Genomic DNA, 57,671 nt, shown 5'->3' with positions numbered 1-57,671 from the left:
TCAAATCGAAAACGAATTGCTCGTTGTAAAAGAAGTCTTTACAACGAATCAAGAACTTATAGATGTACTAAACCATCCAAAAGTTACAAATGAAGCGAAAAAATCAATCGTAAAAGAAGCATTTTCAAGCCTTTCACAACAGGTTGTTAACACGCTTTACCTTTTAGTTGATCGTCATCGTGTAGATGTTGTAACAGAAATTGTTAACCACTTCGTACAAAGTGCAAATGAAGAGCGCGGTACAGAGGATGCAATCGTATACTCTGTTCGTCCATTATCAGATACTGAACTGTCTGCTATTTCAACTTCATTTGCGAAAAAGATTGGTAAGTCTTCACTTCGTTTACAGAACGTTGTGGATGCTAAACTAATTGGTGGCGTTAAGCTACGAATTGGCAATCGTATTTATGATGGAAGTGTTAGCGGTAAGCTTGAACGTATAGAGCGACAATTGGTCGCAAACAGATTGTAGATAGGGGTGAAACTCATGAGCATCAAAGCTGAAGAAATTAGTGCGCTTATAAAAAAGCAAATCGAAAACTATCAGTCTGAAATCAAAGTAAGCGATGTTGGTACTGTAATCCAAGTTGGGGACGGTATCGCTCGTGCTCATGGCCTCGACAATGTCATGGCTGGAGAGCTTGTAGAATTCGCAAACGGCGTTATGGGTATGGCTCAGAACCTTGAGGAAAATAACGTTGGTATTATCATTTTAGGACCTTACACAGATATCCGTGAAGGTGACGAAGTTCGTCGTACAGGACGCATCATGGAGGTTCCTGTAGGTGAAGCATTAATCGGTCGTGTTGTTAACTCATTAGGACAGCCTGTAGATGGTCTAGGTCCAATTGAAACAACAAAAACAAGACCAATCGAAAGTCCAGCACCTGGTGTTATGGACCGTAAATCAGTTCATGAGCCACTTCAAACTGGTATCAAAGCGATTGACGCTCTTGTACCAATCGGTCGTGGTCAACGTGAGTTAATTATCGGTGACCGTCAAACAGGTAAAACGGCTGTAGCAATCGATACAATCTTGAACCAAAAAGATCAAGATATGGTATGTATCTACGTTGCAATTGGTCAAAAAGAATCAACTGTTCGTGGAGTTGTTGAAACTTTACGTAAACACGGTGCATTAGATTACACAATCGTTGTAACAGCTTCTGCATCACAACCAGCTCCAATGTTATTCTTAGCACCTTATGCTGGGGTAACAATGGGTGAGGAATTCATGTACAATGGCAAGCACGTTCTTGTAGTATATGATGACCTTACAAAACAAGCTTCGGCATACCGTGAGCTTTCATTATTACTACGTCGTCCTCCAGGCCGTGAAGCATATCCTGGTGACGTTTTCTACCTACATTCACGTTTGTTAGAGCGTGCAGCAAAATTAAGTGATGCAAAAGGCGCAGGTTCTTTAACTGCATTACCATTCATCGAGACACAAGCTGGTGACGTTTCTGCTTATATCCCAACAAACGTTATCTCAATCACTGATGGACAAATCTTCCTTCAGTCTGACCTGTTCTTCTCTGGTGTACGTCCAGCGATTAACGCAGGTTTATCTGTATCTCGTGTAGGTGGTTCAGCACAAATTAAAGCAATGAAGAAGGTTGCTGGTACATTACGTCTAGACCTTGCTTCATACCGTGAGCTTGAAGCATTCGCTCAATTCGGTTCTGACCTTGATAAAGCAACACAAGCAAAATTAAACCGTGGTGCGCGTACTGTTGAAGTATTAAAACAAGGTTTAAACAAACCATTAAAAGTTGAAAAACAAGTTATGATTCTTTATGCATTAACTCGTGGATTCCTTGATGATATCCCAGTAGTAGATATCACTCGTTTTGAAGATGAGTTCCATGCATACACAGAACAAAATCATAAAGATCTTCTTGAAGAAATCCGTACAACTGGCGGACTTCCAAAAGATGACGCTCTAAAGACTGCGATCGAAGGATTCAAAAAGACTTTTGCTCCTTCTGAACAATAATAATTCGTGAGTGAAGGCTCTTGCAGGGCTTTCACTCAGACTGTTAATAGATGATTTTTTAAATAAAGGTGGTGAGAACCTTTGGCATCATTACGCGATATAAAATCAAGAATTACGTCTACTAAAAAGACGAGTCAGATTACAAAAGCGATGGAGATGGTTTCAGCTGCAAAGCTTAACCGTGCAGAAAACAATGCAAAAGCATTCGGACCTTATATGGAGAAAATCCAGGAGGTTGTTGCAAGCATCGCAAACGGTAGCACAGACGTAAGTCATCCAATGTTAGAAAGCAGACCAGTTAAGAAAACAGGTTATCTGGTAATTACATCAGACCGTGGATTAGCAGGTGCTTTTAACAGTAGTGTTTTACGTGCAGTTTACCAATCTATTCAAAAACGTCACAAGTCAAATGATGAATTCGTCATTATTGCAATCGGTAAAATGGGCCGTGATTTCTTTAAAAAGCGTGGTATGAACGTAATTTCTGAAATTACTGGTATCGGTGATGAAACTTCTTTTGCTAGCATTAAGGACATTGCAAGTGGTGCTGTTAGCATGTTCGCAGACGGTTCATATGACGAACTATACATGTATTACAACCACTTTGTTAGTGCCATTCAACAAGATGTTACGGAAAAGAAGCTTCTTCCACTATCCGATATTTCTTCAAGCAAAGGTTTAACTTCTTATGAATTTGAACCAAATCAAGAAGAAATTCTTGAAGTGCTGTTACCTCAATATGCTGAAAGTCTCATCTACGGAGCACTACTTGATAGTAAGGCTTCTGAGCACGCAGCTCGTATGACAGCAATGAAGAATGCGACTGATAATGCAAAAGAACTTATCAATGGACTTACTTTAACATACAACCGTGCACGTCAAGCTGCGATCACACAAGAAATTACCGAGATCGTTGGTGGAGCGGCGGCTTTAGAATAGTAAATTCTATTTAAAAATAGTGACATCTTACTTAGTTTCGGTGTCTAGCTCAGCGCCTAGTCCCTCGAGCCATAAGCCAATCATGAATTGAAGGCAAAGAAAAGAACGCCTTCATTTCATGATCGTCTTATGCTTGTCGGGCCTGAACGAGGCGCTTACGCATTTCATAGTTAGGAGGGAAAACGATGAATAAAGGACGCATTACTCAAATTTTGGGTCCGGTTGTTGACGTAAAGTTCGAGAGCGGTCAACTACCAGACATTTATAATGCCCTTACAATTAAAACAGAAGCGAATGATAACGAAGTCGCTATCGACCTTACATTAGAAGTTGCCCTACATTTAGGTGACGATACAGTTCGTACTGTTGCAATGTCTACAACTGATGGTCTTGTACGTGGAGTAGAGGTAACAGACACAGGTGCACCAATCTCAGTTCCTGTTGGTGATGTAACACTTGGTCGTGTTTTCAACGTTTTAGGTGACAACATTGACTTAGATGAGCCAATTGCTGCAGATGCACGTCGTGATCCTATTCACAGAGCAGCTCCTAAGTTTGATCAACTTTCAACTGAGGTTGAAATTCTTGAAACTGGAATTAAAGTAGTAGACTTATTAGCACCTTACATTAAGGGTGGTAAAATCGGTCTATTCGGTGGTGCCGGTGTAGGTAAAACTGTATTAATTCAGGAGTTAATCAACAACATCGCTCAAGAGCACGGCGGTATCTCTGTATTCGCTGGTGTAGGTGAGCGTACTCGTGAAGGAAATGACCTTTACCACGAGATGACTGACTCAGGCGTTATCAAGAAAACAGCAATGGTATTCGGACAAATGAATGAGCCACCTGGTGCACGTATGCGTGTTGCCCTAACTGGTCTTACAATGGCTGAATTCTTCCGTGATGATCAAGGACAAGACGTTCTATTCTTCATGGATAACATCTTCCGTTTCACTCAAGCAGGTTCAGAGGTTTCTGCCCTACTTGGTCGTATGCCATCTGCCGTTGGTTACCAACCAACATTGGCTACAGAAATGGGTCAATTACAAGAGCGTATCACATCTACTAACGTAGGTTCTGTTACATCAATCCAAGCGATTTACGTTCCAGCCGATGACTACACGGATCCGGCTCCGGCAACAACTTTCGCTCACTTAGATGCAACAACGAACTTAGAGCGTAAATTATCTGAGATGGGTATCTATCCAGCGGTGGATCCTCTTGCTTCAACTTCACGTGCATTATCACCTGAAATCGTTGGAGAAGAGCATTACGCTGTAGCTCGTCAAGTACAACAAACATTACAACGTTACAAAGAGCTTCAAGATATCATTGCAATCCTAGGTATGGATGAGCTTTCTGAAGAAGATAAATTAACAGTTGCACGTGCTCGTCGTGTTCAATTCTTCTTATCTCAAAACTTCCACGTTGCCGAGCAGTTCACTGGCCAACCTGGTTCATATGTTCCTGTTAAAGAAACAGTTCACGGGTTCAAAGAGATTCTAGAAGGTAAATACGATCACCTTCCTGAGGATGCGTTCCGTCTAGTTGGACGTATTGAGGAAGTTATTGAAAATGCTAAACAAATGGGTGTAGAAGCCTAATTTTGGGACCTAGGAGGGTATGAGTATGAAGACAGTATTAGTCAATGTCGTTACTCCCGATGGCCCAGTTTACGATGCAGACGTAGAGATGGTGAGTGTAAAAGCTCAAAGCGGTGAACTTGGTATTTTACCAGGACATATTCCTATGGTTGCTCCATTACAAATTGGAGCAGTTCGCCTAAAGAAAGGGAGCGGCACTGAATTTGTTGCTGTGACTGGCGGCTTTATCGAAGTACGACCTGATAAGGTAACAATTTTAGCTCAAGCAGCTGAAACGGCAGAATCTATTGATGTAGCTCGTGCAGAAGCAGCTAAAAAACGTGCTGAAGAACGTCTAAATCAAAAAACAGACAATATCGATTTTAAACGCGCTGAACTAGCACTACAACGTGCAATCAACCGTTTAAACGTAACGAAATAATAAAAAAGGATGGTGCTTCGGGGCACCATCCTTTTTTGCTTGTATGGGGTATATAGGTAACCTAATTTTGTATTTAAGAGGAACTATCCCCATCACTTACTTTTCATACTCATTCGCATATATCGCTTAAACAGCACTTGCTGACTTTCATCTTTATGCGAAAGATAGAATTGTGGAAACAGATTTTCAAAGTATTGATGAAAACGGCCATAGCGTATGCCCATTACATATTTTTGATCTGCATAAGGATATTCTTCGACAATCCATTCAGCAGTTCCGTCATGATGTGTGACCAATACCTCACATAAATATAGACTCATACATGTTTCAAACTCTTCAATGGTCATTTGTATGTCAAAAAAATAGTTATTTCGGAATAACTGAAAATAAAATTCCTCTAAGGAAATAAGACTTTTAGGTGAAAAATCAAGAAGGACATCGTACTCTTTTGTGATTTCTTCTAAGAGCTTAAGATGTTCCTGGCGATGTTCGTAATAAAAAGCCTTCGCGGCGTAAATATTATCAAAGAAAGGTAATGTTGAAGCATACTCTTGGATTGAATCGTGGTTGTTTTCGAAATGTAATTGCATGTTCTTCCCCCTTCGCCCTGTCAAGTCTATATATTGTCATTCTAAATGATGATATTTAGCAGCACCTGCTGCTTCTGAAGTATAACACATAAAATGGCTTGGAAAATCTGTAACAATTTTTTCATAAATGAGGAAGTAAGTGGATGGTGAAAGATAGTAAAATAGAAAGGTGAGCCTTTTTTGGCCTACAGTTTCTTACGTGACCTTAGCAAGCCTTTTGTAAAAGTAAAGACATTATACGTTAAATTTTTATTAAAAGAAAAAATCAATCATGTTACATGGAAAGGTCAATATACTATTCAAGGGTATATATCACATCAAGAAAAAAAGATTGATTTTTTAGCTAATATAGGTCATTTTGAGGTTGTATTTAGCAGAAAAAAAGGTATGATTTATATTGCTCTGTGTTTTTTGCAAAATAAAAAATAATCCTTGGAAATGGATTATTGGAGGGGTGAAGCATGCCCGACTATGGACAACTGGCCTTAATAAGTATGGTTGTACACCTAGCTTTCATCGTAGTAACTTGGTGGGCCTTACAAGCATTAAACATTGAAAAATGGATAAAAGCGGGCAAAGTCATTCAAGCGAAGGTACTTCTTATATTATTAACCATTGCCATTGGATCATTAGTAAGTAATTTTTTCCTTGATTATTTATTATGGTCTCAGCAACTTCCATCACTTTTTTAAAGAAAACGTTGGTTTATAGCTGGTTTTAAACGGGAAATAGGTACATATTGATCGTTTGACAGAATTGTCTATTATTGACGACTTTTTCCACGTATGGACACTTTTTATCCGGTAACAATGTTACTAAGGAGAGGAAGTGGCCGTGTATGAGATATAAAGGGATAGGAATTATGGTATTAACGTTGTCAATACTTTTTAGTTTCGTGGCAAATCACATTGGAGCAACTGAACGTCAATCGAAATTACTTCAAATTGCTAAAGGTATGGAACATCAAGATATTGACATCAAAGAATGGTCTTTATATGCAAAACAGGTTGTCAGCAATAAATCAATCGATGAAGTGAAACAAATGACAGACCAATACCGTCAATTTAATTGGACGTTTTCAGAGGACGATAACGTTTATAAAGCGATTGGTGTTTATAACAATAGAGAGAAAAATGTGACAGAAAAGCTTCAAATTTTAAACACCCTCACAAACAATCAATCACAATCGTATATCCTTTATGAGGTTAAGGGTGTAAACTCACAAAAAAATTGGAACAACATCAACGAATACTTCCAAACAAATGCATTCGACATCTTTCATGAAAAACCTACAACTTTTGCTTGTATGGCTGGAATCATTAATGATAATATGGAAGGTGTTTTGAATCAAAAATCAAAAAACTTGTTAAAAGAATTTGAGGCGAAACCGGTAGAACAACTGCAGGAACCAGATTTTCTTTCGGTATCGGCTAAAACCCCTATTTGGGAAGACACTATTCCAACAGATGAAAACAACATGAACATACAAATTGCATTAAGAACTGACGGATTGGGCGGTAAAACTACGGTCGTTATAGGAACACCAATCATTACGTCTGAATATTAATATAGAGAAATTGGGACGCGGAGGGGAATACTTTGGAAAAAATCATCGTCCGCGGCGGTCGTAGGTTAAACGGTACTGTGCAAGTTGAAGGAGCAAAAAATGCCGTTCTACCAGTTATCGCTGCATCATTATTAGCAAGTGAAGATAAAAGTATCATAAGTAATGTGCCTACGCTCTCCGATGTGTATACAATTAATGAAGTTCTTCGCCACTTAGGCGCAGATGTCCATTTTGAAAATAATCAAGTGATTGTAGATGCATCAAAAGAGCTATCAACGGAAGCACCATTTGAATATGTAAGAAAAATGCGTGCCTCTGTACTTGTCATGGGAGCACTTCTAGCTCGTAATGGTCATGCGCGTGTTGCATTACCAGGCGGCTGTGCAATTGGCTCACGTCCAATTGATCAGCATTTAAAAGGCTTTGAAGCAATGGGAGCTTCGATTAAGGTTGGTAACGGCTTTATTGAAGCAGAAGTAAATGGAAGACTAAAAGGTGCTAAAGTTTACCTTGATTTCCCAAGTGTTGGTGCAACAGAAAACATCATTATGGCAGCTGCTTTAGCAGAAGGAACAACGGTACTAGAAAACGTAGCTAAAGAACCTGAAATCGTTGACTTAGCAAACTATATCAATGCCATGGGTGGTAAAATCCGCGGTGCCGGTACAGGAACAATTCGTATTGAAGGTGTGGAAACACTAAAAGGTATTAACCACACAATCATCCCTGACCGTATTGAAGCAGGTACGTTCATGGTAGCTGCAGCAATCACAGGCGGAGACGTTCTTGTAAAAGGAGCAATTCCAGAGCATTTAACATCTCTTGTTGCAAAAATGGAAGAGATGGGCGTTAAAATTGTTGAAGAACAAGAAGGGTTACGTGTCATCGGACCTGAGAAATTAAAATCTGTAGACTTAAAAACAATGCCACACCCAGGTTTCCCAACAGATATGCAATCGCAAATGATGGCATTGCTACTATGTGCTAACGGAACTAGCATGATCACAGAAACAGTATTCGAAAACCGTTTCATGCACGTGGAAGAATTCCGTCGTATGAATGGAGATATCAAAATTGAGGGACGTTCTGTTATCATCAATGGACCTGTAAAGCTACAAGGTGCAGAAGTAGCAGCAACTGACCTACGTGCTGGTGCCGCACTAATCCTAGCTGGATTATGTGCAGAAGGCCATACACGTGTCACTGAACTAAAACACCTAGATCGTGGCTATGTAAACTTCCACGAAAAACTTGCAGCAATCGGCGCTGATATCGAACGTGTAAAAGAAGAAATCACAACAAAATCTGATCAGCAAGCAGCTGTATCATCAGATTAATATGCCTTCATAAAAGGAGCAGGAGTCAGCAATTGCGCCCTGCTCCTTTTATTTTTATAAGTACGCATAACATTCACAAATATGTAAAGAAATTAATTCTTTTTACGACTTTACTAGAATACCTTTATTTGTTGGAGATTATACGTGGAATTTTATAAAACTTGGTGAAAAGTAAGTGAAAGGGGATTAACGGTGGTTTTTGAAAGAAAAAATTGGGGGCAGCGGGGGAGGAGTGTTGTTCATAATGGTGATGAACGACAAAGCGGAGGTCGGTTGAGAGTGGAGTGTCGTACATAATGGTGATGAACGACAAAATGGAGGTCAGTTGAAAGCGGAGTGTCGTACATAGGGGTGATGAACGACAAAACGGAGGTCGGTTGAAAGGGAAATGTCGTACATAAGGGTGAAGCAGATCTTACTCCGGTTCCTGCCGAGATAATTGGAAGAAGAATTGATGTATGAGGCAACCGATACTGTAAGAATCGGGACAAAAACCAGCATAGAGAGAAGGATGTGTCCCGATACCCTGAGAATCGGGATAGAAACCGTTAAAGAGAGGAAGGAAGTATCCCGATACCGCGAGAATCGGGACAGAAACCGGTACAGAAAGAAAGGATGTGTCCCGATACCCTAAGAATCGGGACAAAAACCTGTAAAGAGAGGAAGGATGTGTCCCGATACCCTGAGAATCGGGACAAAAACCGGTACAGAAAGAAAGGATGTGTCCCGATACCCTGAGAATCGGGACAAATACCGGAAAAGAGAGGAAGGATGTGTCCCGATACTGCAAGAATCGGGACAGAAACCGGTACAGAAAGAAAGGATGTGTCCCGATACCCTGAGAATCGGGACAAAAACCGGAAAAGAGAGAAAGGATGTGTCCCGATACCCTAAGAATCGGGACAAAAACCTGTAAAGAGAGGAAGGGTGTGTCCCGATACCCTAAGAATCGGGACAAAAACCAGCATAGAAAGAAAGGATGTGTCCCGATACCGCGAGAATCGGGACAAAAACCGGTAAAGAGAGAAAGGATGTGTCCCGATACCGCGAGAATCGGGACAGAAACCGGTAAAGAAAGGAAGGATGTGTCCCGATACCGCGAGAATCGGGACAAAAGCCAGCATTGAAGAAAAGATTCTGTCCCAATACCCCGAGAATCGAGACAAAAACCAGCATTGAAAGAAAACTCCGCCCTCCTAATACTAATACCCCAACCACCGCCACACACCAATCTGCAAACACATCTAACTAACCACCCAAAACTCGAATCCCCTGCACGCCTTGTCCACCCCTACAAAATATTAAGTTGTCCTCACTTTTTCCAGTCATAATTGCTTGTCCACGACCATAAGATGAACTATAGACATTCTACTCAACCTAATCATTGGAGGTAAACATGAAACCAGTTAAACCAGTTCTCTTTGCACTTGGAGGGTTATTTTTTATTATTCTTCTGATTCCAACTCTTCTCGTTACACCGTTTATGGAGCAGTCAAAAGGCAAGTTAGGTGAGGAAATAACGGTCGGCAAAAGTGAAGTTCCCGTTTTAGGTGAATCACCGTTGGATGTGCCTGTTTATAGAAGTCAAGCGAAGGTCGTGGAAAACATTCCGTTAGAGGAGTATGTGATAGGTGTTGTGGCTTCTGAGATGCCAGCAGAATTTGAAACAGAGGCATTAAAGGCACAAGCACTTGCCGCAAGAACATATATTACAAAGCAATTGATGAGTGGCAAAAAATTAGGTGTTCCAGAAGGGAATGCTGTTGTAACAGATACGATCATGCACCAGGTATATAAGACTCCTGAAGAGCTAAAAGCGGCTTGGGGAGATGATTACACACGAAAAATGAAAAAAATAACAGAGGCTGTAGCAGCAACTCAAGGCCAAATTCTTACATATGATAATCAGCCGATTGATGCAAGCTTTTTCTCTACTAGTAATGGATACACGGAAAACTCTGAAGCGGTATGGCAGGAGCCGATTCCTTATTTAAAAAGTGTTGAAAGCACATGGGATGAAAAATCACCGAAGTTTTATGAGAAAAAAATCATTGCGATATCGCAATTTGAAAAATTATTAGGGGTAAATCTTGATACATCAAGCGGAACAATTGGGAAAGTAACCGAGCTAACACCTGGAAAACGTGTAGCTAAAGTTGAAATAGATGGGAAAGAGTTTACAGGTACAGATGTGAGAGATAAGCTAGAATTAAAATCAGCAGACTTTACATGGGAAATTAAAGGTGACTCCGTTGTAATCGAAACGAAAGGCTATGGTCATGGTGTTGGCATGAGTCAATACGGGGCAAACTTCATGGCAGAATCAGGTAAAACATATCAAGATATTGTTGCTTATTATTATAATGGAACAAAGGTATCGGAAGCCGAGCCTTTCTTAAATAAATATACAGCAAAACAGTAAAGGAGCAGATTCTGCTCCTTTTTACTTTTTAAAAAACTTTTTCTTCGCAATATAATAGGAAACTAGCACTCCAATTGTATCCTTCACAAAATCAATCACCGTAGCTGACCTCGCTGGAACAAACGACTGATGAATCTCATCTGTTAGCCCATATAAAATAGCGATAGCGGCTGCAATCAAGCTCGTACGCTCTGTCCAGCGGCCATGAGCCATGAATGCAAAGGCAATTAACCAATAGAGAATGGCAAATTCAATAAGATGCAACGATTCTTTTAAAAGGGTATCAAACGAAAACGGTGTGTTCACAATGGCGTCCGCTGGGAAGCTGGACAGTGTCCAGATCAGTGCCATATATAGTAGAGGCAACAGGGTGAAGATGGCTTTCTTCATATACATAAACTCCTTTAGTTTAAAAACTTTCAAATTCCATACATATAATTATAAACAAGACACATACTAAAGTTTAAAAAAATTTTTTTGAAGATGTGTATATAATTCAGATAATCTGTTCAAACTGATTTCTGAGGTGATGATAGAATGAGAGAGGAAGAAAAGAAACGTACTTCTCAAAACAAAGTTCAACAATTTTTCAGAAAACGTTGGGTATTTCCGGCAATTTACCTAATGAGTGCAGCAGTTATCCTTACGGCAGTATTATGGTATCAAAGCATCAGCAATGATGTAGCAGAAGATTTAAATGGAAACAATACAGAAGACCTTGCATTAACAGACAATCAGCCTGAGGCAGTTGAAGTTAACGCAACGAAAGAAAACTTTGCAATGCCAGCAATTGATCCAGATGCTGTAACAGTTGTGAAAAAGTTTTATGATGAAAATGCTTCAACAGAAGATCAAGAAGCAGCACTTGTATTCTATAACAATACGTATAGAATGAACAAAGGAATTGACCTAGCAAGAGAAGATCAAAAGCAATTTGATGTTGTTGCATCACTAAGTGGTACAGTAACAAAAGCTGAAAAAGATCCAATTCTAGGTTATGTAGTAGAAATTGAGCATGAAAACGATGTGGTAACAGTTTATCAATCATTAGCAGAAGTAAGTGTTCAAGCTGGTGATAAAGTTGAGCAAAACGAACTACTTGGTAAGTCTGGTACAAATCTTTACAATGAAGAAGATGGCAACCACGTACACTTCGAGGTTCGTAAAGCTGGAAAAGCTGTTAACCCTCTAACTTATATGGACAAGCCGGTAACGTCTGTAGAAGCTGTTGAAGAAGAAACAACTGAAGAACCTGCAAAAGAAGAAGAAGTGAGTGAAGAAGCTCCAGCAACTGAAGAAGAAGTAAGCGAGGAAGCTCCAGCAGGTGAAGGTGAAGAAGCACCAGCAAAAGACGATGAAAAGTCTGCAGAAGAAAAAGCTCCAGAATCAGATAAAAAAGACGCTGAAAAAGGAGAAACTGAAGGTAGCGAGGAATCAACTCAACCTGAAGCTTCAAATAGCACACTAAATTCATAAGGATAGCCGTTTATACGGGGTTGAACTCAAATTAATTAGAGATCAACCTCGATTTTTTTATGACTATATATCCTAAAAAACCAATACCTCCACCTGCAACATTTAAAATCAGATCATCCACATCAAACGCTCCAACCCGAAAGAGGAACTGAGCAACCTCCACAGACAAGGAAAGTAAGAAAGAATACCCCAATACTCTTGTAAAAGTCGTGACGAAAATGATTGGCAACAAAAAGCCAAACGGAGCAAAAGCTAGCATGTTTCCTATAAACTGATCTGTCAAAGCTAGTCCGTCAAAAGAATAAAAATACTGCCCAATTGTTTGAAAAGGAATGAAGTTATAAGATACGACCCCTTCAACAGATTTTCGATAAGCGGAAAAAAACAGAAGATAAAACAGAATTCCTATATATACGGCAAAACAAATAGTAATCAAGATTTTTTTCATATTTTAAAGGTAACAAATTTTATAGGGAATTTGAAACCATTATTTCACGGCGTCAATTTAAAAATTCTAAAAATTACGAAAAATGTCGAGAGAAAGATATCTCAAATTCCTTATTTTGTATTGACCGGTTAGTATGAAAACATTCATAATAATAACTGTTGAATGATAACGCTTACAAATAAAGGAGGGTTGCTTATAGTGTTCACTTTATTATTTATTCTCGCTTTAACAGGATTCAGCTTGGTCTTATGTTTACGTAAACGAAAACCTCAGTTTCTACTCATCCCGGTCTTAACACTACTACTCTACTTCATTGTTCAAATTGCATTGGTACCTGCACCGTTTTTAGACACAATTAAATTTATTTTTAGCTTATCTTAATGGAGGTGGCTGCATGAAAAAGATTGATAAAAAAGTAGCTGATGCTTATTTCAAGGAGCGCACAAGAAATATTTTGATTTATTTACTCATCGGGGCACTTTCATCGTTTGGTGTTGTGTTATTTGCTGAGTTCTTTAGCGGGTTTACCATTAACGGCTTCCCGTTTCACTATTTTATGGGTGCTCAAGGGGCAGTTGTCGTCTTTATTCTTTTATTGTTTATTAACGCAAAAGTTAGTGACTCAATCGATCGGAAATATGGAATCGATGAAAGTAAAAATGAACAGCTTAGTGCTGGTAAAACGTTAGATCATTAAACACAAACATTTATTAAAGGGGATCATATAAATTATGCACTGGGAAATGAGCAGCAAGGGGAATGCTCATTCGCAAAGGGGGAAATAGGTTGGACGCTCAATTTTTAGTATCTCTCACAATCATTCTATTAACATTTGCTTTATATATCGGAATTGCTGTTTACAACACAGCCAAGGAAACATCTGATTTCTATGTAGCGGGCCGCGGAGTCCCACCGATTTTTAACGGAATGGCCATCGGTGCCGACTGGATGAGTGCTGCATCCTTTATCGGGCTAGCCGGTACAATTATGTTACTTGGTTATGACGGATTGGCATATATTATGGGGTGGACAGGAGGATATTTACTTCTAACATTCTTACTAGCACCACAGCTAAGAAAATACGGTCGATACACGGTACCAGAGTTCATTGGTGACCGATACAATTCCCACACCGCACGTGTTATTGCGGCCATTTGTACGATCATCATCAGCTTCACGTACTCAATCGGTCAGCTTTCCGGTTCAGGGGTCGTGATCGGGCGACTTTTTGAAATCGATGCAAAAATAGGAACGATGATTGGAGTTGTTCTTATTGCTTTTTATGCTGCCTTTGGGGGGATGAAAGGAATCACTTGGACTCAGGTTGCGCAATATATTATCTTAATTATTGCTTACTTGATCCCGGTTATTTTCATGTCTTTACAAATCACAGGCAACCCAGCACCATGGTTATCCTACGGGAAAATTGTAGAGGAAATGGGTGAGCTGGATCGTCAGCTAGGAATCTCAGAATATTTTGCTCCATTTACAAACGGGACGAAGTGGCAGTTCTTAGCCCTTATGTTCACCTTAATGGCAGGAACAGCTGGTCTTCCACACGTTATTGTTCGTTTCTATACCGTTTCAACAATGAAAGCGGCAAGATGGTCAGGAGCATGGGCAATATTGTTTATCGGACTTTTATATTTATCTGCTCCGGCATATGCAGCATTTTCTCGCTTTATTTTAATGACACAAGTTGCAGGACAAAAGCTATCTGAATTACCGGCATGGACAACATCATGGGTCAACACAGGAAAGCTCCAGCTTGCAGATGGCAATGGAGATGGCGTTCTTCAATGGAACGAACTGATCATTTCCAATGATATCGTCGTTATGGCAACACCTGAAATTGCCAACCTAGGTATGTTCGTTATCGGCTTAGTTGCAGCCGGTGCCATGGCAGCTGCCCTTTCAACAGCTGGTGGACTAATGATTGCGATCTCATCTTCATTTGCACACGACATTTACTATCGAGTTATGAAACCAAACGCATCAGAAAAGAATCGTCTAGCAGTAGCACGTTGGTCCATTGTTATTGCAACATTATTCGCTGGTCTTATTGCGCTAAACCCACCGGGAGCAATCACACAAATCGTTGCTTGGGCCTTCGCTCTCGCATCAGGAACCTTCTTCCCAGCTCTCTTAATTGGAGTATGGTGGAAACGCTCTAACACACCAGGTGTCATCTCTGGAATGGTCGTCGGTCTTGCCGTCACACTCATCTACATCTTTGCCAGCAAATACGGCGGCTTCACCATCGCAGGCATCATCGACACCGGTGCAGGAATCTTCGGCGCCACAGCAGCCATCTTAACAAACATAATCGTCTCACTCTCAACAAAAGCACCATCCATCAAAACACAAGAAGAAGTACTCAACCTGCGCTACCCTGAACAGATGACGTATAAAGATGGGGAGGTCTGGATGGACTAGGTTTTAGGTGCCTGTCACTTCCCGAGTTTTCTTGTTTCACATTTTGTTTCACACGCCCGAATCAGGAGTTGGTTCGGGTTTTTTTGGTGCCTGTCACTCCCCGAAATTTCTTGTTTCACACTGTGTGTGTTCCACAGGTAGGTGAAGGACTCCCTAGCTGGCAATTGCTCTGCTAAGCACCACAAGAGCTGTAGAGCGGTTGTACATTAAAATAAGATATATAGTATATTCACAAAGAGAAAGGGTACCAGCACCTCTAGAAGATTTCAAAATCACACCGCACCTCACTACCAATCTAACAATCATAAATCAAAAAAATCTCCCATATATAGAAATAATCTCCCGACTTCCCTAATACATTATTAGAGTGTGTTTTCTTAAACCTCACTAGTACTCTCAAACATCGACAAATTTCTCGGGAAATAATCCACCCAGCTACTATTTCCTTTCGCCCCGGAAAAAAAATCAGCACAAAAAAACAATCCCCAAACCCTCAGATTTCCTGTCCTAAACGGGTGTTTTTGAAAAAAATTCAAAGAATCCCTTGTCCCACTTGAGTTTTCTTGCATATATCTTAATCCAAGCTAATAAAATGTTTACAAACCTATTCAAAGAGAGTGTTTGAGGTGAGGGATCGTGAGTGTAATTTATAATCGCTGTAATAGAGGCATCATACGATCATCTAAGAAGAAATTCAGCCAAAGTGACTTTTGTATGCGAGTCTCATTTCACACTTCTCACATCCATATTAGGGAGGTAGAGTGGTGTGCACGATTACATCAAAGAACGCACAATCAAGATTGGGAAGTATATCGTGGAGACAAAGAAAACAGTTCGCGTCATCGCGAAGGAGTTTGGAGTTTCCAAAAGTACCGTCCATAAGGATTTAACGGAAAGGTTACCTGAAATTAATCCTGATCTTGCGAATGAGGTAAAGGAGATACTTGATTACCATAAATCAATTAGACATTTGCGTGGTGGAGAAGCAACAAAGCTTAAGTACAAGAAGGACGAGATTTTAGAAGAAGAACCAGTGAAATAAGCACATTCTATCTACATCTTTCAAAATCGACATATTCCTACATAAATACTTGAAATTATTTTACAAAATCATACTATTTTTGCGATTTTATGATACAATATTTAATTAGGTTAAACTAATTACGGGAATGAGATTTGCAAGGAGGATATAGATAGAATGTTCGCGAGGGATATTGGTATAGATCTTGGTACGGCAAATGTACTGATTCATGTTAAGGGTAAAGGAATTGTTCTGAATGAACCTTCCGTTGTTGCGTTAGACAAGAATTCCGGAAAGGTTCTTGCCGTTGGTGAAGAAGCAAGACGTATGGTAGGACGTACTCCTGGGAATATTGTTGCCATTCGCCCATTAAAAGATGGCGTCATCGCAGATTTTGAAGTAACAGAAGCAATGTTAAAGCATTTTATTAATAAGTTAAATGTAAAAGGATTATTTTCAAAACCACGCATGTTAATTTGCTGCCCAACGAATATAACATCTGTTGAGCAGAAAGCCATTAAAGAAGCTGCTGAAAAAAGCGGTGGAAAAAATGTATTCCTAGAGGAAGAACCAAAAGTAGCGGCAATTGGCGCCGGTATGGACATCTTCCAACCTTATGGAAACATGGTTGTAGATATTGGCGGTGGTACTACTGATGTCGCTGTGTTATCAATGGGCGATATTGTCACCGCCTCTTCTATTAAAATGGCAGGGGACAAGTTTGATAATGAAATCCTGCAATATATTAAAAGAGAGTACAAGCTTCTAATCGGTGAACGTACAGCTGAAGAAATTAAAATCAATGTTGCAACGGTATTCCCAGGCGCACGTTATGAAGAAATTAACATTCGTGGACGTGATATGGTGACAGGTTTACCTCGCACAATTACAGTAAATTCAACCGAAGTAGAATCAGCACTTCGTGAACCAGTTGCTGCGATTGTACAAGCTGCTAAGAGTGTCTTAGAACGCACTCCTCCAGAACTATCAGCCGACATTATCGACCGCGGCGTGATCTTAACAGGTGGCGGAGCCCTTCTAAACGGCCTTGATCAGCTACTAGCAGAAGAATTAAAAGTCCCAGTATTAGTAGCAGAATCACCAATGGATTGTGTTGCAATCGGAACAGGAATTATGCTTGACAACATGGACAAACTTCCACGCAAAAAATTTGGATAAGTAAACTTTTGAGCCTGTGTGTACAGGCTCTTTTTTTGTCTTGTTTATATTGTTAGTTCTATGAGACTTTTTTGCTGGGGTAGGTTAGGTGGAAATATTTATATTGGGATGAACGACAAAACAGGAGCGGTGGAAGATGGTAGTGTCGTTCATCGTGGGTATGAACGACAAAACAGGAGCGGTGGAAGAGAGTAGTGTCGTTCATCGGGGTTATGAACGACAAAACAGGAGCGGTGGAGAGAGTAGTGTCGTTCATTGGGGTTATGAACGACAAAACAGGAGCGGTGGAAGATGGTAGTGTCGTTCATCGTGGGTATGAACGACAAAACAGGAGCGGTGGAAGAGAGTAGTGTCGTTCATTGGGGTGATGAACGACAAAACAGGAGCGGTGGAAGAGAGTAGTGTCGTTCATCGGGGTTATGAACGACAAAACAGGAGCGGTGGAAGAGAGTAGTGTCGTTCATTAAGGTATGAGGACCAATCCAAGAGCGAAAGAAGAGAAAGATGGTCATCATCCGGTAATGAAGACCATCCCAAGAGTAAAAGAAGAGGAAGATGGTTATCATCCCGGCAATGAAGACCATCCCAAGAGCAAAAGAAGAGAAAGATGGTGATCATGCAGAAATGAAGACCATCCCAAGAGCAAAAGAAGAGGAAGATGGTGATCATGCAGAAATGAAGACCATCCCAAGACCAAAACAAGAGGAAAATAGTCATCATGTAGCTAATGAAGACAATCCCAAGAGCAAAAGAAGAGAAAGATGGTTATCATCCCGTTAATGAAGACCAATCCAAGAGTAAAAGAAGAGGAAGATGTTCTTCATCCTGATAATGAAGACCACCCCAGAGTAAAACAAGAGAAGAAATGGTCTTCATTCACGCCATGAAGACCCACTCACAGATCCAAATTAAGCAAACTGGTCTTCATCGCCACATGATTCCTACACCCCCATCCCATAAAACCCCACAAAAAAAGCATGAACCCACCTAAGTGAATCCACGCCCAAATCCCAATCCCTACTCCAACTCCATCCAACTACCAACATGATGCACAGCAAACCCACCAAAACTTGAATAATCCTGATATTGATCTAAAACAAGTCCTAGCTGATTATTCATTTCGGCCTGACCTTCTTCAAAAAACGTTAAAAATCCGTCACTGCTACCAAGATTCATCGTTTCAACTGCGATCGTTACATCTTTATTAAGCAACACAGCCAGATCCATCTCATATTTCACTAATTCAATAATGCCATTCGGACCAACGGCTTTGTCGCGGTAGGCCATAATGGTCACTTCATCTGTATTTTTCAACGCCCATTCGGCTAGGTTTCCTTTTCCGTGCTTGTTACGGAAGTTCATTTCATCAAACCAAAACGGAATGTCAACAGCGAGGCTGATATCTAATGTTGATGCGGTATTAGCTGCAGCTAAAATGGCTCCTTGGTATTTCAGAACAGCAGCACTATAGTTTGTTGTCCATTGCTCTGTTAAGTATGGCTCAATATCAAGGTGAATTCCGGCGAACTTCTCACCAGCAGCTGCCCCGTTCTGGTAATTACCAACCCAATTTAAAAAGTTCAAAAAGGCTTTATTGTTAGCACCCCAATTTGGTGCTCCATCTAACGCGTAAACATCCATACCTAGCTTTGCAGCTTCACTAATAAAAGTGTGATAGTAGGCAACATCAATACTACGGTCAATCTGCAAAAACACATGTGATACTTGCTTTGCTTCTAAAAACTGCAATGTAGCTTCACGGTCATACACAATTTTACTCGTATCCCAGAGCCATGTTGAATAATCTGGAGCACCCTCAGCTTGTGCTTTATGATTCAAAGCTAGACCTCCTAGTTGAGATCCTAATAAAAATAGTAATGTCAGAAGTACAACCTTCATTTTCATCATTTGCCTCTCCTTTTCATAAGCCCCATGGCCCAAAAAAGGAGCCTGGCAGCTTGGCAGCCGTGCAATGTTATACATTGGGTAGGCCCATAGCTTTGCGTCCTTGCTTTTCAACAAGTTTGCCTTTTTCAGATTTTTCTTCAGTATAAGGGCTTGTCCGGTAAAAAGATATAGGAGTGGTTTCCTATCATTATTATTTCCCTAAAATATAACAGGTAATTTCTGAAAAAATGTAATGAGAAAACAGCCAATGTCCTTTATAATAAATGATAGGGAATTCTGTCGAAAAGAATTCATTTGTACGGTAACAACTATGTGACTAAGGTGGGTGTACAGATGTTAAGAGGTTTATATACAGCAACAGCAGGAATGCTTGCACAGCAAAGACGTACTGAAATGCTTTCAAATAATATGGCTAATGCCAATACAGCGGGTTATAAAGCGGATCAAGCAAGTGTCCGCGCATTTCCCGAAATGCTTTTAAATAGATTGGAAAATAAATCAGTACCAACAACAAATGGTTCAAGATTTGGTCAAGTCACACCAATTGGTTCGATTAACACAGGTGCTTATGTCCAAGAACTACAAAGTACTTTTTCACAAGGTGGTCTTAAAGAGACTGGCTTGTACTCGGATGTAGCTCTTTTAGAAGAGATTATTCCCTTAAATGCAGAAACAAATGTAAAAGGTGCTTTGTTTTTTGCGGTTCAAAATCAAGCAGGAGAAGAGCGCTATACTCGTAATGGACATTTCACACGGGATAATAACGGGATCCTTCTTTCTGGTGGGAATCCGGTTTTATCTACAACTGGGCAGCCAATCTCCATTCAGTCTAGTGAATTCCAGGTAACGCCTGATGGAGAAGTGATTGCGGATGGAGAGTTCGTAGCGCAAATTGATGTTCGTTTTGAAGCGGATGTTCGTAACCTTGTAAAAGAAGGTAATGGTTTATATCGCACATTTAATAATGAAGAACTGCCAACAGCCGTAAACAACGAAAACATTCAATATAATCTAAGACAAAATTACTTAGAAACTTCAACAGTAGATGTTGGACGTACGTACACAGATATGATGACAGCTTACCGTTCGTTTGAAGCGAATCAAAAGGTATTGCAAGCTTATGATAAGAGTATGGACAAGGCCGCGAACGAAATCGGCCGCATATAATAGGGGGTACTAGTAAATGCTACGCTCAATGATAACAGCGACGAATACGATGAGTCAGCTTCAAAAGCAGCTTGATCAAATCGGCCACAATATGGCGAATATTGATACACAAAGCTATAAAAGAACAGAAACTTCTTTCTCTGAGCTTGTACGTCAACAATTTAATAACCAGCCAAACGGAGCGGAGGAAATTGCAGAGCAACGTTTCGGCAGGGAATTAGGAATCAGACAGGGAACGGGAGCTATGCTTAACAGCAGCCTTGTTTTTACACAAGGAAACATGAAGCAAACAAGCAGAGAGCTTGATATTGCCTTTACTCTTCCTAATCAATTTTTACAAATTGACGTTAACGGGGAGATTAATTATACAAGAGATGGTGCATTATACTTATCACCAACAAATGATGGAACAAATCAATTATTGCTAACAACTTCTGATGGGAGTCCGGTTCTTGATGAAAATCAAAATCCAATTCGTTTTAATGATGATTTTCAAAAAATCGTTATTTCTAATGATGGAACGATTTCTACCGTTCAAAATGACCAAACAGAAGCACCACAAGAATTTCAACTCGGTGTTGTCCAAGTGGATCGCCCGCAAATGTTAATCCAAAACGGAAACAATCGTTATGGATTAAAAGATTTAGGCGGCATTCCGTTAAATGAAGTGTTAACGTTTCTAGAAGGTGAGCTGCGCGGCGATGTAGCGATGGAGCAAGGGGCACTTGAAATGTCCAATGTTGACTTATCCAAGGAAATGACCGATTTATTAATCTCACAGCGTTCTTATCAGATGAATGCAAAATCGGTTACACTTGGTGACCAAATGCTGGGATTAATAAACGGCGTAAGATAGGAGTTTAGTCTATTGGTAGCTAAAGAAACGACGAAACCGATCAGTCGAGAAGAAGTGAAAAAGGCCAAAAAGTCTAAAAAAGAACAAGAGAATCATGAGGAAAGCCGCCAAAAGGTGAGTGTTCGAGTGCGTTTGCTCCCTATTTGGGCAAGGGTCCTGCTTGTTTTAATTCTTATGGTTGTAAGCACAATCGCTGGACTTATCGTCGGCTACGGAGTCATTGGTAGTGGCGAGCCAAAGGATGCCCTCGAAAAATCGACTTGGCAGCACATCATTGACTTGGTTGAAAAAGAATAAAGGTCGGGATATACTGGTTAAAAGGAAGGTGAAAGCCTTCCTTTTGTCGTACATATACATAGTGACGATTTTCATAAAAAGGAGCTTATACATATGCTAGATAGTAATGAAATCAAGAATATCATTCCACACCGTTACCCATTTTTACTTGTGGACCGCGTGCTCGAGGTTGAAGAAGGAACACGTGCAGTAGGAATCAAAAACGTATCAGCGAACGAAGAGTTTTTTAACGGCCATTTCCCAGATTACCCAGTCATGCCCGGCGTATTAATCGTAGAAGCACTTGCACAAGTTGGCGCTGTAGCTATCTTAAAAAAGGAAGAAAACCGCGGTAGACTAGCCTTTTTTGCTGGGATTGATAATTGCCGTTTTAAAAAGCAAGTTGTACCAGGTGATCAGCTCAGGCTAGAAGTGGAGATTACACGTTTACGTGGTTCACTTGGAAAAGGCAAGGCAATCGCAACAGTTGATGGCGAAGTAGCATGTGAGACAGAAATCATGTTTGCTTTAGGTGAGAAAAAATCAGAAGAGTAAGAAGTCTAAGAGTCAAATGACCAGATAGGTCGTTTGGCTCTTTTTGCATGAGAAAGGTTTTATTCGCAACAAACTTGTCTATATAAAGCATATCGGCCGATCAATTTTTATGAAAAGTCAGAATGAAAATAAACGAGATGGGAAACATAATCAAAGACCGGATTCAAAAGCTAAAAGGTCAAAATAGAAAGGAGCAATCATGATGAGAAAAAAATGGCTACTAACTTTATCAGGTTCATTATTAGCAGCAATGATCGTAACAGGTTGTACTGCAGATGACGAAGATCCAGCACCACCAGAAAATAATCCAACAGAAGAAAACGGTGAAATGGATACAGAACAACCACTTGAAGATGCAGGTGAAAACGTAGAAGAAGGCCTTGATGAGGGCGGCGACATGATGGAAGAAGGCGCTAACGAAGGCGAAAACATGTTAGAAGAAGGTACTGACGAAGCTAACGATATGATGGACGAAGGCAACAACGAAGGTACTCAAGAAGGTAACAACAAGGAAGACGAGAATAAATAAGATGTAAAAGGCTAACACAAGATGTTGGCCTTTTTTATGTTTTAAATTAGAAATATTAATCATATTTAGTATCTTCCTCCGAATAGGATGAAATGAACAGAGTTTCTTAGATTAATATGGAATGATGGTTCCATAGGAAAAAAGAGGTGTGTTAGAGATGAAAGACATGAATGCTCCATACCAACAGCATCTAACGTATATGAAAACCTATCATCCGTTCCATAGTCGATTTGATCCTTGTCGTCCGATTGGTGTGAAATATTATTCAACACCACCGCATTTATATATGGGTTTTCAACCACCAACCCTACAACAGTTTCCACCTAGAGTTGCACTGAAAAAGGGAACACTTTGGCCTGCATTATATGATGATTACGTAAATCCATATGAGGCAAAAGGAGGTCCTAAGCCATGAGTCACAAGCAATTACCAGATGAATATTACAAGCTCCTAGAAGAGCTTCAAGCTGTAGACTTTGTACTTGTTGAGCTAACACTATACTTAGATACACATCCAAATGACATGCAAGCCCTCCAACAATTTAACCAATACGCTGCCTTTTCCAAGCAATTAAGACAGACGTTTGAAGCCAAATTCGGCATGCTCACACAATACGGTGGCAGCTTTGCTGATGCAAATTGGAGTTGGGGAACTGCTCCATGGCCTTGGCAGGTGTAGTGGGGAAGGTCCTCGCTAGTTTTTTGGGAGAGTGGATTAACTGACCGGGATTTATCTAAATATAGAGGTGGCTCAACTGTAATTTAGCAGAGTTGCAGTAAATTAGGGGATATATCGGAGAGATAGCGGGTATTTGCTGTTAATTAGGGGATATATCGGAGAGATAGCGGGTATTTGCTGTTAAATTTGTGGATATATCAGCAAGATAGTAGGGATTTGCTATTAAATTGGGGGATTATCGGTAAAATAGCGGGTATTTGCTATTAAATTAGGGGTTATATCGGCAAGATAGCAGGTATTTGCTATTAAATTAGAGGATAAATCAACAATTTCGCAGCATTTTCAATTATATAAAGAGGTTTATCTTCGATTATCGGCAGTTTATCTTCGATTTTTAGAGATTTATCTACGATTACTAGCATTTTATCTTCGATTCTGAAGATTTATCTACGATTAGACAAAAATCGACATAAACAGGAGAGGAGAATCACAACATGTGGGTTTATGAAAAAAAACTTCAATACCCTGTAAAAGTAAGTACATGTAACCCGACACTTGCGAAATATCTGATTGAACAATACGGCGGGGCCGATGGGGAACTCGCGGCTGCACTTCGCTACTTAAATCAACGGTACACGATTCCTGACAAAGTTGTGGGCTTATTAAACGATATCGGCACAGAGGAATTTGCCCACCTTGAAATGATCGCAACAATGATTTACAAGCTTACAAAAGATGCCACACCTGAGCAGCTAAAAGCAGCGGGCCTTGCTCCACACTATGTGAACCATGACTCAGCGCTTTTCTATCACAATGCTGCAGGCAACCCATTCACAACTGAATACATCCAAGCAAAAGGCGATCCAATTGCTGACCTTTACGAAGACATCGCCGCAGAAGAAAAAGCACGTGCTACATATCAGTGGATCATTAATATGTCCGATGACCCTGATTTAAATGACAGTTTAGCCTTCCTACGTGAACGCGAAATTGTCCACTCGCAACGTTTTAGAGAAGCGGTTGAAATTTTAAAAGAAGAAAGAGACCGGAAGAAGATATTTTAAGAAAATTGAGCCCAGAACCAGGTGCGGTTCTGGGCTTTTTGCGATGAAGAAAGATATCATTATTTGCTGTAAAATACACTTTCAAAAAACACAAAAAGCCGCACAACCATGTGCAGCCATTCGACAAACTTCGGGAAGTGACAGGCACCATGCAACCCCGCAGGCACCAAGCACCTCGCTCCGGACCCCACCCCGACTGCCATCTCGCCCTAAACCGACCTCGCCAGCAACCGTCCATCCAACAAAACAGAAATAGATTCATCCAATTCTGTGATGTTCTTTACACTGGCAGATATTTGCGCAGGTGTATTGGTTGTTTTGGAGATTGTAACAAGCACCTTCAGTTGTGTATCTGGTTGCTCCATGTGCTCATTAAAAAGAGGTAACCATTCTTTTGAAATTAAAGCTTCAATTAACCACGAGTTTTCGCCATCTTCTTTGTTAATTACAAGACCATCTTTCAAAGGAATTACGCCGTTTTCAGTTACTGCTGTATCCTCAATCTGTAGACCGACAAGCTTGAACGTTTTCATGATATCATCCTCGCTAGCTCGTTTTCTTTTAGTATACCATAGAGATCACAAACAACAGAATGAGCCGATGGACGGTCTATTTCGATACATTTGAAACTCGTTCAATGATGGTCATAATGATGGCTTCAATTTCTTTTCGATCTTTCGTTTTCACTAATAAAAGTTCTTGCAGGCTTTGCGTGAATTTAGGATTTTTTATTAAATAATCAATCAACTGAGAAACGGAGCCTTCAGCTTGATATTTTCCATACATTTCATAAAGGTATTCATTTGTCTGCTCATCGCGTCCAAGCAGATGATCAATGCTCACTTGAAAAGCATTGCTAAGCGATATTAAATAAGATAGATCAGGGGCTTGCTCACCTGTTTCAAGGCGGGTAATAACTGGTCGGGATACGCTGATTTTTTCGGCTAATTGCTCCTGTGACCAACCATTTTGTTCACGATAAAATCTTAGATTCATTTGGAATTTCTCTAATTCTCTCATGTAACCAACATTTCCCTTCTCCAAGTTTACTGTTATCGTAAAGGAGAATAGGGACAAGATATGTTCTAATACAGAACAAATTGAGTGATGTTCTAATACTGTACAAAAATAGATAATTCGACCTAATTTAAGAGAATACGTAAAATACAACGAAAGAAAGAGAAGAATCTATCTTTTTCCCGATATTTCGTCAAATTTAGCGAAAAATGAAAAATAGTTAAATTTTGAAATGAGATAAATTGGAATATACTTACAGTGATAATAATTGAAGAGAGGTCATGAAATGGTCGAATTTAGGCTGAAATCAATTTATTTAGAAAAAGATTCACAAAGGGTTGGAGAAAGTACCGATGGAAATTTAGTTATTCTTAGAGTAGGAGATCAAGAAGTAGGTACAACGAATTATCATCATTTTCGAGTGCCTGTTCACGCTACAGTTGATATTCGTTATTTAGAGCAGAATCTGAATAGCATTCTACGCATCATTTTTCAATTAGAAAAGAGTAACTTATCCATTCAGTATTTTATCTGGAATGAGGATGAAAAACACTATATTGACGCACCTCTTCACGAAGAAATTATTCAATCTCAATCCTTTCAACACATTCTTCAAAGTGTAAGCTTCACTGGCGAAAATCATTTTTCATATGTAACGAATTCCCTACAACGATTAACAGACCAACTTTATTAAAAAAACTAGAAAATTGTTGAATTTTGTTGTATTAGGAAAAAACCTATTTAAAAAAGGTATTTCCTTATTAGAAAAAATCAGTTTCATAGCACAATACCATTTCAAAAAAACAAATTTACTCATTTTTCCAATCCTGAACAATCGAATACAATAAGCTTGTACAAAAGAGGAAAGGAGGAATGAAGTGATCAATCAAATCATTTTGGTTGGAAGATTAACAAAAGATCCCGAAATTCGGTACACAGCAGATGGAGCACCAGTTGCAAACATTACACTTGCGGTTAGCCGAAGTTTCCGAAATGCAGCTGGAGAAATTGAAACAGATTTTGTAAATTGTACGGTATGGAGACGAACTGCTGAGAATACGGCTAACTACTGCCGCAAAGGTTCAATCGTAGGAGTCACAGGTCGCCTCCAAACACGCAGCTATGAAAATGCTGAAAAAACCCGTGTGTATGTTACAGAAGTTGTTGCTGACTCTGTTCGCTTTATGAGTAGCAAGCCACGTGAACTAGTTGAGCAAGAATCTTAAATTTCCCTCGTTCTCTTCATGAGAAAGAATCAATGGTATCCCCTTAATTCCACATTTTGAAGGCTGATTGCTGTGAGGTGATCAGCCGATTTTTTACATATCGAGCTGTGAAATTTCTAGGAGTTTCTACCTTTATAGAAAACTAGTTATATTGTAGCGTGAATTCCTTTTTTATATCGAGTATCATTACACTTGATTTGGAATTTCTGGTAAAATATGAAACTTACTGGAAACTCACACGTATTACATACAAAAGGGAAGAAGGAGTGTGCCAATTGAAAAAAACGTTATCAGTACTGTTTTCAGCCATGCTAGTGTTTATACTTGCAGCATGTAATCAGACTGCTACAACAGTAAATGAAAGTTCAAAGACAGAAGAAGAAAATAAAAAAGAAAATATATCAGAGCTAACCCTCGAACAGGTTATGACAAATTCAATGGAAGCTTCGGAAGAAATGAAGAGCTTTGCTGTTCAAATGGATATGAAGCAAGAAATGACTGTCCCAGGACAAACAGAAGCCATTAATATGGAGTCGGCAATTGATATGAAGGTCGTGACAGAGCCAATGACTTTATATCAAAAGATGGATATGAAAATGAATGATGTTGGAGCAGACAATGCATTATCGACTGAAACATATTTTTCTGCCGATGGAATTTATATATTAGATCCAGCTGCAAACCAGTGGATGAAATTCCCGAAGGAAATGTCTGATCAGCTTATGCAGTTATCGAATCAACAAACAAACCCAGCAGAAGAAATCAAAAAACTTCAGCAATTTGTTGATGATTTCTCTTTTGAACAAGATGAACAAAATTATATTCTCAAATTAAATGCTTCTGGTGATAAATTTACAGAATTCATAAAAGAAACAGTTAAAGAAACATTTCCAGAAGAATTATCTGCAGGTGAAGACATGTTTAATAACATGAAAATCAATAAAGTAACGTATGAAATACTTATTGATAAAGAAACATACTACCCAACTAGCTTAAATACAATAATGGATATGGAAATTACCGCTGAAGGCGAGACACTTAAAATGAAGCAAAACATGAAAGGGAAATACAGCGATTTTAATACAATTGAAGAAGTGAAAGTACCTCAAGAGGTTATTGATAACGCGGTTGAAATGGATATGTAAAATAAAGGCTGGTTGCTCAGCAATCAGCCTTTATAAATTAGATGATATAATAAATAAGAGGAGGTGAAAATGATGGAAGAGCTATTAAGATCGTTTATGAATCATATTGATAAGAAGTTTGAAGAGATAAATCAAAGATTCGAACAAATTGATAAAAGATTTAATGAGGTTGACGGAAAGTTAAACAACCTGACAAATGAAATGAAAGATGTGAAAACTGGTTTAGTTCGATTAGAACGCAGGCAATCGGCATTAGAAGAGAACCTTAATAACCTTGCAACAGAATCAAGAAGTCACTTCGAAAAAGTCGAAGAGGAATTAGAACAGCATCGAGATGCATTTAAAATACACTCCTCAGACCTGAACCGTGTAAAAACGGACGTTGACTACTTAAGTTCAAAAACAGGCATCCACGACACAAAGCTAAACTACATTGAAAAGCAGCTCGAACTATAAAAACAAAAAAAACGACAGCTAAAAAACTGTCGCTCTACTTCGAAACCTTCTTTTCAATTAATGTTACAAGCTTTTGCCACTGTGGGGCCTTTTTTTCTTCATTTTTCTTCTTGCTTTTTTGCTTTGTCGCCATCAGAAAAACCCCTTCCTAGCTCATCGATAACGTAAAGAGCTCCTCAAGTTCATCAGAAGAAAGCTCCGTAATCCAATTTTCACTCTGAATAATTTCATCATTTAAAGATTGCTTTTTCTCTAGCATCTCATCAATTTTTTCTTCGATCGTTCCGGTCGTAATGAGTTTATGAACATGAACAAAGCGGTCCTGACCAATTCGGTAGGCGCGGTCTGTTGCCTGATTTTCAACGGCAGGATTCCACCAGCGATCATAGTGGATCACATGGTTGGCTGCAGTTAAATTCAGTCCCGTTCCACCGGCCTTCAATGAAAGAATTAAAATCGGAAATTCCTTGTTTTGGAACGATTCAACCATTCGGTCACGCTCTGATTTCATCACACTTCCGTTCAAAAACAACACCTTTTCACCAAATTCCTTTTCCAGCAGCTTTTTCATCATGTCACCCATGCCGATATATTGCGTGAAAATCAAACAGCTTTCCTGCTGCTCACGAATCAGGGTGGTCAGCTCTAAAAGCTTTTCAATCTTATGTGAACGAGAAACTAACTGCTTTGGCTGTTGTTCCTTCAAATACAGGGCAGGGTGATTACAGATTTGTTTCAATTTCCCTAGCATTTTTAAAATTAATGCCTTACGCTGCATACCAGCCAAGGAATTCACCTGCTCAAACGTATCCTTCACAAGCTGCTCATACAACGAGGCCTGCTCAATAGAAAGCGGAATATATTCCTTCTGCTCCTGCTTCTCAGGTAGATTCAAGGCAACCTGTTCATCTCGTTTTGTACGTCTTAATAAAAATGGCTTAATATAGCGTTGCAGCTGTTCAATTTGTTCCACATCACGATCTTTTTCAATCGGCAGAACATAGCGTTTATGAAAGCTATGCAAGCTACCTAAGTAGCCGTGATTTAAGAAATCATAAATCGACCAAAGCTCTGTTAAGCGGTTTTCCATCGGTGTTCCTGTTAAGGCAATATGATGCTGCCCGCGCAGCTTACGGATTGCCCGCGATTGCTTTGTATGGGCATTTTTAATATTTTGCGCCTCATCTAAGCAAATCGTACTCCATTTAACAGCTGAAACTTCCTCATAATCTGCATGAGAAAGTCCGTATGAAGTAATAATCACATCATAATTCTCTAGAGAAGGAGCAAACTGCTCTTCCTTAGGACGGTTCGGGCCGTAATGAAGCTTCACATTCAAATGTGGAGCAAACTTTTCAAATTCCTTCTGCCAGTTACCAAGCACTGAGGTTGGCGCAATGATGAGCGCAGGATGCTCAGGCTTTTCCGTGGCTTTTACATAAGAAAAATAAGCAATCATCTGAATCGTTTTTCCAAGACCCATATCATCTGCAAGACAAGCACCAAAGCCAACACTACGTAAAAATAACAGCCAATCCACACCATTTTGCTGATAAGGACGAAGTGTTCCTTGAAACTCCTCAGGTATCGCATGTGACGGCAGCTCCTCCGTATCAGTTAGCTTCCGAAGCAAGCCTCTCATCTGCTGATTCAATTCAATTTGAATATTAGCAAACGCACGCGCATCAACGACATCATCATGATCTTCATCAAGATCTTTTGCGTTCAGCTCCTGATGAAGAATATCAGACAAATGCAAGCCATCTCGATCGGCTTTTTTCAATATTGCCTGAACTTGTTTAATGAAGGCAGGATCAAGCTTAATCCACTGTCCTCTAAAGTTCACAAGACGGCGTTGCTGTGAAACGAGCTGCAGAAATTCCTCTTCACTCATCTCCACGCCATTCGTAGAAAAGCGCCAGTTAAAATCAATCAGTGAGTTCATGCCAACAAACGACTGCCCACGAGGTGATGATGACACCTTCGCCTTGAGCATAAGCTGTGAATCCTTCACAACCTGCCACCATGATGGAAGTAAAATCTCCACGCCCATGTTGATCAGCGTCTCACTCGCATCGGTTAAAAATAACCATGCTTCATCTTCGGTCACATAGGTTGTTCCAGTTTGAAAGCTCAACCATGGAACAACCTCTGAAAAGCGCTCCTGCTCTCGTTCTATTTTGCTTAAGTAAGGCTTCCATTTTCTCGGCAATTCGCCTTGATAATGAACCAAGTCGTTTTCATCCGTTTTACTCCGCAAAAGAATCTCAAGCTGCCAATCATCAGTATCTGTTTCTGGTTCATTCAGGCGAAGACCAACTGAAAACGGGGTATCATCGTGATGCCACCCGATTTTTTCAAGAAAATCTGTTTCATCAATAAAATGTCCTTGAAACGTTGTTAAAACCGGATAGGTGTTCACAATATCTGCCCATGCATCCTGAAGAATCAGGTCATTTTCGATCAAATCAGTTATGGCTGCAGAAAACCAATCTAATGCAAAGCCTTCAAGTTCATTTCCAGCATCCTTGAAGCGTGTCACACCTTGCTTCCAGCCTTCAAAATCAGGCACGTACTCACCATTTGCAATCTTGTCATAAATCGTATGGGCCACATGGACAAGGCGCTCTGCATCTTCTGACAAGGAAATCGTCGCGAGTGAGTTGTACGTTTCTTTCCCGAGTAACTCAACCATCATCCACGCTGAGAGCTGAACAGCGGGCAAGCCGATATAGCTAATGTCCTCTAATTTTGTTCCAAAAAAAGAAGACTCATGCCAGGTGAAAAGATAGCGGGAAAACTCTTCAACTGTAAGCGGACGCGCGTCTATCGCAGACGTACAGTAAACATAAAAAGAATTGTTTTCGATTTGCTCTGCATGCAAGACAATATTGACAGTATTAATCATGGATCAGCTTCCCTTTCTTCAATTCTTCCTGAAATGCACGTAGTCGTTTATGTTCATCTGATAGCTGCAGAATATAATTTTCCCATACTTCCTCGCGCTTCAGCTTTTTGTACTGAGCTTTCATTCTCTTTAAATAGCGCACAGCCATTTTATAATTTTCACGGGTCTTCATACTGATTTCATGCTTAACCGTTTTAACATAAAGAGGCAAAAGGACACCCGGCTCACTTTTTTCAATATCTTTTAACACATAAGTATCCATTTCTTCTATTGAAAAGCCTAACAACGTCTGCAGTTCAATCCACGTGCGATACTGCTCTTTATCTAAAAGAAAATCATGATATTCCGCATAGCTCAACGGAAGCATGTTACGACATGCACGTTCAAACAGCTTTTCATCATTCGTAGCTTTTGAGTATTGCTTAATAAGCTGCATCATATAGCGGACAACTTGTCGTTTTTCTTCAAAAGGAAGATCACTGTTTATGTATTCGGTTGAATTGTCCATCATATAAGACATCCAGGCAGACATGCGCTTCCAGTTTTTCTTTTTCATGATGTCCTCAACCCAATGAAAGGTAAACGGCAGTGCAGCTGGTGTGAGCTTTTTCATCGTTTCAAAAATGTGTTCATCACGTGATTGAAGAAAATCCATATGCATGAGTGCTGTTTCCATTTCCACCGCATACGAAGGCTCTTTATTCTTTTCATCTTCAAGATGCTCCTCAAGCCATTCTCGCTCAATATTTATAAACTTATCGCGACGCAATAGCTCAATCCATAGCAGCTGATACAAATTCGAACGTTCATATTGATAGTGCTTGCTCGTGAACAATAGCTCACGGAAGCGCTCAACACTGTCCACTAATAGCGGATCAAGGGCAAACGGCAAGGCATAGCGCTTCATCTCAGAAATTGCGATTGCCACATTATCGGAAAGCTGATCAATATAAGGATAAATAATATGTTGTAACATATAGTCCGTTGGCTTCGTCTCATTAATAAGCTGCAAGATTTTTATAAAAACCGTCACAGATGCCTGAACGATAAAAAACTGTTTCATCTCAGGAGACTTAGGCGCCTTCTTTTTCAGGGCCGAATAATAATGATGAAAAAGACTTTGGAAAAGCTGATTAGGAGAAGAAACCTGTTCATACCAGCTCTCAAACTCACGATCAAAAAACGCAATCCAGCTTGCAAGGGAGGAATCTTCATACTCCTTTTCAGGCTTTAAAAGTGAGCTTGCTTTTTGTACATGCTTTAACACGTCATCGATCGGTTTTTCTTCTTTCCAAAGATCAACGAATGTACCGACTCGGTCAACACTTGCATATACATATAGAAAGGCTGCTATACGGTGCCGACAAATTGAAGGAGCCGGACACGTACACGTGCTCATCACAAAATCATCCAAATCAAGCTCAACCTGAACACTCGTGACATCCTGGACTTTTGCAGAAACAGTGTGACTTGTTGTGCTCACATTATAAATACTACCTTGACGATATAAAATGAGTCCTTTTTTCACGACATTACGATCATGCTCATCCTGAGGAGAAAGCAACTGTTTAATCTGTTCACCGGCACCAAGTACAAATTCTTTACTAAGTTCCCGACCAAGCATAGAGAGGACTCCTTTCATTTAAAGCAGAACTGCGCCCAAGCACAGCTGCACTACATTAAACAGATAAATGATTGAAATAAACCTAATTCTTCTATTATAACGCATATTGAATCGATCAAAAAGGTTTAGTACAAGAAAGAAGCGGGGACATAAAAGATAAGCAGCTTTCGAAATTTTTATTTGTTCCGGGCAAACCAAAAAAATTACATCTTGTCAGCACCACAGAATCAAAGTATAATGACTTGGTATTGTCTGAATTTGTAAAAAAAGAAAGGAAACTTATACAAAATGAAGGATAATCAGCTGAAACAAGAAGAGCTGTTACAAATTCTATTAAGCGCCTACGACAAAGGCGAAGCAAAAGTAGATATTACAACTAATGAAATGATAGAAGACTTAATTTCTCAAATAAGAAAAGTATATGCATCATAAAAAGAACGAGCACCTTTGGGGGTGCTCGTTTTTGTATTTGGAAGTGGTGCCTGTCACTTCTTGGATTTTGTTGAAATTTGTCTAATCGCAGATAAATCCCGATAATCGTGGATAAAACTAGAATAATCGCAGATAAATTCTCAAAATCGCAGATAAACTCTCCAGAATCGCGGATAAATGCATTATTAGCGAGGATAAACCGGAAATATTCTCGTTAGCAGCTGGATTTTCCGATAAAAAGTAATAACTCGGCAATAAAAATTGCAACAAAACCTCATACTTCCATGAAATACATGAATTATTCCACACAATCCATCAGAATATCACCAAAAAACATTTCCAAGAATCCAAATTACTCAACCCTCTCCCGTAATCTCCCCTACCAATCTCCCCCCACATCAACTAAAATAAGAGAAAACGCTTACCATTAAAAGGTGGTCACAACATGTTATACTTCCGACGTTTTCTATACATCATTACTTTTCTCGTATTCTTACTAACTGGTTTTCTTACATTATATTATGGAAAAGAAACATTTCACTTTAACGAAGAAGCTAAGCCTAATGCCGAACAAACTTACGACTATCATTTTGTCCTGATTCCGGAGGAGCTCGATAATGATTACTGGCGTCTCGTCGAACAAGGCGCAAGAGATGCCGCCAAATTCCACAATGTGTACCTTGAGTATTTAGGACCAAAGCAGGCAAATAATGATGAGTATTTAAAAACGATTGATATGGCCATCGCAGGCCTAGTTGATGGAGTGATCACGCAGGGGGTGGCTGAGCCGGAGTTTGATAAGCTTGTCACAAAGTCGAGAGAAAAACTAATCCCTGTTGTAACAATCGATACAGATGCACCTGAAAGCGGCCGGGCTGTGTATGTGGGCACAGATAACTACTATTCTGGTTTTCTTGCAGGTAAAGCGCTGCTCAACGATACAAAGGGTGAGCAAAAGGTCGCAATCGTTACAGGTCGCCTTGAAGCACCTCATCAAAAGCTACGCGTTCAAGGCTTTAAGGATGCCGTTGCAACAGAAAAGCGAATTGAGATCGTTGCTATAGAGGAGTCCAACATCACGGAAATTGGCGCGCAGGAGGCTGCCCACCGCATTTTGCAGCAGCATCCTAAAACAACAGCATTTTACGGCACAAGTGCGCTCGATGGAATCGGCATTGCCAAGGTTGTGAAAAGGGTGAAGGCAGAAGAGGATCTGTACATTATCGGCTTTGATATTTTGCAAGAAACCCTTGATTATATTGAAGAAGGAACAATTGAAGCAACTGTCGTTCAATTTCCTTATCAAATGGGCTATGAAGCAGTTGAAAAAATGATTCAACTAAACAAGGGTGAAAAAATGGATCCACTTCAGCATACAGATACAAAGGTAATTTATAAAGAAGACCTGCCAATCTCACCATCCTCTATGAATGGAGGAAGTAAGCCATGACAAGCATTCGCAACAAATTATTAGTTTATTTTTTAGCTTTTGTACTACTATTTAATGTTGTTTCATATTCTATTTATTTCAGCAGTTCACAAATGGTCTCAGAGTACCATGCTAGCTTTGAGAGGTTTCTACTATTTAATGAAATCTCTCAGCAATCATCGCAGGTTTATGAAAAAATTAATGCTTATGTTGTGGAAAAAGACAATGTGTATTTAGAGGAGTATAGAGATCTAAAGAAGCGCCTCAAAGAAAATAATGAAAAGCTCCAAGAAGATGCAATTACCGGAATTAATAGAGAAGAGCTTGATAAATACCAAAGAATGGTTCGAAATCTTCTATTTGAAAGTGACATCACCATTGCAGCTGTTCAGTACGATAATTTAGATCAATACACAACACATGCGAAGGAAGTTCGGAATATATCTTCTTATATTTTGGAATCCACTCTACAGCTAATCAATTTTGAGCTAGCTGAATACCAAATGTTTTATCAAGAAATGGAAGAGCGGCAGCATGCTTTTAAATGGTTCACGATTAATCTTTTCAGCTCAACCCTACTGTTAGCGTTATTAACCGCAGTCTTGTTCTCAAGAGGTCTGACTCATCCATTGCGAAGATTATCTAAAGCGGCAAAAGAAGTATCAGAAGGAAACTTCGAAGGTCCGCCAATTAAGGTGAAAACAAATGATGAAGTAAAGGTATTAAGTGACTCGTTCGAACACATGCGAGAAAATATTAAACAATTAATAGAAGAAATAAAGGAAAAATCCGAGCTTGATCAGCTCCTCAAAGAACTGGAACTCAAGCACTTACAAAATCAGATTAACCCACACTTTCTGTTTAATACATTAAATACAATCTCAAGAATGGCGTATTTAGAAGATGCCAACGTTACATCAAGGCTCATTCAATCCGTTTCAACATTGTTGCGATCAAGCCTTGGTGATATTAATAAATCAGTCACATTAAAAGAAGAAGTGAACGTGGTAAGAGAGTATTTCTATATCCAAAAAACAAGATTTGCCGAACGCATTACATTTAAAACAAACATCGATGAAGGCTGTCTTGACACCAAAATCCCAGCCCTCACCCTCCAGCCATTAGTCGAAAACTCCTTCATACACGGAGTCGAAAAGCTGGAAGAGGGCGGAATGATCAGCTTGAACATTTATTGTGAAGATGACCAAGTCATCGTCGAAGTGGAGGACAACGGCAAAGGCATGGACGAAGAAACTAAGAAACGCATCTTCTCCCGCGACCAAATCGACCTCCATGAACAACACAGTGGCCACTCCACCGGAATCGGCCTCCAAAACGTCATCAAAAGACTCGAGCTAGTCTACAAGCAACAAGATATTTTAGAAATAGATTCAGAGATCAACAGAGGGACGACAATTCGGATGAGACTGCCGCGGGGATGAGGTGCAGAAACTGGTGCCTGAAGGAACTGGTGCCTGTCACCACCCGAATTTTGTCGGCAAAAACTCGAGGAGTGACAGGCACGCCCCACAATTTGTCGAACACACCTCCCCCACACAAAAATGCCAAAAAAGGAGGCAAACCCATGAAAATCATCATAGTAGACGACGAATTGATTGAACGCAAAGCGATGAAAAAGTTTATTACCGAGAGCCTCACACATATGGAGGTTGTCGGCGAAGCGGCAAATGGTCGGATCGCAATCGAACAAGCAAGGCTTCACAAGCCGGACATCATGTTCATGGACATCCACATGCCCGGCATCGACGGTCTCGAAGCGATCAGACAAATTCTCGCCGAGCTGCCGCAAACGAAGTTCATTATGGTGTCAGCATATAATTCCTTTGAGTATGCAAAAGAAGCAATGAAGCAGGGAGTTAAGGAATATATCCTCAAACCGAGCAACAAACAAGAAACACTCGAATCCTTACTCAGAGTTGAAAAAGAAATCAAAGAAGCCAGACAAATAGAAGAACAAACAAAGCAACAACTAAACGAAACAGAAAAGCTGGTCAAGCAACAGCTCATCACTGCGATCACACAAAACGAAATCACAGCCGACACCGAGCAAATGTACCGAAGTCTCTATCCAAACGCACAAATGGGCTTCTTCCAAGTCATCACAGGCTGTGATATGACAACACTATCAAACACACTTAAACACAAAACCGATCTACCACATATAACAAAAGCACAAGGAGACAAGCAAACTGTCCTTTTCCTTTCAGAAAAAAAATCAGCGCATCACCTAAAAGCAGACGCGCTTAACCTAGCTCGAGCTCTAAGCCATGAGCTTCCATCCGATACAAACATCGGTATCGGATCACCTTTTGCCGATTTAGACAAGCTATCAATCTCATACCAACAGGCCTTGCTAGCTTCCACCCAGCTAACAAAGGAAACAAGTGTATCCTATGGATTTCCGTTACTTAACGAAAAAGAAGATAGCACGGCTAAAAAACTAGAAAAATCCATACAAAACGAAATCACAGCCGGAAGAGTCGACCAAGCAACCGATTACTTCCATCTATACTATGACCATTTAACGAAACAATTTGACCAAAATGAAAAAGTCACGCAACACATTCGAGAATGGGCAATCAAAATCAAGCAAGCAATTGAAGCGGAAGGTATAAACCTTCGCGATCTTCCCATTCTTCAAGCAAATACAAAAGATGATTTTATCCATCTCCTCCGCCAATTTGGAGAAAAAATCATTCTCCAAGGTGAGGGCAACGATGCTATTTCTAAAGCAAAGGCCTATATTCACGACCATTACAAAGAATCATTCAGCCTTGAAGATGTTGCGGCATACGTTGAGCTAACACCAACGTACTTTACCAAAATGTTCAAAGAACAAACAAAGACAACATTCATCGACTATGTGACCGACTATCGAATTGAAAAATCTCAGGAGCTTCTCCTCCAAACGAACCTAAGTTTAAAAGAAATCGCCTATGAAGTTGGGTACAAAGATCCAAATTATTACAGCCGAGTCTTTAAAAAGGTGACAAATTTATCACCTAAACAGTTCAGGTCGACCACAAAATAATGCAGAAATAAATAAAATAGTGAAGAAATTAACTAATAAAAACGCTTCCATTTCCCTTTATAATAAAACTCGTAAGCGATTACAAACATATATACAAGGGGGATGTAAGATGAAAAAGACTTTCCTATTATCACTATTTTTAGTCTTTACATTGATTGTTTCAGCTTGTAGCTCAGGCTCAAGCACAGAAGAAGCATCAGAAGGCAGCAGCAGTGAGGGCGGCGGCGATAAAGCAGCTCCATTAGATATTTTCAGCTGGTGGACTGGTGCTGGTGAAGAAGATGGATTAAAGGCTCTTATTGCATTATTTGAGGAAAAGCATCCAGATATTCCAATTGAAAACGCAGCAGTAGCTGGTGGAGCAGGAACAAACGCGAAGGCTGTACTTGCGAGCCGTATGCAAGGTGACGATCCTCCGGCAACATTCCAGGTTCACGGTGGTGCCGAGCTTAACGAAGGCTGGGTAGCAGCAGGGAAAATGGAACCACTTAACGATTTTTTTGAAGCAGAAGGCTTAAACGATAAATTTCCACAAGACTTAATTGACATGGTAAGTAAAGATGGCAACATCTACTCTGTACCAGTGAACATTCACCGCGGTAACGTTCTATGGTTCAACAAAAAGGTATTTGAAGAAAATGGCTTAGAAGCACCAACAACATTTGATGAGTTTTTTGAAGTAGCAGATGCATTAAAAGCAAAAGGCATCACACCATTAGCTCTTGGAGACAAAGAGCCTTGGACTGCAACACATCTTTATGAAACAGTTCTTTTAGGTACATTAGGTGCTGAAGACTACGGCAAGCTTTGGACTGGCGAATTATCATTTGACGATCCAAAAGTAGTAGAAGCAGCAGAAACATTCAAAAAAATGCTTACTTACATCAACGAAGACCACGCATCTCGTAACTGGCAAGATGCAACACAATTAGTTGCAAACGGCGAAGCAGCGATGAATGTGATGGGTGACTGGGCAAAAGGGTATCTTGTAAATGACTTAAACCTAGCTGTTAACGAAGACTTTGGCTATGTAGCTACTCCAGGTACTGACGGTCAATTCATGGTTATTACAGATACATTCGGTTTACCAACAGGTGTTGAAAATCCAGAAGGTGTAAAACAATTCTTAAGCGTATTAGCATCAGTTGAAGGTCAAGATGCATTCAACCCACTAAAAGGATCGATTCCGGCACGTGTTGATTCAGACGTTGAAAAATATGACCAATACGGAAAAGACACAATCGAAGACTTCAAAACGGCTAGTCTAGCACCAAGCTTAGCGCACGGTTCAGCTGCTGCTGAAGGCTTCTTAACAAAAGTAAACCAAAATGTGAACATCTTCGTTACACAACAAGATGTAGGTCAATTCACAGATTCCTTAGTAGCTGCTCAAGCAGAGCTTAAGTAATCACCAAGGGGATGAGCACAGTCTCTTCCCCTTTTTTATACTATCAATAGCTCATACTTTATGGAGGATAGTATAAGAAAAACTAAGGCTTTCGCCATTGCGGGCGACAAGCCAAGTTTTTCTAAAAGAGGCCAGGAATCGATTCCCTGACCTCTCATAAAGGAGGAGAACTTAGATGGAAACAGTCAAAACATCACAATCAGCCCAGACCGTTGCTTCCCTACCGAAAAAGAAAAAGCTAACAAGTGATCACCTTATGGCCATCGGCTTTATCCTGCCATCATTTATTCTTATTTTGGTCTTTGTTTATGGCTTTATCGGCTGGACCGGTTATGTATCCTTAAGTAATTGGAACACACTAGTTCCTGATTTTTCGTTCGCAGGTTTGAAAAACTATATCTACTTATTCCAAGACTTCCGTTTCCAAGCGGATTTACGTAATACAATCTTTTTCACAATCCTATTCATTGGCTTTGTGATTATCAGCGGTATGGGTCTTGCGATTTTACTTGATCAAAAAATTAAAGCAGAGCCCGTATTCCGTAACCTGTTTTTCTTCCCAATGGCGCTTTCGTTCGTCGTAACAGGGGTAGTTTGGCAGTGGCTATTAAACCCAACAACAGGTGTGAACTTATTTTTAAGCAAACTCGGCTTAGAATCAAAATGGTATACAGACACAACTATCCTCGCAGGCTTTCAATGGGGAAAAATTGAATTCGGGATTCCGGCAGCACTAATCGCAGTTGTGATCGCAGCCGTTTGGCAAATGACTGGCTTCTCACTTGCAATGTATTTAGCAGGATTACGCGGTGTTCCAGATGAAGTACGAGAAGCAGCACGTATGGACGGTGCATCTGAATTTACAATCTATCGAAAAATTATTCTACCTTTATTACGTCCAATCACAGTGAGTGTCATCATCATCATGGCTCACATTTCATTAAAGATTTTCGATCTTATTTACGCGATGACAGGTCCTGGTGCAAACTTCGTAACAGACGTACCTGGTGTTTATATGTTTGAAACAACATTCCGTGGCAACTATTATGCAAACGGTGCAGCAATCGCAATTATCATGCTAGTTTCAGTAGCCATTTTCATCGTGCCATATTTAATCCACAGCAGAAAGGGTGAAGCGTAACATGGTGCTACAACGAATCGGCAAACCTATTGTTTATCTCATCTTAATCGCCATGAGTCTCTTCTTCCTCATGCCAGTTTACGTAATGCTCATTACAAGCTTAAAACCATTTGACGAAGTAACGCTCGCAACCATGTGGCAGCTACCAAGCTCACTCGACTTTAGTGGTTACACGGAGGCATTTGAAAAATTAGCACCAAACTTAATGAACTCATTTTACCTAGTCATCCCGGCAACACTACTATCTGCCTTACTAGGAGCAATGAACGGCTATGTGTTATCAAAATGGAAATTCAAAGGCGCAGACGTTCTTTTCACAGTAATCTTATTCGGAATGTTTATTCCATACCAAAGTATCTTAATCCCATTAATTCAGTTCTTACGTGAAGTAGGACTATATAACTCAATCATCGGTTTAATTTTCGTTCACGTTGTTTACGGATTACCAATCACAACACTCATGTTCCGTAACTTCTACGCGAACATCCCGGAAGAAATGATCGAATCAGCAAAAATAGATGGAGCGGGTTTCCTAGGAATTTTCCGCCACATCATGATTCCACTTTCCATCACAAGCTTTGTTGTAGTAGCAATCTGGCAATTCACAAACATCTGGAACGAATTCCTATTCGCAGTAACAATCACAACCTCTGATCAACAGCCAGTTATGGTTGCCCTACAAAACCTATCAGGAAGCCAAATCGTTCACTGGAACGTCCAAATGGCAGGGGCACTATTAGCCGCATTACCAACATTGTTAGTATATATATTACTTGGGAAATATTTTGTAAAAGGACTATTAGCAGGATCGGTGAAAGGGTAAGGTTGAGGGCAGTCTCCAGTGGTGGGGGCTGTCTTTGTTCATTTCTTGTGAAAAATGCTTAACCAATAGCGTACTTCCTAAAAAGATTGTAAAATATTGTAGAGAAGGAGGTGAGTTCAATGGAAGAACGATTAGAGCGAATGGAAAACATGCTAGCCAACTTGATAAGAATGGTTGGTGATATGAAACAAGAGCAAACGGATATGAAAAGGGAGCAACAAGAAACTAGACAAGAAGTTAAGGATATGAAACGAGATATCTCAGGAATGAAACAAGACATTTCAGAAATAAAGCAAGACATTTCAGAAATGAAACAAGACCAAAAAGCAACACAGGAAGATTTAACACAAGTGCGACTGGAAAATGAAAAGTACTATAATGAAATCAACAGTCGATTTTCATCAGTTGAGTTAGATCATGAACACACTTGGGAAAAGACCGTCCAAAATGAAAGAGAAATATCTAAATTAAGAAAGCAGTTTGATTTAATAGACTTCACATGAAATTGAACCCACATAAATGAGCTTCAGACTAATAAATGAACCCAAAAGGGCTGAGCAAATACAAAACTCAGTAAACCTCTAAAAAAATATTCCAATATGATAATACTAGAAGTATCTCTTATGGAGATAACTTCTTTTTGCTTCTGTTCAAGGAAAAAAGTAGATTATAATTAAGATATTATCCATTATCCCCCTTTAAGTTTAAATTGACTAACAGTCTTCTAGAATAGTACATTTATAATAGGTTTTTATTACTACTTCGGAGGCTGAACATGAAGAAAATACTTCTGGCAATTTTACTTACTTTATTCACCGCATCGATCCTGCCAACAACATCAAGCGCTGCTACAGACATCAACTATGCAAACGCTGTAGGTGCAGGGAAAAAGCTGCTACAAAAAACAAATATCTTCAATCAAACAATCAGCAATGGCGATCTTTACTACATCGACGAGCAATACGATGCATTCAGTGCTGATATCAAAAAGGTTGAACGCGCAATCGGAAAAGTTTCAGGCTCTAAAAATCGTAAATACTTAAATGACACGTATGTCAAAGTCGCAAAAGTAGCGAGAGAACGCGTCATCTATGAAGTTTCTCAATACAGACTAATTGCTGTGATCACAGATTCCTACTACAACAGTGAATTCACAAAAATGAAAAGTGATTATGCGAAATTAGACAGACTGAAAAAACGTGCAGTCGCGATTAAACAAGCAGGAGGCTACAAAGCCCTTCCAGCATCAGTAAACCAAGAATTAACTGCATACCTCAGTTGGTTCAGTGACAAGCTTACCCAAACAACAGCAGGTGATGGAGAAGCAGTTAAATTAACGTACAACCAAGCAACAGGGGACATCCTCCTGAACGGGGCAACTCTTTCACAAACAAGAAATGAAACATTCACAGCACTCGGTCAACCAACTTATAAAGATCTAGATGAATTTGAAGGTGGTACATATTTAGCCTATGTATATCCTTATCCATATTCAGAGTTTGACGAAGATCTTTATGTTTATTACGGTGGCAACGATACAGTGAACTTTATTGCTCACACATATATTGCAGGTGGCTACGGCTTCCCGGTGGAATTCCTAAACTCATTTGATGGAGATGTTTACTATAATCCATATCCAACAGACGATGCTCTTGATGAAATCATCTTTGTAAGTCCGACTGGCCAAATACTAAATGCACAATTCTATGAAGATCAGACATACGGTGAAGGTAACTTTTATGCTCTATATCGACTAATGAATATGGATGGAAACTTCGATCCGTCTTTATATGCGCCAATTGATCCTTCTGTACTGTATTAAGAAAAGAAGAAAAAGCATCCCCAGTGGATGTTTTTTTCATTTAAAAAAGTAATTTCACTCCTTTTAAGGAGAGGTTGCTTCTTTTTGGAACCCTTTTCATACGCCCGACATTCAGGTAAAATTACTACAGGTAACAGAAAAAATTCATCATATAGAAATAAAGGAAAAAGGAGGTACAACCATGCACACAATCGGAATCGACCTCGGCGGCACAAACCTGCGCATCGGCGTCTTCAACGAGCAGGGAGAAATTATCGACGAACAAAGCCAAGCAACAGAAGCAGCAAAAGGACCTGAGTACGTCATAAACCAAATGGCAGAGATCATCAACAAACTAAAATCTACATATAAAATCAAAGCAGTCGGCATTGGATCACCAGGTCCTCTCAACCCACATGACGGAGTAATTATCGAACCACCTAACCTACCAGGCTGGGTAAACATCCCGATCGTCCAACTACTTGAAGAAAAAACCAACCTACCAGTAAAGCTAGAAAACGATGCAAACGCAGCAGCCCTTGCTGAGGCAACACTTGGCGCAGGAAAAGGCGCTAGCAGTGTATTCTTCATCACAGTTAGCACGGGAATCGGCGGCGGCTATGTGCTAAACGGTGAGCTCGTCTCAGGTGCTCAAGGCAGCTGCGGGGAGATTGGCAATATGATTGTTAACCCAAGCCCAGACGCCTACCACGGTCCAGGACTGAACAAAGGTGCTCTAGAAGGACTAGCTAGTGGAACGGCGATCGGCAGAATTGGTCAAGAACGCCTGAACATCACAAACGGTGCGCAAGGAGTCTTCCAACTGGCAGAGCAGGGCAACAAAGAAGCGCAAGCCATCCTTGATGAAGCCATTAACTATCTTGCGATTGGCTTGGCAAATATCGTTCACACAGTGAACCCTGAGATCATCGTGATCGGTGGGGGTGTGATGAAATCGAAGGAATTACTAGTAGAGCCGCTAATTGAAAAAACAAAGGGATATTTATTTCCAAGCTTGAAGGGAGATTTCGTACTGAAGCCGGCATTATTAGATCAAAAGGCCGGATTAATAGGTGCAGGACTGTTGCCTAAGTAAAGAAGAGTCACTCTTAGGGGTGACTTTTTAAGATGAATAGAAAAAGGAAATTGGAATGGAAAATTGTTCATTTGTTTTCAAGGAAACTATTATAATCGCTTTTCTTTCCATTCCTATTTAAGTAGGCTAGATGCTATTACTCCTATAAAAGAAACTTCAAAAATAAAAAAAACGCAGCCCATAATGGAAAACTTAATAATGCTCCCCAAAACATTCCGACAAATACATTCTCTTGATGCTCCATTAAGACCACTCCTTAAAAATTAAAATAATGACTGAATACCTATATTATACTTGAAAACGCTTACAAAGTCCACAACAACCACTTAAAATTTTATCTATAAATGAAGACAAAGGGACAGGTTCCTTGTCTCTCGTCCCCCATTTATTTTCTGGATAAATCTAGATAGATGAATAATGTAACGATATAACAAGATCGTAAGTGATTGTACGATTAAATAGACACTGAACGAATATTTCAGTTCTCAGTATACATTTATAAGTAAATATCTGAAATAAACACATATTCCTTCGAATACAGTAATTAGCAGAAATGAAAGGTAATACTCCTATACTTAATACCTAGTAACCTCTGCTTCTATAATCACTACTGGTCATCTAAGCCTACATATTGTCGAGTAATTTCCTTTCGTATCCCGAACTATTTTCACTGTTTGATTTCTGAATATTCTATTACCATTAATTATGTGATCTATTTAACATACATAAAAGAAGGGATGATCTGATTGAAGAAGAGGTTTTCAGGATTATTAGCATTTCTATTAGTACTAGCTCTATTCGCACAATCAGCAATACCTGTTTCGGCTACTGAAACAGCGGAGAACTATGAGGTAATAGAGTTAGAGACTAACAGGACTTTACTCTCATTAACTGAAACTAGAACAGTAGAAGTTATGGCGGATTTTGGTGATAATGTAGAATTGAGTCAACTAGAGTTCCTATTTGGAGGGAAAAGTCTTTCAGATTGGAAAAAGTGGTCTGGTGGGACAAGCTATAATGGAGATCCTTTTATTACTGTCATCGAGGAGCCACACTTTGTAAATGGAACAACCACCATTAAAGCAACTTTAGAGTTCGGTCTCCTTTACGGCAGAGACAATCTATCAAACCGAACAATTCGTACTCAATACCAACAATTTATTGGTGACTACGAATTAGCATTAGTTGACACAGCTAGTAATAAGAAGGCAGCACAAACAGTTGAACTTAATGTGTATGACCAATTTCATTTTTATGAAGAATTGAAGCCAACGATTGACCAAGTGTTTGATGAAGCAGAAGTGGCTAATGACCGCTACCTTGAGTACCAAAGCTTTGGAAAATCAGTAGAAGGTCGTGACCTTCATTTTGTTGTTTTAGCTAAAGATAAAGAAGCAGTAGATAAGTACTTAAATGAAACGCTACCAACTGCATTAGAAGATCCTGAGAGTTTACTAGAAAAGTTAGAAGACGGAGAAATGGGCGATTACCAAGTTCCGGTTTGGATTAACAATATTCACCCTGACGAAGTAGAAGGGGTGGATGCTCAGGTTGAGTTATTCAAGAAGTTTGCACTTGAAGACGAAATTACGTTTAATACAATCGAAAACAAGCAAGAAAAAGCTGTCACGTTAAACGTGGATGATGTTCTTGATGATGTGATTTTCTTATATATGTTCACAAACAATCCTGATGGAAGAGTGGCAAATACACGTGCAAATGCCAATGGCTTTGACTTAAACCGTGATAACCACTATCAAACACAAATTGAAACACAAGAAGTAACACAAGAGATTGCAAAGTGGACACCACTTTCATTTCTTGATATGCACGGCTATGTGCCTGGATTCTTAATTGAGCCAACAACACCGCCACATAACCCAAACTTTGAGTACGACCTTCTTTATGGAAACATGATTGAGCAAGCACATGCAATGGGTGAAGCAGGAATCAGTAACTCAGCCTATGATTCTTATGAAATTCCAGCACTTGATTATGGCGATGGCTGGGATGATATGACGCCTGCTTATACGGCAATGTATGCAATGCTGCACGGTTCACTTGGTCATACAATTGAGACGCCAGCACTAAGCCAAAATGGTTATGATGCTATGTATGCAACAGGCCTTGGGGCAACGCTTTATGTAACAGAAAACAAAGATGAATTGTATAAAAATCAGCTTGAAATCTTCAAACGTGGAGTAAATGGTGAAGATAATCGTGCGGTTGATGAGTATTTTGTAAATGCAGCCGGTGAATCAATTGGACGTACAAGAGGAGAGAATGAAAACTTCTTCCCTGAATATTACGTGATTCCGGTTGATGAAAATGGACAAAAGAATCCACTAGAAGCAACAAAGATGGTTGAATATTTACTTCGTAATGGAGTGAAAGTAGAGCAAACCACAAAAACAGCGAAAGTAAATGGAGCTGCATATCCAAAGGGAACATATATCGTGCCAATGAATCAAGCAAAACGTGGTCTAGCTAATGCGATGCTTTACAAAGGTGACGATGTGTCAGACTGGGGTGCAATGTACGATCCGATCGTTGTTAATTTCTCTGACTTAAGAGGATTTGATTTGGATGAAGTTCGTGTGGAGAATGCTTTTGCCAAGGTTACAAAAGAGGTAGACAGCGTAACATTACCAACTGGTGATGTAGTTGGCAAGGCACCAAAACAAATTTTATCTAACACAAATAATGACACGGTAAAATTAATTAATGAGCTTTTAAAAGATGGAAAAGTCGTTGAAAAGGCAATGGAAGCAAAGGGAAAAGTAAAGAAAGGTGACTATATCGTTAATACAAAGGATTTACTACAGTATGAAGATTTTTACTACGAGGCTTCATCAGCTGGTACAACACAAAACATAAAAACAGAAAAATTAACTCTTCCTAAAGTAGCAGTAACAGGGTCAGCTCAATTAAAGTTTTCACTAAAAGAACTAGGCTTTGAGTTAGTTAGTTCTACTGCAGATGCAGACGTTGTTGTTAGTGATGGTAGTTCATTTGATGTTAATAGTCTGGATGGGAAGGCTTATGTTGGAATTGGAGTCTATGCTTTGAATGCTGTGAAAAACAGCGGAGTGCTAGGAGAAGGTTACAGCTTCGATTACACAAGCCCTGGTCATGAAGGGTTATTAAAAGCAAACGTAAATGATCATATCCTAACCTCTGGATACGAGGCGAGTGAGCTGTTATACACAACAAATGGTGCATGGATTACGTCTGTTCCTAAGAATGCTCAAGTTTTGGCAACAGTAAGTAACAGTGATGATTTCTACGTTGCTGGCTGGTGGCCTGGTCATGACGCAGCCAAAGGTCAAACACTGGCATTTACTCAAAATCTTGAAGACTCAAACATTACTCTATTTGCAAACGACCTTGCCTTTAGAGCACATACGCAATCAAGCTATCGCCTACTAGCCAATAGCATCTTTGCTTCAGTTGGTACTGAAGTTGCTAAGAAAGGTAAAGGATCAGTGAAAGATAAGGCTAATAAGCAGAACAATAAAGTAGAGAAATCCTTCCTAGAGAAAGGTAGAGATAGAGAGTAGGTTAAGGAAATTCGGGTGGTGCCTGGCACTACCCGATTTTTGTCGTTGTCCGATTGGTAAATCTTTTAATCCACTACTATAGTGTAAACTCATAGATCTGAATAATTAGAAGAAATATAATCAATCAGTAACCCTAATGTTTTACCTTTAAAATAATCTGGCACCGATTGTCCATCAGGATCAGCATAATAAAAAGCACTTACTTTTTCATTAAAATAATAACCAAGCTGCTTTAACGAATCCTGCAATTCAACTGGAAGCTCATCCAATCCAGTTCGTTTCTTGAAATAGTCTGTCGGATAAATTTTCACATCAACATCATCGTCACTCGTATGAACCACGAACAAATCTTCACTCGACTGATTAATCCATTGTCCCTTCGAAAATAACGCTATGCCCGAATTCTCTAATGAGGAAATACCATCTAAATTCGTGCCAAATATTAAATTAATGGCAACCCTTATATCACTTGGTGCTAACTCGTAATGATAAGATTCCAAGTACAAGTCCATCACTTCAGATTTAGAAAGGTTGCGAATATAGGAATCTATATCATCCACATCCACTATTTGTTTTATGCTACTTGTGATCTGATCAGGATAAACACTCTGTTTCGTTCCAGCTCCTAAGTCAGAAATCGCATCAAGGTCAATTTTATAAATTTGATAAACGATTTCTCTGACCCTTGAACCTGTTAAATCCTTTGGAAAGCTTCTTATATACGTATCCATCGCAGCTACTTTCGACATATTCTCGATCTGCTCTGTTATTTCAGTAGGTGTTAATTTCCCGTGCTTCTCTTTTCTGAGTGTTAAACTAATCCCTTTTATTATTTCTGCTGGATACTTCGTCATCTCAGTATTAGTAAGTTGTGGTTTTTTAGAAATTGCTGCTTCACTGATAGTTGGTGTTATGAGAATTGAGGATGTAACTAGTAATAAGGTAGAAGCTTTCAATAGGGAAATTCTTAATTTTTTCGTTGGTGCTTTCATATGCAACCTCCTAATTTATTTAGATAAAGGATATTTATGTATAAAGTCAACAGTAGAAATGTTTTCCAGTTTTATTTTATAGGAAGCAAAAGACAAAATCTATCATTTTTCGAGGGGAACATAATAGCGATATCTATGGGTAGCGGGTTACTTATAAGGGGATTTTCTCATGGAAAGCCACATGGTGAAGAAACCATGAAAAATTTAGGCAGGTCTTCCTATTTAGGTATGTAGGTGAATGTGGAGAAATAGATGGACATAGAGAAATCCAACATTTATTGATGGTTGAAAAAAAGCCAAGAGAAAACGTTCCTTGGCTTTTTCATCCAGAATTTCCTTGATTGAATGATCACTATGGTTCAAAAGCCAATTATCTCAGATCATTCATGCTTATATATGAACTCAGATGATCGCTCCTAGTAGTTGATGTTAATAACACTCCCCATCAACTACTCATTCTCTCAATCAACGTCGGATCCAACTTAATCTGTACGGACTCTGACGAAACCTCGTTCTCCATTCTGTCTACCAGGATGTCAATTGTTGTTTTCACCATCTCTTCAATTGGTTGATGAATACTAGAAATTCCCATTATTTTAGCTAAATACGTATCGTCAAATCCGATCACACTAATATCCTCAGGTACCTTTATGTTCCTTTCTCTTGCTGCTTTCATAAATTCTAGTGCCATAATGTCATTTGCGGTAAAAAGACAGGTGAAATCAAGAGATTCAACTCTGTTTAAATAACCCTCGATGTCGCGTCTCATTAAGAAATTATTTGTTGATGTTTCTTCGAGCTGAATGTAATTTTTTTGATCAAAGCTGAACCCGTTTTCATATAGAGCACTTTTGTAGCCGAGAAATTTATCATCAGGTATGGTGCCGACATATCCAAAGGTTTTATGGCCGGCGTGAATGAACTTCTCACCTACAATTTTACCTGCTTTCATGTGATCAAGTCCTACACTATCAAGTGGTTTGCGATTTTGTGTCATGACGATTGTTGGAATGGCGAGCTTACTAATTCGCTGGATGTTATATTCACCAGTTGGGACAAGAATCATTCCATCAACTTGACGAGCGATAAAGTTTTGGATACTTTCCCATTCTGTGATGGGATTATGCTTTGAATTATGCAGTAAAATACTGTATCCGATTTTTCGAGCTTCTGATTCGAGTGCATCCACTAACTCGACGAAATATGGATTATAGGTTTCTGTTAAACATACTCCGATAATGTTTGATTGACTCTTTTTAAGTGTTTGGGCAGCCTTGTTTGGTACATACCCGACTTCTTCTATAACTTGAAGCACGCGTTTCATGGCCTCTTCATTTACCCCAGTATTACCATTTATCACTCTTGATACAGTTGATTGGGAAACGTTTGCAAGTTTTGCGATTTCTTTCATTGTTAGCTTATTCATAAGGCTCCTCCGTTGTGAATACGTATTCTGATATATGAGTAGAATGAAGTCATTCATTTGCTTTTTAAGGATAATATATTGTTATTATACCATATAAAAATCATGTGTAAGAGATATAGGCTTATAACATAATGATCATTGAAAACGCTTTAAATTACGTATTGACTTTTATATACACCTAGCGTAACATGAAAACCAGGAAACGTGAATACGTTTTCACCAATTATTCAGACTGGGGGTCTATGAAAGTATGAAAAAGCTATTTTTGTATGTTTCAATGTTAGTTTTAACTTTTTCGTTAGTTGCATGTAGTTCAAGCGAAACTGGTGGTAGTGATGAGAATATTGTGATCTGGACACAGGCTGCTGCCGATCATCCTGAGGGGAAAATGTTTGCTGAACGAGTAAAACAATACAACGAGGAGCATCCTGACAAGCCTCAAGTTGAAATTCAAAACATTACACGTGCGGGGGCAGGATCTGGTTATATTGATAAGCTGAATGCAGCTATTACAGCGAATGATATGCCTGATATTTTTACATTAGATGGTCCTGATATTGCTGCGTACGTAGATTCTGGACTTCTTGGTGAATTAGACGATTATATGAGCGAAGGATTTAAAGAGGGATTTACTGAATCAATCATTGCTCAAGGTACAGTTGACGGAAAGTTTTACGGAATGGGCTATTCAGATTCAGGTGTAGCAATCATGTATAACGAGGATATGATGAATGCATTGCCTGAAGAAATAAAGGGATTAGTACCTGCAGCTGATGAGGATTGGACATGGGACCAATTCACTGAACTTGCTAGAAAGGTAGATGATTTTGCTAAGAATTCAGATGATCCTGCCTTTAAAGAATATGAAAGTGCAGTAAGCTTGTTATTGCCAGATATTACAGCAGGTGCATATGAAACAGGAACGTATTACTTTACACCATTACTATGGGGCAATGATACAAACATTGTAGATGAAGATGGTGTGACAGTCGATGGTGTATTAAATAGTGAGAAAAGTGTAGAAGCTTTAACGAAGTTTTCCAAGTTATTTGAGGAACCCCAGCTTGCAAGTGCATCTGAATCAGAAAAAGCCTTTCATTCTGGAAAAACAGCTTTATCTGTAAGTGGTTTCTGGTATGTTAGTGAATTAACAAGTAACTACCCTAATCTAAAATTCAAAACAGTCCGTTATCCAAAGATGAATGAGAGCTATGATGGCTTATACACTCCATCAGGAAGCTGGGCGTTTGTGAGAAACGGACAAGAGGAAGATGAAGAACGTATTAAGCAGGTTGTTGAAGTGATGGAATGGCTAAACAATGATGAAGCATCAGAGGAATATTATCACGCAAATGGATCGATCCCTACTCGTGTGAATTCTATTGATGTGATTGATACGAATACTGACAATCCTTATCATAATGAAGCTTGGTCGGTACTGAAATATCAAGTTGAAAATACAAATAAATCTCGTCCTGTTTCACCAGGATATCCGTACTTATCTGAAATCTTTGCGAAAGATGTCATTTTAAAAATCGGTCAAAATAAAACAACAGACCCTGCGACAATTAAAGAATACTTAGATGAAGCAGTGAAAAAGATTGATATAGAGTTTGAAAAATATAAAAAATAAATACCTGGAAAAGAGGTGAGGGTGCTGACCACACCTCTTCCATACCATAAAGACCTTGGGAAAGGGCCAAGCAAAAAAGGGTGTGATGTGATGAAAACAGTGAAAAATTTGGTGAAGATAAGAAATACAACAGAGCATTATCGAAATAGTGAGCATTATAAAAAAGGTGAAGTTGTTTCGGCATTTGGTTTTCTAACTCCTGCAATGGTACTTGCCATTTTATTTATTGTTTTACCTATCATTCTAGCTTTTACGTATGGATTTACAGATTACTATTTATTAAAACCTAATGATAAACAATTTATTGGCCTTGAAAACTTTAAACGAATGCTAACAGATGAAGTGTTGATTCAAAGCTTTTTAAACACCATTAAATTTGTTGTGTGTGTTGTTCCGCTTCAGCTAGCTATGGCGCTTGGATTAGCATTAATCATTAATAAAAAAGTGAAGGGAGTAGGCTTTTTCAGAACAGCATACTTTTCACCAGCTGTGTTGTCCCTCGTTGTTATTTCCATTCTTTGGACGGTTATGTTAAACCCAACCTCTGGATTAATCAATGAAATATTGGTGAATATAGGAATTCCGAAGCAGCCCTTTTTATCAAGTGCAGACCAAGCGATGTATACTATTGTAGTCATCTCGGCATGGTCAGGCTGTGGATATCAAATGATGATCTTCTTAGCTGGATTAAAAAATATTGATGGAAGCTTATATGAAGCAGCTGATATTGATGGAGCTAATGTGTTTCAGAAGTTTTTATATATTACCATTCCTTCATTAAAACCCATATTAATGTTTTTAGTCATAACAACAACGATTCAAGCATTCAAGCTCATTGTTCAACCGATGGTCATGACCGGTGGTGGACCTGATTACTCAACGATGACAATTCTCCAATATATCTATGAATATGGATTTAGACATCGAAACATCGGATATGCCAGCGCTGTTACTCTTGTGTTTACGATTTTCCTAGTGTTTGTTTCGATGGTGATTAAAAAATTATTTAGAGAGGAGCGGGCAGCATGAAGATTCTAAAGAAACTATTATTTTATATCCTTGCAACCTTAATTGCCCTACAATTTTTAATTCCTCTGCTTTGGATGGTGCTATCTTCCTTTAAAATTGACGAAGTAATTTACCGAGATATTGGGTCTATTTATGCGATCTTACCGAGGTTTTCTGATCTGTCGTTAAAATCTTATACAGAATTACTAGGGTTTTATAATATCTTTAAAAACGTTGGAAATAGCTTGATCTACGCGTCCTTAACAGTCGTGTTTGGGTTAACGATTAATTCCTTAGCTGGATATGCTTTAGCGCGATTTGTTTTTCCGTTTAAAGATTGGATTTTGATCTTTATTATTGCGTTAATGATTGTCCCGATTGAGGCAACCATTCTTCCATTGTTTTTAGTTGTCAACGAAATGGGATTAATCAACAGTGTTCCAGGCTATTTATTGCCATTTATCGTGAATGTGATGAATATTTTCCTATTTAGACAGCACTTTTTATCCTTTCCAGGTGAGTTGATTGAATCTGGAAAAATTGATGGATTAAGTGAGATTGGTTGCTTTTTCCGTATTGTGATTCCTTCAAGCTTAAATATGTATATCACAGTAGGAATCTTAACCTTCTTAGCCTCATGGAATGATTTCTTATGGCCGGTTATGGCGCTATCAAATGCAGACTTAATGCCGATTCAAGTGGCATTAAATGCAATCTTCAGTGATACGTATAATATTTACACAAGTCATATCATGGCTGCTTTAACAATTGTGACAATCCCGATCGTTATTTTATATATCATTTTCCAAAAATATATTGTGGAAGGCTCAATGCAGAGTGGAATTAAATAAGCGAGGTGCAAAATGAATAAAATACAAAAAGCAAATGACCATATCCAACAAAACAAAAACAAAGTCTCAAACCGTCCAATCTATCATTTTTCACCTGAAATCGGTTGGATGAACGACCCGAATGGATTTACTTTTTATCAAGGGAAATATCACTTGTTTTACCAATACAACCCCTACGATATTGTCTGGAGTGATATGCATTGGGGGCATGCCATAACAGAGAATTTCATAGACTGGGAATATCTCCCTGTAGCGTTGGCGAATGACAAAGCCTATGACGCTAATGGCTGTTTCTCGGGAAGTGCTATTGAAAAAGATGGAAAGCTCTTTATCATGTACACTGGTCATGTTGATCCGAACTTAGGCTTTGACAAAGTAGAATCAGAGATTGCGGAACGTCAGTGTATCGCATCCTCTGAAGATGGGATTACCTTTGAAAAGTATAAGCTAAACCCAGTGATCGGTGAAAAGCAATTACCTGAAGGTTATTTAATATGTGACTTTAGAGATCCAAAGGTGATGGAAGTGAGTGGTGTCTATTATTGTGTATTATCTGTTCGAAATGTTCAAAGGCGCGGCGAGATTATTATGTTCAAGTCGCTAGATTTAGTTCAATGGACCTTCCATTCATCCATCTTTCAATCTACCTTTGAAGAAAACAAATTATTAGAATGCCCAGATTTGTTTGCAGTCGATGGTAAGGATGTTCTTTTATTCTCTGAAATGCCATGTGACCCTGAATATGCAAAAGATGTACAAAATACAACAGCATATGTAATTGGCAAGATGGATTTTGAGAGAGGGATTTTCACCCCGGAACACAAGGGCTTGCTAGATTATGGGCAAACCTTCTATGCACCCCAATCAACAGAGGGGAAGGATGGAGAACGATTGTTAATTGGATGGATGCATAGATGGAACCAAGCAAACCCACCGAAAGAATATGGATTTAATGGGATGATGTCATTACCTAGGAAATTAAACGTGATAAACGGACAGCTTGTTCAACAACCGTTTATTGATACAAAGAACTATTTTTCTTCTTCTGTTATTGGAGAGGATGTTCAGTTTAGAGAAGGAGAAGAAATGCTCATTGAAGGTAAAACAACCGGCTTTTTGGAAGTCGTTGTACCTAAAACAAGTGGAGAACTCATAATTAAGCTCAATAAGAAAGAGGAAAAGTCAACAAATATCAAATTAGATGTTGAAAAAAATGTATTGCTCCTATCCTCAGATTATGGTGATGAAGGTAACGTAAAGGTAGAGGAACTATTGACAAACAGCAATGAAGATCTCAAGCTATCTCTCTATATTGACTTACATTCTATTGAATTATTTATAAACTCGGGTGAAAAAGTAGCTAGTTTTACGGCCTATGATCGGGATAAAGGGAAGGACATTATGTTGGTTGGTGGAGAAAGTACAGTGTTGAAGAAGGTTGTTTATGGAGGTAGGTAGATTCGAATATGATGAAAGGGAGAAATTGCTTTAAAGAGATATTAAAGGCGTAGAGCGTAAAAAATAAATGCTAAAAGTACTTTAATAGGAACTAGGGACATCTTTTATTTGTCCCTAGTTTTTTGTTGAGAACAACATTAATAGTCTCTTAAACTTCAATTATATTAATAAATTTCGCTTAAAAAGTGCTTCCTTAGGTTAGCTATCGCATTCCTCCGCCAAGCCTTCACAGCTGAAATTGATACTCCTTCTTCCTCAGCAATTTCAGTTGGTGTATTCCCATACAGACAGTAACCATTCACCCATTTCATTTGATTTTCAGTAAGGTGGGAAGAGAGCTCCTCAATCAAAATCTCCCAGAAAACAACTGAAGATCCATCATTACTAACTTCATCTAAATCCCAGAATTCCTCAACTTGTCTATCTCTTTCTCGCTCTGTTTTTTTCCTAGAAAGTGCCATTTTCATATGGCCGAGAATATAAGAATAAGCATAAGACTTAAATTCCCCTTTTTCCTCATTAAACCGAAGGAAAGCCTCCCATAAGGCAATACTTCCAACCTGATAATAATCCTCTTTATTTGTGTAAATGGACAATTTTTTCATAGCATGATAAATCATTGGTTCAAATTGTTGATGCACTTCCTCATAGTCCAAATCACTGTACACGTAAGAATCCTTCTTAAGAATGCATTCTTATTTTATTCCGCGGTAGCTTGAGAATAGCAAGCTATGACTCTAGTGGAAAATTGGCAAATGAAGCAGGTTGGGCGAGATTTAGTTCAGTTGCGGTGTACATTGCCTAGGGTATATTAATCACAATATGGAAGTATTTATGGAGGTGGTTACAATAGTATCCTTTTTGACTTCTGTCAATCCTCGAGGTTTGTCGAATAAATGCAAGAGAACCACCCTTGCTCATAAGCAAAGAGTGGTTCTCGGCATATACAATATGTTTCACACCCCTATCTAATAAAGAGGTTGCTCCCTTGACTAACAAAATTAAATTTTTTCAATAGCAGTCCTAATAAAATCCATGATCTTCAAGAAAGCAGCTGAAGCTCGGTCTGGGTCTTTATCTTTGATTGCTTGAAGCAGTTCTTCGTGGTATGGATAACTTTTGTCAAAAATATCCTGAATTCCAAATGGTTCGTTCCAGAATTCATGAAAGGTGTCCCAGACAGAGTCAATGATGGTTTTTAATAATTCGTTATTAGCGGCTTCATAGATGGTTTGATGAAATAAGGAGTCAGCCATGTTGGCTTTATCTCGTTCGTTATTTTCAATACATTGTACATAAACCTTTAAATGATGTTCCATTTTTTCTATTTCTTCACTTGTTGCTTTTTTTGCAGCCAGATCAACGGCTTTTCCTTCAAGTGCTGTCCTGACCTCTAATGCTTCTAATAAAAACTGCTTTTCATTGTCAATATCGAAGGATGTTTGGATTTGGAAAGGCTTACTGTTTCTTACGAAAGTTCCTTTGCCATTTAAAATTTCTAGAAAACCCTGTGATTCTAATAACTGGAGAGCTTCTCGGAGTGAGGATCTGCCAATACCTAATGTCTCAACTAATGTAGAGATCGGAGGTAGACGATCGCCTTCTTTGAGGTCCTCTTGCTTTATATATTCCTTTATTTCATCAGCGACTAATTCAGATAGTCTTCTTTTTTTAAAAGTTTTCATTTATATAGTTCACCTCTAAAGTATCTTGCTTTAAGTGTATAATAATCCCTTTTAATTATCCAACTAAAAAGGGTGATAATAAATCAGAATATTTAGTGCTTTCATACAGGTTGATAGTATGATAGTATAATTGATGAAAGGATGCTGGAATTTAGTAAAAGGAAAGAAGGTTGACTTACTTATGCTTCACACCGATGAAAAAATATGCACCCACTTTGGCGAAGATCCTTCACAACATCACGGATCCATTTCTCCACCAATTTATCAATCGAGCCTTTTCGCCTTTGATAGCTTCAAGGAATTTACCGAGGCTCAAAACTTGGAAAGGGAGCATTACGTTTATTCCAGAGGGGTGAATCCAACTGTTGAAATTCTCGAAAAAAAGCTAGCAGCACTAGAAAGGGGGGAAAAGTGTAAATGCTTCGGCTCAGGAATGGGGGCAATTAGTGCCGTTTTTTTCTCGCTTCTTGAAAGCGGAGATCATGTATTGTTTATCAATAATATATACGGACCTACAACCCAATTGCTGTCACATCTCAAGAAATTCAATATTTCCTGTAGTTATGTTGATCAGAATTTAAACAACATACATGATGCAATCCAGGACAACACAAAAATGATCTATGTAGAGAGTCCAGGAACAATGCTCATGAATGTAGTCGATCTTCAAGCTGTAGCAAATATAGCTAAAGAAAGGGGAATTATCACAGCAATTGACAATACTTGGTCAACACCGATTTTTCAAAAACCACTAACATTAGGATTTGATTTATCGATTCATTCACTAACGAAGTATATTGGTGGTCATAGTGATGTTGTTGGCGGAGCGGTAATCGGTAGCTATGAGTTAATTGATAAAATCTTTAAATATGGGTACCAACTAAATGGCTCTGTTTTAGGAGCAAATGATGCATTTTTAATTATTCGCGGCTTGCGAACGTTACCCATTCGTTTAAAGCAACATCAGGAAAATGCCTTGAAAATTATTGATTATCTACAATCAAAGCAAGAAGTAGAACGTATCTATC

At 39.2% G+C, this 57,671-nt stretch carries 58 protein-coding genes and 1 riboswitch (2 of these 59 cut by a window edge); of the genes, 46 read left to right on the top strand and 12 right to left on the bottom strand.

Annotated features, from left to right (window positions below; all coding sequences use genetic code 11):
• From D9842_RS18950 to D9842_RS18930, 5 genes are all read left to right on the top strand, one after another.
• A protein-coding gene (locus D9842_RS18950) for a F0F1 ATP synthase subunit delta (RefSeq protein WP_121663866.1) crosses the window boundary here: on the top strand, window positions 1-472 show its 3' portion. It extends 74 nt beyond the left edge of the window; only the last 472 of its 546 coding nucleotides appear in the window; its start codon lies beyond the left edge, outside the window; its stop codon occupies window positions 470-472.
• A 15-nt stretch (window positions 473-487) separates the two neighbouring features.
• A complete protein-coding gene (gene atpA, locus D9842_RS18945) occupies window positions 488-1,999 on the top strand; it encodes a F0F1 ATP synthase subunit alpha (protein WP_121663865.1) in 1,512 nt (503 codons plus the stop codon).
• 81 nt (window positions 2,000-2,080) lie between these two features.
• Window positions 2,081-2,938 carry a F0F1 ATP synthase subunit gamma gene (locus D9842_RS18940; RefSeq protein WP_121663864.1) on the top strand — a complete coding sequence of 286 codons (858 nt, stop codon included), beginning with the start codon at window positions 2,081-2,083 and terminating at the stop codon, window positions 2,936-2,938.
• 185 nt (window positions 2,939-3,123) lie between these two features.
• On the top strand, window positions 3,124-4,542 hold the full coding sequence (atpD, locus tag D9842_RS18935) for a F0F1 ATP synthase subunit beta (RefSeq protein WP_121663863.1): 1,419 nt from the start codon (window positions 3,124-3,126) through the stop codon (window positions 4,540-4,542).
• A gap of 25 nt (window positions 4,543-4,567) precedes the next feature.
• On the top strand, window positions 4,568-4,963 hold the full coding sequence (locus tag D9842_RS18930) for a F0F1 ATP synthase subunit epsilon (protein WP_121663862.1): 396 nt from the start codon (window positions 4,568-4,570) through the stop codon (window positions 4,961-4,963).
• Between the two features lie 92 nt (window positions 4,964-5,055).
• Here D9842_RS18930 and D9842_RS18925 read toward each other — a convergent pair whose 3' ends face one another.
• The gene (locus tag D9842_RS18925; protein WP_121663861.1) at window positions 5,056-5,553 is read right to left on the bottom strand and encodes a hypothetical protein; all 498 of its coding nucleotides are present in this window, start codon (window positions 5,551-5,553) and stop codon (window positions 5,056-5,058) included.
• A 180-nt stretch (window positions 5,554-5,733) separates the two neighbouring features.
• On the opposite strand from D9842_RS18925, the gene D9842_RS18920 reads away from it, so the two are divergent.
• From D9842_RS18920 to spoIID, 5 genes are all read left to right on the top strand, one after another.
• The gene (locus tag D9842_RS18920) at window positions 5,734-5,982 is read left to right on the top strand and encodes a hypothetical protein (RefSeq protein ID WP_121663860.1); all 249 of its coding nucleotides are present in this window, start codon (window positions 5,734-5,736) and stop codon (window positions 5,980-5,982) included.
• A 32-nt stretch (window positions 5,983-6,014) separates the two neighbouring features.
• Complete coding sequence (locus tag D9842_RS18915) at window positions 6,015-6,245, top strand: DUF1146 family protein (RefSeq protein ID WP_121663859.1); 231 nt, start codon at window positions 6,015-6,017, stop codon at window positions 6,243-6,245.
• A 146-nt stretch (window positions 6,246-6,391) separates the two neighbouring features.
• Window positions 6,392-7,120, top strand: a complete 729-nt coding sequence (locus D9842_RS18910; RefSeq protein ID WP_121663858.1) for a YwmB family TATA-box binding protein — start codon at window positions 6,392-6,394, stop codon at window positions 7,118-7,120.
• 32 nt (window positions 7,121-7,152) lie between these two features.
• Window positions 7,153-8,457, top strand: a complete 1,305-nt coding sequence (gene murA / locus D9842_RS18905) for a UDP-N-acetylglucosamine 1-carboxyvinyltransferase (RefSeq protein ID WP_121663857.1) — start codon at window positions 7,153-7,155, stop codon at window positions 8,455-8,457.
• A 1,396-nt stretch (window positions 8,458-9,853) separates the two neighbouring features.
• A complete protein-coding gene (gene spoIID / locus D9842_RS18895) occupies window positions 9,854-10,879 on the top strand; it encodes a stage II sporulation protein D (RefSeq protein ID WP_121663855.1) in 1,026 nt (341 codons plus the stop codon).
• Between the two features lie 21 nt (window positions 10,880-10,900).
• Here spoIID and D9842_RS18890 read toward each other — a convergent pair whose 3' ends face one another.
• Window positions 10,901-11,269, bottom strand: a complete 369-nt coding sequence (locus D9842_RS18890) for a VanZ family protein (protein WP_121663854.1) — start codon at window positions 11,267-11,269, stop codon at window positions 10,901-10,903.
• Between the two features lie 147 nt (window positions 11,270-11,416).
• Between D9842_RS18890 and D9842_RS18885 the strand changes: the two genes are divergently transcribed.
• Window positions 11,417-12,355 carry a stage II sporulation protein SpoIIQ gene (locus D9842_RS18885; protein ID WP_121663853.1) on the top strand — a complete coding sequence of 313 codons (939 nt, stop codon included), beginning with the start codon at window positions 11,417-11,419 and terminating at the stop codon, window positions 12,353-12,355.
• A 31-nt stretch (window positions 12,356-12,386) separates the two neighbouring features.
• On the opposite strand, the gene D9842_RS18880 is transcribed toward D9842_RS18885, so the two are convergent.
• The gene (locus D9842_RS18880) at window positions 12,387-12,791 is read right to left on the bottom strand and encodes a VanZ family protein (protein WP_162987509.1); all 405 of its coding nucleotides are present in this window, start codon (window positions 12,789-12,791) and stop codon (window positions 12,387-12,389) included.
• Window positions 12,792-13,001: 210 nt separating this feature from the next.
• On the opposite strand from D9842_RS18880, the gene D9842_RS18875 reads away from it, so the two are divergent.
• The 7 genes from D9842_RS18875 to D9842_RS18850 all read left to right on the top strand — a co-directional run bounded on the left by D9842_RS18875 (window position 13,002) and on the right by D9842_RS18850 (window position 18,219).
• Window positions 13,002-13,184, top strand: coding sequence for a hypothetical protein (locus D9842_RS18875; RefSeq protein WP_121663851.1), 183 nt, complete (start codon window positions 13,002-13,004; stop codon window positions 13,182-13,184).
• A 13-nt stretch (window positions 13,185-13,197) separates the two neighbouring features.
• Window positions 13,198-13,500, top strand: coding sequence for a DUF4212 domain-containing protein (locus D9842_RS18870; RefSeq protein WP_121663850.1), 303 nt, complete (start codon window positions 13,198-13,200; stop codon window positions 13,498-13,500).
• Between the two features lie 89 nt (window positions 13,501-13,589).
• A complete protein-coding gene (locus tag D9842_RS18865) occupies window positions 13,590-15,239 on the top strand; it encodes a sodium:solute symporter family protein (RefSeq protein WP_121663849.1) in 1,650 nt (549 codons plus the stop codon).
• Between the two features lie 766 nt (window positions 15,240-16,005).
• Window positions 16,006-16,281 carry a sporulation transcriptional regulator SpoIIID gene (gene spoIIID / locus D9842_RS18860; protein ID WP_026563140.1) on the top strand — a complete coding sequence of 92 codons (276 nt, stop codon included), beginning with the start codon at window positions 16,006-16,008 and terminating at the stop codon, window positions 16,279-16,281.
• A gap of 156 nt (window positions 16,282-16,437) precedes the next feature.
• Window positions 16,438-17,439: a rod shape-determining protein gene (locus D9842_RS18855; protein WP_121663848.1), complete on the top strand. Its 1,002-nt coding sequence runs from the start codon at window positions 16,438-16,440 to the stop codon at window positions 17,437-17,439.
• A gap of 194 nt (window positions 17,440-17,633) precedes the next feature.
• Window positions 17,634-17,789, top strand: a complete 156-nt coding sequence (locus D9842_RS26050) for a hypothetical protein (protein ID WP_162987508.1) — start codon at window positions 17,634-17,636, stop codon at window positions 17,787-17,789.
• A 205-nt stretch (window positions 17,790-17,994) separates the two neighbouring features.
• Entirely contained in the window at window positions 17,995-18,219 is a 225-nt protein-coding gene (locus D9842_RS18850; protein WP_121663847.1) for a hypothetical protein, read from the top strand.
• Between the two features lie 237 nt (window positions 18,220-18,456).
• Here D9842_RS18850 and D9842_RS18845 read toward each other — a convergent pair whose 3' ends face one another.
• Window positions 18,457-19,347 carry an amidase gene (locus D9842_RS18845; protein ID WP_162987507.1) on the bottom strand — a complete coding sequence of 297 codons (891 nt, stop codon included), beginning with the start codon at window positions 19,345-19,347 and terminating at the stop codon, window positions 18,457-18,459.
• 41 nt (window positions 19,348-19,388) lie between these two features.
• Window positions 19,389-19,478, bottom strand: a riboswitch (cyclic di-GMP riboswitch).
• Window positions 19,479-19,680: 202 nt separating this feature from the next.
• Between D9842_RS18845 and D9842_RS18840 the strand changes: the two genes are divergently transcribed.
• From D9842_RS18840 to cotJC, 8 genes are all read left to right on the top strand, one after another.
• Entirely contained in the window at window positions 19,681-20,514 is an 834-nt protein-coding gene (locus D9842_RS18840; protein WP_121663845.1) for a flagellar hook-basal body protein, read from the top strand.
• Between the two features lie 16 nt (window positions 20,515-20,530).
• The gene (locus D9842_RS18835) at window positions 20,531-21,370 is read left to right on the top strand and encodes a flagellar hook-basal body protein (protein WP_121663844.1); all 840 of its coding nucleotides are present in this window, start codon (window positions 20,531-20,533) and stop codon (window positions 21,368-21,370) included.
• Between the two features lie 12 nt (window positions 21,371-21,382).
• Window positions 21,383-21,667 carry a DNA-directed RNA polymerase subunit beta gene (locus D9842_RS18830; RefSeq protein WP_180320399.1) on the top strand — a complete coding sequence of 95 codons (285 nt, stop codon included), beginning with the start codon at window positions 21,383-21,385 and terminating at the stop codon, window positions 21,665-21,667.
• 93 nt (window positions 21,668-21,760) lie between these two features.
• The gene (gene fabZ, locus D9842_RS18825; RefSeq protein ID WP_121663843.1) at window positions 21,761-22,201 is read left to right on the top strand and encodes a 3-hydroxyacyl-ACP dehydratase FabZ; all 441 of its coding nucleotides are present in this window, start codon (window positions 21,761-21,763) and stop codon (window positions 22,199-22,201) included.
• A gap of 202 nt (window positions 22,202-22,403) precedes the next feature.
• The gene (locus tag D9842_RS18820; RefSeq protein WP_121663842.1) at window positions 22,404-22,730 is read left to right on the top strand and encodes a hypothetical protein; all 327 of its coding nucleotides are present in this window, start codon (window positions 22,404-22,406) and stop codon (window positions 22,728-22,730) included.
• Between the two features lie 166 nt (window positions 22,731-22,896).
• Complete coding sequence (locus D9842_RS18815; RefSeq protein ID WP_121665131.1) at window positions 22,897-23,145, top strand: spore coat associated protein CotJA; 249 nt, start codon at window positions 22,897-22,899, stop codon at window positions 23,143-23,145.
• Window positions 23,142-23,408: a spore coat protein CotJB gene (locus D9842_RS18810; protein ID WP_121663841.1), complete on the top strand. Its 267-nt coding sequence runs from the start codon at window positions 23,142-23,144 to the stop codon at window positions 23,406-23,408. The genes D9842_RS18815 and D9842_RS18810 overlap by 4 nt, the downstream gene beginning before the upstream one ends.
• 494 nt (window positions 23,409-23,902) lie before the next feature.
• Complete coding sequence (gene cotJC / locus D9842_RS18805; protein ID WP_121663840.1) at window positions 23,903-24,472, top strand: spore coat protein CotJC; 570 nt, start codon at window positions 23,903-23,905, stop codon at window positions 24,470-24,472.
• Between the two features lie 209 nt (window positions 24,473-24,681).
• Here the strand turns inward: cotJC and D9842_RS18800 are convergent, their stop codons facing one another.
• Both D9842_RS18800 and D9842_RS18795 read right to left on the bottom strand, forming a co-directional pair.
• Entirely contained in the window at window positions 24,682-25,005 is a 324-nt protein-coding gene (locus D9842_RS18800; protein ID WP_121663839.1) for a YwpF family protein, read from the bottom strand.
• Between the two features lie 76 nt (window positions 25,006-25,081).
• Window positions 25,082-25,468 carry a helix-turn-helix domain-containing protein gene (locus tag D9842_RS18795; protein WP_162987506.1) on the bottom strand — a complete coding sequence of 129 codons (387 nt, stop codon included), beginning with the start codon at window positions 25,466-25,468 and terminating at the stop codon, window positions 25,082-25,084.
• Between the two features lie 307 nt (window positions 25,469-25,775).
• Between D9842_RS18795 and D9842_RS18790 the strand changes: the two genes are divergently transcribed.
• The 4 genes from D9842_RS18790 to D9842_RS18775 all read left to right on the top strand — a co-directional run bounded on the left by D9842_RS18790 (window position 25,776) and on the right by D9842_RS18775 (window position 28,316).
• On the top strand, window positions 25,776-26,183 hold the full coding sequence (locus D9842_RS18790; protein ID WP_121663837.1) for a hypothetical protein: 408 nt from the start codon (window positions 25,776-25,778) through the stop codon (window positions 26,181-26,183).
• Window positions 26,184-26,367: 184 nt separating this feature from the next.
• Complete coding sequence (locus D9842_RS18785; RefSeq protein WP_121663836.1) at window positions 26,368-26,715, top strand: single-stranded DNA-binding protein; 348 nt, start codon at window positions 26,368-26,370, stop codon at window positions 26,713-26,715.
• Window positions 26,716-26,990: 275 nt separating this feature from the next.
• The gene (locus D9842_RS18780) at window positions 26,991-27,860 is read left to right on the top strand and encodes a DUF6612 family protein (protein WP_121663835.1); all 870 of its coding nucleotides are present in this window, start codon (window positions 26,991-26,993) and stop codon (window positions 27,858-27,860) included.
• Between the two features lie 72 nt (window positions 27,861-27,932).
• Window positions 27,933-28,316 (top strand): coiled-coil domain-containing protein, encoded by a 384-nt coding sequence (locus D9842_RS18775; protein ID WP_121663834.1) that lies wholly within the window; start codon window positions 27,933-27,935, stop codon window positions 28,314-28,316.
• 148 nt (window positions 28,317-28,464) lie between these two features.
• Here the strand turns inward: D9842_RS18775 and D9842_RS18770 are convergent, their stop codons facing one another.
• Window positions 28,465-31,224, bottom strand: coding sequence for a DEAD/DEAH box helicase (locus D9842_RS18770; RefSeq protein ID WP_121663833.1), 2,760 nt, complete (start codon window positions 31,222-31,224; stop codon window positions 28,465-28,467).
• Window positions 31,217-32,848, bottom strand: a complete 1,632-nt coding sequence (locus D9842_RS18765; protein WP_162987505.1) for an SWIM zinc finger family protein — start codon at window positions 32,846-32,848, stop codon at window positions 31,217-31,219. The genes D9842_RS18770 and D9842_RS18765 overlap by 8 nt, the downstream gene beginning before the upstream one ends.
• 288 nt (window positions 32,849-33,136) lie before the next feature.
• On the opposite strand from D9842_RS18765, the gene D9842_RS26045 reads away from it, so the two are divergent.
• From D9842_RS26045 to D9842_RS18715, 11 genes are all read left to right on the top strand, one after another.
• Window positions 33,137-33,280: a YwzD family small protein gene (locus D9842_RS26045; RefSeq protein WP_162987504.1), complete on the top strand. Its 144-nt coding sequence runs from the start codon at window positions 33,137-33,139 to the stop codon at window positions 33,278-33,280.
• Window positions 33,281-33,725: 445 nt separating this feature from the next.
• Complete coding sequence (locus D9842_RS18760) at window positions 33,726-34,730, top strand: sugar-binding protein (protein ID WP_121663831.1); 1,005 nt, start codon at window positions 33,726-33,728, stop codon at window positions 34,728-34,730.
• Entirely contained in the window at window positions 34,727-36,151 is a 1,425-nt protein-coding gene (locus D9842_RS18755) for a sensor histidine kinase (protein WP_121663830.1), read from the top strand. The genes D9842_RS18760 and D9842_RS18755 overlap by 4 nt, the downstream gene beginning before the upstream one ends.
• 143 nt (window positions 36,152-36,294) lie before the next feature.
• Window positions 36,295-37,761: a response regulator gene (locus D9842_RS18750; protein WP_162987503.1), complete on the top strand. Its 1,467-nt coding sequence runs from the start codon at window positions 36,295-36,297 to the stop codon at window positions 37,759-37,761.
• A 109-nt stretch (window positions 37,762-37,870) separates the two neighbouring features.
• On the top strand, window positions 37,871-39,169 hold the full coding sequence (locus D9842_RS18745; protein WP_121663828.1) for an ABC transporter substrate-binding protein: 1,299 nt from the start codon (window positions 37,871-37,873) through the stop codon (window positions 39,167-39,169).
• Between the two features lie 175 nt (window positions 39,170-39,344).
• The gene (locus D9842_RS18740; RefSeq protein WP_121663827.1) at window positions 39,345-40,310 is read left to right on the top strand and encodes a carbohydrate ABC transporter permease; all 966 of its coding nucleotides are present in this window, start codon (window positions 39,345-39,347) and stop codon (window positions 40,308-40,310) included.
• 1 nt (window position 40,311) lies between these two features.
• Entirely contained in the window at window positions 40,312-41,133 is an 822-nt protein-coding gene (locus D9842_RS18735) for a carbohydrate ABC transporter permease (protein WP_121663826.1), read from the top strand.
• Window positions 41,134-41,252: 119 nt separating this feature from the next.
• Window positions 41,253-41,636 (top strand): coiled-coil domain-containing protein, encoded by a 384-nt coding sequence (locus D9842_RS18730; RefSeq protein WP_121663825.1) that lies wholly within the window; start codon window positions 41,253-41,255, stop codon window positions 41,634-41,636.
• A gap of 272 nt (window positions 41,637-41,908) precedes the next feature.
• On the top strand, window positions 41,909-42,955 hold the full coding sequence (locus tag D9842_RS18725) for a hypothetical protein (RefSeq protein ID WP_121663824.1): 1,047 nt from the start codon (window positions 41,909-41,911) through the stop codon (window positions 42,953-42,955).
• Window positions 42,956-43,136: 181 nt separating this feature from the next.
• Complete coding sequence (locus D9842_RS18720) at window positions 43,137-44,030, top strand: ROK family protein (RefSeq protein ID WP_121663823.1); 894 nt, start codon at window positions 43,137-43,139, stop codon at window positions 44,028-44,030.
• 746 nt (window positions 44,031-44,776) lie between these two features.
• On the top strand, window positions 44,777-47,590 hold the full coding sequence (locus D9842_RS18715; protein WP_121663822.1) for a M14 family metallopeptidase: 2,814 nt from the start codon (window positions 44,777-44,779) through the stop codon (window positions 47,588-47,590).
• A gap of 89 nt (window positions 47,591-47,679) precedes the next feature.
• Here the strand turns inward: D9842_RS18715 and D9842_RS18710 are convergent, their stop codons facing one another.
• Both D9842_RS18710 and D9842_RS18705 read right to left on the bottom strand, forming a co-directional pair.
• On the bottom strand, window positions 47,680-48,582 hold the full coding sequence (locus tag D9842_RS18710) for a hypothetical protein (RefSeq protein WP_121663821.1): 903 nt from the start codon (window positions 48,580-48,582) through the stop codon (window positions 47,680-47,682).
• A 445-nt stretch (window positions 48,583-49,027) separates the two neighbouring features.
• Window positions 49,028-50,008 (bottom strand): LacI family DNA-binding transcriptional regulator, encoded by a 981-nt coding sequence (locus tag D9842_RS18705; protein WP_162987502.1) that lies wholly within the window; start codon window positions 50,006-50,008, stop codon window positions 49,028-49,030.
• Between the two features lie 250 nt (window positions 50,009-50,258).
• On the opposite strand from D9842_RS18705, the gene D9842_RS18700 reads away from it, so the two are divergent.
• The 4 genes from D9842_RS18700 (at window position 50,259) to D9842_RS18685 (ending at window position 54,958) form a co-directional block, all read left to right on the top strand.
• On the top strand, window positions 50,259-51,641 hold the full coding sequence (locus D9842_RS18700; RefSeq protein ID WP_121663819.1) for an ABC transporter substrate-binding protein: 1,383 nt from the start codon (window positions 50,259-50,261) through the stop codon (window positions 51,639-51,641).
• Between the two features lie 90 nt (window positions 51,642-51,731).
• Window positions 51,732-52,670: a carbohydrate ABC transporter permease gene (locus tag D9842_RS18695; RefSeq protein ID WP_121665130.1), complete on the top strand. Its 939-nt coding sequence runs from the start codon at window positions 51,732-51,734 to the stop codon at window positions 52,668-52,670.
• Entirely contained in the window at window positions 52,667-53,500 is an 834-nt protein-coding gene (locus D9842_RS18690) for a carbohydrate ABC transporter permease (protein WP_121663818.1), read from the top strand. The genes D9842_RS18695 and D9842_RS18690 overlap by 4 nt, the downstream gene beginning before the upstream one ends.
• A 12-nt stretch (window positions 53,501-53,512) precedes the next feature.
• On the top strand, window positions 53,513-54,958 hold the full coding sequence (locus D9842_RS18685) for a glycoside hydrolase family 32 protein (protein WP_121663817.1): 1,446 nt from the start codon (window positions 53,513-53,515) through the stop codon (window positions 54,956-54,958).
• Between the two features lie 164 nt (window positions 54,959-55,122).
• On the opposite strand, the gene D9842_RS18680 is transcribed toward D9842_RS18685, so the two are convergent.
• On the bottom strand, window positions 55,123-55,626 hold the full coding sequence (locus D9842_RS18680) for a sigma-70 family RNA polymerase sigma factor (protein ID WP_121663816.1): 504 nt from the start codon (window positions 55,624-55,626) through the stop codon (window positions 55,123-55,125).
• 333 nt (window positions 55,627-55,959) lie between these two features.
• Complete coding sequence (locus D9842_RS18675) at window positions 55,960-56,643, bottom strand: FadR/GntR family transcriptional regulator (protein ID WP_121663815.1); 684 nt, start codon at window positions 56,641-56,643, stop codon at window positions 55,960-55,962.
• 181 nt (window positions 56,644-56,824) lie between these two features.
• On the opposite strand from D9842_RS18675, the gene D9842_RS18670 reads away from it, so the two are divergent.
• A protein-coding gene (locus tag D9842_RS18670; protein ID WP_121665129.1) for a trans-sulfuration enzyme family protein crosses the window boundary here: on the top strand, window positions 56,825-57,671 show its 5' portion. It continues 308 nt past the right edge of the window; 847 of the gene's 1,155 nt are visible here — the first part of the coding sequence; it begins with the start codon at window positions 56,825-56,827; its stop codon lies off the right edge, out of view.

This window comes from Metabacillus litoralis (genome assembly GCF_003667825.1).
GTDB classification, from domain to species: domain Bacteria; phylum Bacillota; class Bacilli; order Bacillales; family Bacillaceae; genus Metabacillus; species Metabacillus litoralis_B.
The sequence above is the reverse complement of the archived record's forward strand: the minus strand, read 5'-3'. Positions and strand labels throughout refer to the sequence as shown.

What these genes read in the sequence shown, in the direction of transcription:
- D9842_RS18740 (WP_121663827.1), top strand. Translation starts at nt 39,345, where the DNA reads ATGGAAACAGTCAAAACATCACAATCAGCCCAGACCGTTGCTTCCCTA.
- D9842_RS18870 (WP_121663850.1), top strand. Translation starts at nt 13,198, where the DNA reads ATGAAAAAGATTGATAAAAAAGTAGCTGATGCTTATTTCAAGGAGCGC.
- D9842_RS18810 (WP_121663841.1), top strand. Translation starts at nt 23,142, where the DNA reads ATGAGTCACAAGCAATTACCAGATGAATATTACAAGCTCCTAGAAGAG.
- D9842_RS18795 (WP_162987506.1), bottom strand. Translation starts at nt 25,468, where the DNA reads ATGAATCTAAGATTTTATCGTGAACAAAATGGTTGGTCACAGGAGCAA.
- D9842_RS18720 (WP_121663823.1), top strand. Translation starts at nt 43,137, where the DNA reads ATGCACACAATCGGAATCGACCTCGGCGGCACAAACCTGCGCATCGGC.
- D9842_RS18915 (WP_121663859.1), top strand. Translation starts at nt 6,015, where the DNA reads ATGCCCGACTATGGACAACTGGCCTTAATAAGTATGGTTGTACACCTA.
- D9842_RS18890 (WP_121663854.1), bottom strand. Translation starts at nt 11,269, where the DNA reads ATGAAGAAAGCCATCTTCACCCTGTTGCCTCTACTATATATGGCACTG.
- D9842_RS18695 (WP_121665130.1), top strand. Translation starts at nt 51,732, where the DNA reads ATGAAAACAGTGAAAAATTTGGTGAAGATAAGAAATACAACAGAGCAT.
- D9842_RS18775 (WP_121663834.1), top strand. Translation starts at nt 27,933, where the DNA reads ATGGAAGAGCTATTAAGATCGTTTATGAATCATATTGATAAGAAGTTT.
- D9842_RS26045 (WP_162987504.1), top strand. Translation starts at nt 33,137, where the DNA reads ATGAAGGATAATCAGCTGAAACAAGAAGAGCTGTTACAAATTCTATTA.
- D9842_RS18835 (WP_121663844.1), top strand. Translation starts at nt 20,531, where the DNA reads ATGCTACGCTCAATGATAACAGCGACGAATACGATGAGTCAGCTTCAA.
- atpD (WP_121663863.1), top strand. Translation starts at nt 3,124, where the DNA reads ATGAATAAAGGACGCATTACTCAAATTTTGGGTCCGGTTGTTGACGTA.
- D9842_RS18850 (WP_121663847.1), top strand. Translation starts at nt 17,995, where the DNA reads ATGGTTATCATCCCGGCAATGAAGACCATCCCAAGAGCAAAAGAAGAG.
- D9842_RS18885 (WP_121663853.1), top strand. Translation starts at nt 11,417, where the DNA reads ATGAGAGAGGAAGAAAAGAAACGTACTTCTCAAAACAAAGTTCAACAA.
- D9842_RS18745 (WP_121663828.1), top strand. Translation starts at nt 37,871, where the DNA reads ATGAAAAAGACTTTCCTATTATCACTATTTTTAGTCTTTACATTGATT.
- D9842_RS18710 (WP_121663821.1), bottom strand. Translation starts at nt 48,582, where the DNA reads ATGAAAGCACCAACGAAAAAATTAAGAATTTCCCTATTGAAAGCTTCT.
- D9842_RS18755 (WP_121663830.1), top strand. Translation starts at nt 34,727, where the DNA reads ATGACAAGCATTCGCAACAAATTATTAGTTTATTTTTTAGCTTTTGTA.
- D9842_RS18855 (WP_121663848.1), top strand. Translation starts at nt 16,438, where the DNA reads ATGTTCGCGAGGGATATTGGTATAGATCTTGGTACGGCAAATGTACTG.
- D9842_RS18840 (WP_121663845.1), top strand. Translation starts at nt 19,681, where the DNA reads ATGTTAAGAGGTTTATATACAGCAACAGCAGGAATGCTTGCACAGCAA.
- spoIID (WP_121663855.1), top strand. Translation starts at nt 9,854, where the DNA reads ATGAAACCAGTTAAACCAGTTCTCTTTGCACTTGGAGGGTTATTTTTT.
- D9842_RS18930 (WP_121663862.1), top strand. Translation starts at nt 4,568, where the DNA reads ATGAAGACAGTATTAGTCAATGTCGTTACTCCCGATGGCCCAGTTTAC.
- D9842_RS18685 (WP_121663817.1), top strand. Translation starts at nt 53,513, where the DNA reads ATGAATAAAATACAAAAAGCAAATGACCATATCCAACAAAACAAAAAC.
- D9842_RS18705 (WP_162987502.1), bottom strand. Translation starts at nt 50,008, where the DNA reads ATGAATAAGCTAACAATGAAAGAAATCGCAAAACTTGCAAACGTTTCC.
- fabZ (WP_121663843.1), top strand. Translation starts at nt 21,761, where the DNA reads ATGCTAGATAGTAATGAAATCAAGAATATCATTCCACACCGTTACCCA.
- D9842_RS18725 (WP_121663824.1), top strand. Translation starts at nt 41,909, where the DNA reads ATGAAGAAAATACTTCTGGCAATTTTACTTACTTTATTCACCGCATCG.
- D9842_RS18765 (WP_162987505.1), bottom strand. Translation starts at nt 32,848, where the DNA reads ATGCTTGGTCGGGAACTTAGTAAAGAATTTGTACTTGGTGCCGGTGAA.
- D9842_RS18845 (WP_162987507.1), bottom strand. Translation starts at nt 19,347, where the DNA reads ATGATGAAAATGAAGGTTGTACTTCTGACATTACTATTTTTATTAGGA.
- D9842_RS18750 (WP_162987503.1), top strand. Translation starts at nt 36,295, where the DNA reads ATGAAAATCATCATAGTAGACGACGAATTGATTGAACGCAAAGCGATG.
- D9842_RS18925 (WP_121663861.1), bottom strand. Translation starts at nt 5,553, where the DNA reads ATGCAATTACATTTCGAAAACAACCACGATTCAATCCAAGAGTATGCT.
- atpA (WP_121663865.1), top strand. Translation starts at nt 488, where the DNA reads ATGAGCATCAAAGCTGAAGAAATTAGTGCGCTTATAAAAAAGCAAATC.
- cotJC (WP_121663840.1), top strand. Translation starts at nt 23,903, where the DNA reads ATGTGGGTTTATGAAAAAAAACTTCAATACCCTGTAAAAGTAAGTACA.
- D9842_RS18910 (WP_121663858.1), top strand. Translation starts at nt 6,392, where the DNA reads ATGAGATATAAAGGGATAGGAATTATGGTATTAACGTTGTCAATACTT.
- D9842_RS18735 (WP_121663826.1), top strand. Translation starts at nt 40,312, where the DNA reads ATGGTGCTACAACGAATCGGCAAACCTATTGTTTATCTCATCTTAATC.
- D9842_RS18790 (WP_121663837.1), top strand. Translation starts at nt 25,776, where the DNA reads ATGGTCGAATTTAGGCTGAAATCAATTTATTTAGAAAAAGATTCACAA.
- D9842_RS18800 (WP_121663839.1), bottom strand. Translation starts at nt 25,005, where the DNA reads ATGAAAACGTTCAAGCTTGTCGGTCTACAGATTGAGGATACAGCAGTA.
- D9842_RS18820 (WP_121663842.1), top strand. Translation starts at nt 22,404, where the DNA reads ATGAGAAAAAAATGGCTACTAACTTTATCAGGTTCATTATTAGCAGCA.
- D9842_RS18815 (WP_121665131.1), top strand. Translation starts at nt 22,897, where the DNA reads ATGAATGCTCCATACCAACAGCATCTAACGTATATGAAAACCTATCAT.
- D9842_RS18730 (WP_121663825.1), top strand. Translation starts at nt 41,253, where the DNA reads ATGGAAGAACGATTAGAGCGAATGGAAAACATGCTAGCCAACTTGATA.
- D9842_RS18675 (WP_121663815.1), bottom strand. Translation starts at nt 56,643, where the DNA reads ATGAAAACTTTTAAAAAAAGAAGACTATCTGAATTAGTCGCTGATGAA.
- D9842_RS18690 (WP_121663818.1), top strand. Translation starts at nt 52,667, where the DNA reads ATGAAGATTCTAAAGAAACTATTATTTTATATCCTTGCAACCTTAATT.
- D9842_RS18760 (WP_121663831.1), top strand. Translation starts at nt 33,726, where the DNA reads ATGTTATACTTCCGACGTTTTCTATACATCATTACTTTTCTCGTATTC.
- D9842_RS18770 (WP_121663833.1), bottom strand. Translation starts at nt 31,224, where the DNA reads ATGATTAATACTGTCAATATTGTCTTGCATGCAGAGCAAATCGAAAAC.
- D9842_RS18700 (WP_121663819.1), top strand. Translation starts at nt 50,259, where the DNA reads ATGAAAAAGCTATTTTTGTATGTTTCAATGTTAGTTTTAACTTTTTCG.